Annotated in this window: 51 protein-coding genes and 2 pseudogenes (2 of these 53 cut by a window edge); 23 read left to right on the top strand and 30 right to left on the bottom strand. The window is 59.9% G+C overall.

What is annotated here, in order from left to right:
- A protein-coding gene (hpxO, locus tag Q9R34_RS03230) for an FAD-dependent urate hydroxylase HpxO (protein WP_485892370.1) crosses the window boundary here: on the top strand, positions 1 to 866 show its 3' portion. Its footprint begins 292 nt before the window's first position; 866 of the gene's 1,158 nt are visible here — the last part of the coding sequence; the start codon falls outside the window, past its left edge; its stop codon occupies positions 864 to 866.
- A 28-nt stretch (positions 867 to 894) separates the two neighbouring features.
- Here hpxO and dcp read toward each other — a convergent pair whose 3' ends face one another.
- Positions 895 to 2,943 (bottom strand): peptidyl-dipeptidase Dcp, encoded by a 2,049-nt coding sequence (gene dcp / locus Q9R34_RS03235; protein WP_485892371.1) that lies wholly within the window; start codon positions 2,941 to 2,943, stop codon positions 895 to 897.
- 28 nt (positions 2,944 to 2,971) lie between these two features.
- Positions 2,972 to 4,315, bottom strand: a complete 1,344-nt coding sequence (gene guaD / locus Q9R34_RS03240; protein WP_485892372.1) for a guanine deaminase — start codon at positions 4,313 to 4,315, stop codon at positions 2,972 to 2,974.
- A 360-nt stretch (positions 4,316 to 4,675) separates the two neighbouring features.
- Between guaD and ydfG the strand changes: the two genes are divergently transcribed.
- Positions 4,676 to 5,422: a bifunctional NADP-dependent 3-hydroxy acid dehydrogenase/3-hydroxypropionate dehydrogenase YdfG gene (ydfG, locus tag Q9R34_RS03245; protein ID WP_434124955.1), complete on the top strand. Its 747-nt coding sequence runs from the start codon at positions 4,676 to 4,678 to the stop codon at positions 5,420 to 5,422.
- A gap of 36 nt (positions 5,423 to 5,458) precedes the next feature.
- On the opposite strand, the gene Q9R34_RS03250 is transcribed toward ydfG, so the two are convergent.
- Positions 5,459 to 5,788 (bottom strand): YnfA family protein, encoded by a 330-nt coding sequence (locus tag Q9R34_RS03250; RefSeq protein WP_434124956.1) that lies wholly within the window; start codon positions 5,786 to 5,788, stop codon positions 5,459 to 5,461.
- Positions 5,789 to 5,919: 131 nt separating this feature from the next.
- On the opposite strand from Q9R34_RS03250, the gene Q9R34_RS03255 reads away from it, so the two are divergent.
- Both Q9R34_RS03255 and Q9R34_RS03260 read left to right on the top strand, forming a co-directional pair.
- Entirely contained in the window at positions 5,920 to 6,255 is a 336-nt protein-coding gene (locus Q9R34_RS03255; protein ID WP_434124957.1) for a DUF1283 family protein, read from the top strand.
- A gap of 55 nt (positions 6,256 to 6,310) precedes the next feature.
- The gene (locus Q9R34_RS03260) at positions 6,311 to 6,607 is read left to right on the top strand and encodes a DUF1161 domain-containing protein (protein ID WP_033747186.1); all 297 of its coding nucleotides are present in this window, start codon (positions 6,311 to 6,313) and stop codon (positions 6,605 to 6,607) included.
- 72 nt (positions 6,608 to 6,679) lie between these two features.
- Here the strand turns inward: Q9R34_RS03260 and Q9R34_RS03265 are convergent, their stop codons facing one another.
- The 5 genes from Q9R34_RS03265 to Q9R34_RS03285 all read right to left on the bottom strand — a co-directional run bounded on the left by Q9R34_RS03265 (position 6,680) and on the right by Q9R34_RS03285 (position 12,985).
- A complete protein-coding gene (locus tag Q9R34_RS03265; RefSeq protein ID WP_485892374.1) occupies positions 6,680 to 8,146 on the bottom strand; it encodes an MDR family MFS transporter in 1,467 nt (488 codons plus the stop codon).
- A gap of 221 nt (positions 8,147 to 8,367) precedes the next feature.
- The gene (locus Q9R34_RS03270; RefSeq protein ID WP_485892375.1) at positions 8,368 to 9,747 is read right to left on the bottom strand and encodes a nucleobase:cation symporter-2 family protein; all 1,380 of its coding nucleotides are present in this window, start codon (positions 9,745 to 9,747) and stop codon (positions 8,368 to 8,370) included.
- A 182-nt stretch (positions 9,748 to 9,929) separates the two neighbouring features.
- A complete protein-coding gene (gene bioD / locus Q9R34_RS03275) occupies positions 9,930 to 10,628 on the bottom strand; it encodes a dethiobiotin synthase (protein ID WP_485892376.1) in 699 nt (232 codons plus the stop codon).
- Positions 10,629 to 10,732: 104 nt separating this feature from the next.
- Positions 10,733 to 11,950 (bottom strand): sugar metabolism global transcriptional regulator Mlc, encoded by a 1,218-nt coding sequence (gene mlc, locus Q9R34_RS03280; RefSeq protein WP_434124961.1) that lies wholly within the window; start codon positions 11,948 to 11,950, stop codon positions 10,733 to 10,735.
- A gap of 138 nt (positions 11,951 to 12,088) precedes the next feature.
- Positions 12,089 to 12,985, bottom strand: a complete 897-nt coding sequence (locus tag Q9R34_RS03285) for a LysR family transcriptional regulator (RefSeq protein WP_434124962.1) — start codon at positions 12,983 to 12,985, stop codon at positions 12,089 to 12,091.
- Positions 12,986 to 13,078: 93 nt separating this feature from the next.
- Between Q9R34_RS03285 and Q9R34_RS03290 the strand changes: the two genes are divergently transcribed.
- The 4 genes from Q9R34_RS03290 (at position 13,079) to Q9R34_RS03305 (ending at position 16,785) form a co-directional block, all read left to right on the top strand.
- Positions 13,079 to 14,338, top strand: coding sequence for an MFS transporter (locus tag Q9R34_RS03290; RefSeq protein ID WP_485892378.1), 1,260 nt, complete (start codon positions 13,079 to 13,081; stop codon positions 14,336 to 14,338).
- Positions 14,339 to 14,508: 170 nt separating this feature from the next.
- A complete protein-coding gene (locus tag Q9R34_RS03295; protein WP_434124964.1) occupies positions 14,509 to 14,760 on the top strand; it encodes a hypothetical protein in 252 nt (83 codons plus the stop codon).
- A gap of 122 nt (positions 14,761 to 14,882) precedes the next feature.
- Positions 14,883 to 15,425 (top strand): cytochrome b561, encoded by a 543-nt coding sequence (gene cybB, locus Q9R34_RS03300; RefSeq protein ID WP_485892379.1) that lies wholly within the window; start codon positions 14,883 to 14,885, stop codon positions 15,423 to 15,425.
- Positions 15,426 to 15,600: 175 nt separating this feature from the next.
- The gene (locus tag Q9R34_RS03305) at positions 15,601 to 16,785 is read left to right on the top strand and encodes a sugar transporter (protein WP_485892380.1); all 1,185 of its coding nucleotides are present in this window, start codon (positions 15,601 to 15,603) and stop codon (positions 16,783 to 16,785) included.
- A gap of 38 nt (positions 16,786 to 16,823) precedes the next feature.
- On the opposite strand, the gene Q9R34_RS03310 is transcribed toward Q9R34_RS03305, so the two are convergent.
- Together Q9R34_RS03310 and bhsA are read right to left on the bottom strand one after the other, a co-directional pair.
- Complete coding sequence (locus Q9R34_RS03310; RefSeq protein ID WP_485892381.1) at positions 16,824 to 17,081, bottom strand: multiple stress resistance protein BhsA; 258 nt, start codon at positions 17,079 to 17,081, stop codon at positions 16,824 to 16,826.
- Between the two features lie 31 nt (positions 17,082 to 17,112).
- Entirely contained in the window at positions 17,113 to 17,370 is a 258-nt protein-coding gene (gene bhsA, locus Q9R34_RS03315) for a multiple stress resistance protein BhsA (RefSeq protein ID WP_434124968.1), read from the bottom strand.
- 293 nt (positions 17,371 to 17,663) lie between these two features.
- Here bhsA and Q9R34_RS03320 point away from each other — a divergent pair, with 293 nt between their 5' ends.
- Positions 17,664 to 18,314, top strand: coding sequence for a TetR/AcrR family transcriptional regulator (locus tag Q9R34_RS03320; protein WP_485892382.1), 651 nt, complete (start codon positions 17,664 to 17,666; stop codon positions 18,312 to 18,314).
- Between the two features lie 59 nt (positions 18,315 to 18,373).
- On the opposite strand, the gene rhaM is transcribed toward Q9R34_RS03320, so the two are convergent.
- The 4 genes from rhaM to rhaB are packed head-to-tail and all read right to left on the bottom strand — an operon-like array spanning position 18,374 to position 22,251.
- Positions 18,374 to 18,688 carry an L-rhamnose mutarotase gene (rhaM, locus tag Q9R34_RS03325; RefSeq protein ID WP_485892383.1) on the bottom strand — a complete coding sequence of 105 codons (315 nt, stop codon included), beginning with the start codon at positions 18,686 to 18,688 and terminating at the stop codon, positions 18,374 to 18,376.
- Positions 18,678 to 19,520, bottom strand: a complete 843-nt coding sequence (gene rhaD / locus Q9R34_RS03330; protein WP_434124971.1) for a rhamnulose-1-phosphate aldolase — start codon at positions 19,518 to 19,520, stop codon at positions 18,678 to 18,680. Before rhaD ends, rhaM begins: the two co-directional genes overlap by 11 nt.
- A gap of 9 nt (positions 19,521 to 19,529) precedes the next feature.
- Positions 19,530 to 20,786, bottom strand: a complete 1,257-nt coding sequence (locus Q9R34_RS03335; RefSeq protein ID WP_434124972.1) for an L-rhamnose isomerase — start codon at positions 20,784 to 20,786, stop codon at positions 19,530 to 19,532.
- Positions 20,770 to 22,251: a rhamnulokinase gene (gene rhaB / locus Q9R34_RS03340; protein WP_485892385.1), complete on the bottom strand. Its 1,482-nt coding sequence runs from the start codon at positions 22,249 to 22,251 to the stop codon at positions 20,770 to 20,772. Before rhaB ends, Q9R34_RS03335 begins: the two co-directional genes overlap by 17 nt.
- A 290-nt stretch (positions 22,252 to 22,541) precedes the next feature.
- On the opposite strand from rhaB, the gene rhaS reads away from it, so the two are divergent.
- Entirely contained in the window at positions 22,542 to 23,363 is an 822-nt protein-coding gene (rhaS, locus tag Q9R34_RS03345) for an HTH-type transcriptional activator RhaS (RefSeq protein ID WP_434124974.1), read from the top strand.
- A 12-nt stretch (positions 23,364 to 23,375) separates the two neighbouring features.
- Positions 23,376 to 24,248, top strand: coding sequence for an HTH-type transcriptional activator RhaR (gene rhaR / locus Q9R34_RS03350; protein WP_485892386.1), 873 nt, complete (start codon positions 23,376 to 23,378; stop codon positions 24,246 to 24,248).
- Positions 24,249 to 24,452: 204 nt separating this feature from the next.
- On the opposite strand, the gene rhaT is transcribed toward rhaR, so the two are convergent.
- Complete coding sequence (gene rhaT, locus Q9R34_RS03355) at positions 24,453 to 25,487, bottom strand: L-rhamnose/proton symporter RhaT (RefSeq protein ID WP_485892388.1); 1,035 nt, start codon at positions 25,485 to 25,487, stop codon at positions 24,453 to 24,455.
- A 107-nt stretch (positions 25,488 to 25,594) separates the two neighbouring features.
- Between rhaT and Q9R34_RS03360 the strand changes: the two genes are divergently transcribed.
- From Q9R34_RS03360 to Q9R34_RS03370, 3 genes are read left to right on the top strand one after another with little or no spacing between them, the layout of a single operon-like run.
- Positions 25,595 to 25,801, top strand: coding sequence for a hypothetical protein (locus tag Q9R34_RS03360; RefSeq protein WP_485892389.1), 207 nt, complete (start codon positions 25,595 to 25,597; stop codon positions 25,799 to 25,801).
- Positions 25,802 to 25,843: 42 nt separating this feature from the next.
- The gene (locus Q9R34_RS03365) at positions 25,844 to 26,167 is read left to right on the top strand and encodes a hypothetical protein (RefSeq protein ID WP_434124978.1); all 324 of its coding nucleotides are present in this window, start codon (positions 25,844 to 25,846) and stop codon (positions 26,165 to 26,167) included.
- Positions 26,168 to 26,188: 21 nt separating this feature from the next.
- On the top strand, positions 26,189 to 26,287 hold the full coding sequence (locus Q9R34_RS03370; protein WP_485892390.1) for a YoaK family small membrane protein: 99 nt from the start codon (positions 26,189 to 26,191) through the stop codon (positions 26,285 to 26,287).
- Position 26,288: 1 nt separating this feature from the next.
- On the opposite strand, the gene Q9R34_RS03375 is transcribed toward Q9R34_RS03370, so the two are convergent.
- Positions 26,289 to 26,555: a DksA/TraR family C4-type zinc finger protein gene (locus Q9R34_RS03375; RefSeq protein WP_434124979.1), complete on the bottom strand. Its 267-nt coding sequence runs from the start codon at positions 26,553 to 26,555 to the stop codon at positions 26,289 to 26,291.
- A 240-nt stretch (positions 26,556 to 26,795) separates the two neighbouring features.
- Here Q9R34_RS03375 and aldA point away from each other — a divergent pair, with 240 nt between their 5' ends.
- Positions 26,796 to 28,235, top strand: coding sequence for an aldehyde dehydrogenase (gene aldA / locus Q9R34_RS03380; RefSeq protein WP_485892391.1), 1,440 nt, complete (start codon positions 26,796 to 26,798; stop codon positions 28,233 to 28,235).
- 138 nt (positions 28,236 to 28,373) lie between these two features.
- On the opposite strand, the gene Q9R34_RS03385 is transcribed toward aldA, so the two are convergent.
- Entirely contained in the window at positions 28,374 to 29,648 is a 1,275-nt protein-coding gene (locus Q9R34_RS03385) for an MFS transporter (RefSeq protein WP_434124981.1), read from the bottom strand.
- Complete coding sequence (locus Q9R34_RS03390) at positions 29,645 to 31,066, bottom strand: M20 family metallopeptidase (protein WP_485892392.1); 1,422 nt, start codon at positions 31,064 to 31,066, stop codon at positions 29,645 to 29,647. Before Q9R34_RS03390 ends, Q9R34_RS03385 begins: the two co-directional genes overlap by 4 nt.
- Positions 31,067 to 31,220: 154 nt before the next feature.
- On the opposite strand from Q9R34_RS03390, the gene Q9R34_RS03395 reads away from it, so the two are divergent.
- The gene (locus Q9R34_RS03395) at positions 31,221 to 32,141 is read left to right on the top strand and encodes a LysR family transcriptional regulator (protein ID WP_434124983.1); all 921 of its coding nucleotides are present in this window, start codon (positions 31,221 to 31,223) and stop codon (positions 32,139 to 32,141) included.
- Here the strand turns inward: Q9R34_RS03395 and Q9R34_RS03400 are convergent.
- Complete coding sequence (locus Q9R34_RS03400; protein ID WP_485892394.1) at positions 32,131 to 33,720, bottom strand: ABC transporter substrate-binding protein; 1,590 nt, start codon at positions 33,718 to 33,720, stop codon at positions 32,131 to 32,133. The genes Q9R34_RS03395 and Q9R34_RS03400 overlap by 11 nt on opposite strands.
- Positions 33,721 to 33,842: 122 nt before the next feature.
- Here Q9R34_RS03400 and pepT point away from each other — a divergent pair, with 122 nt between their 5' ends.
- Positions 33,843 to 35,069, top strand: a complete 1,227-nt coding sequence (pepT, locus tag Q9R34_RS03405; RefSeq protein ID WP_485892396.1) for a peptidase T — start codon at positions 33,843 to 33,845, stop codon at positions 35,067 to 35,069.
- A gap of 217 nt (positions 35,070 to 35,286) precedes the next feature.
- Here pepT and Q9R34_RS03410 read toward each other — a convergent pair.
- The 3 genes and pseudogenes from Q9R34_RS03410 to Q9R34_RS03420 form a co-directional block, all read right to left on the bottom strand.
- Positions 35,287 to 36,207, bottom strand: a pseudogene (locus tag Q9R34_RS03410) (Kdo(2)-lipid IV(A) acyltransferase); the annotation flags it as partial.
- A 286-nt stretch (positions 36,208 to 36,493) separates the two neighbouring features.
- Positions 36,494 to 37,273 carry a transporter substrate-binding domain-containing protein gene (locus Q9R34_RS03415; RefSeq protein WP_485892397.1) on the bottom strand — a complete coding sequence of 260 codons (780 nt, stop codon included), beginning with the start codon at positions 37,271 to 37,273 and terminating at the stop codon, positions 36,494 to 36,496.
- A gap of 16 nt (positions 37,274 to 37,289) precedes the next feature.
- Positions 37,290 to 38,450 (bottom strand): methionine aminotransferase, encoded by a 1,161-nt coding sequence (locus Q9R34_RS03420; RefSeq protein WP_434124987.1) that lies wholly within the window; start codon positions 38,448 to 38,450, stop codon positions 37,290 to 37,292.
- 126 nt (positions 38,451 to 38,576) lie between these two features.
- Between Q9R34_RS03420 and Q9R34_RS03425 the strand changes: the two genes are divergently transcribed.
- Positions 38,577 to 39,419, top strand: a complete 843-nt coding sequence (locus Q9R34_RS03425) for a LysR substrate-binding domain-containing protein (RefSeq protein ID WP_485892399.1) — start codon at positions 38,577 to 38,579, stop codon at positions 39,417 to 39,419.
- On the opposite strand, the pseudogene Q9R34_RS03430 reads toward Q9R34_RS03425, so the two are convergent.
- From Q9R34_RS03430 to Q9R34_RS03445, 4 genes and pseudogenes are all read right to left on the bottom strand, one after another.
- Positions 39,416 to 41,077 (bottom strand): annotated as a pseudogene (locus tag Q9R34_RS03430) (methyl-accepting chemotaxis protein). The gene Q9R34_RS03425 and the pseudogene Q9R34_RS03430 sit on opposite strands and share 4 nt — an antisense overlap.
- Before the next feature lie 209 nt (positions 41,078 to 41,286).
- The gene (locus Q9R34_RS03435) at positions 41,287 to 42,804 is read right to left on the bottom strand and encodes a carboxylesterase/lipase family protein (RefSeq protein WP_485892401.1); all 1,518 of its coding nucleotides are present in this window, start codon (positions 42,802 to 42,804) and stop codon (positions 41,287 to 41,289) included.
- A 98-nt stretch (positions 42,805 to 42,902) separates the two neighbouring features.
- Positions 42,903 to 44,246 carry a 2-oxoadipate dioxygenase/decarboxylase HglS gene (gene hglS, locus Q9R34_RS03440; RefSeq protein ID WP_485892402.1) on the bottom strand — a complete coding sequence of 448 codons (1,344 nt, stop codon included), beginning with the start codon at positions 44,244 to 44,246 and terminating at the stop codon, positions 42,903 to 42,905.
- A gap of 69 nt (positions 44,247 to 44,315) precedes the next feature.
- Positions 44,316 to 45,650, bottom strand: a complete 1,335-nt coding sequence (locus Q9R34_RS03445) for an MFS transporter (protein ID WP_434124992.1) — start codon at positions 45,648 to 45,650, stop codon at positions 44,316 to 44,318.
- A 319-nt stretch (positions 45,651 to 45,969) separates the two neighbouring features.
- Between Q9R34_RS03445 and Q9R34_RS03450 the strand changes: the two genes are divergently transcribed.
- Positions 45,970 to 46,890 (top strand): LysR substrate-binding domain-containing protein, encoded by a 921-nt coding sequence (locus Q9R34_RS03450; RefSeq protein ID WP_485892404.1) that lies wholly within the window; start codon positions 45,970 to 45,972, stop codon positions 46,888 to 46,890.
- On the opposite strand, the gene smrA is transcribed toward Q9R34_RS03450, so the two are convergent.
- On the bottom strand, positions 46,887 to 47,453 hold the full coding sequence (smrA, locus tag Q9R34_RS03455) for a DNA endonuclease SmrA (RefSeq protein ID WP_434125074.1): 567 nt from the start codon (positions 47,451 to 47,453) through the stop codon (positions 46,887 to 46,889). The genes Q9R34_RS03450 and smrA overlap by 4 nt on opposite strands.
- Positions 47,454 to 47,771: 318 nt before the next feature.
- Between smrA and fnr the strand changes: the two genes are divergently transcribed.
- Both fnr and uspE read left to right on the top strand, forming a co-directional pair.
- Complete coding sequence (fnr, locus tag Q9R34_RS03460) at positions 47,772 to 48,524, top strand: fumarate/nitrate reduction transcriptional regulator Fnr (RefSeq protein WP_434124994.1); 753 nt, start codon at positions 47,772 to 47,774, stop codon at positions 48,522 to 48,524.
- 174 nt (positions 48,525 to 48,698) lie between these two features.
- Positions 48,699 to 49,661: a universal stress protein UspE gene (uspE, locus tag Q9R34_RS03465; protein WP_434124995.1), complete on the top strand. Its 963-nt coding sequence runs from the start codon at positions 48,699 to 48,701 to the stop codon at positions 49,659 to 49,661.
- 209 nt (positions 49,662 to 49,870) lie between these two features.
- Here the strand turns inward: uspE and pntB are convergent, their stop codons facing one another.
- Both pntB and pntA read right to left on the bottom strand, forming a co-directional pair.
- On the bottom strand, positions 49,871 to 51,259 hold the full coding sequence (pntB, locus tag Q9R34_RS03470) for a Re/Si-specific NAD(P)(+) transhydrogenase subunit beta (RefSeq protein WP_485892405.1): 1,389 nt from the start codon (positions 51,257 to 51,259) through the stop codon (positions 49,871 to 49,873).
- 3 nt (positions 51,260 to 51,262) lie between these two features.
- Entirely contained in the window at positions 51,263 to 52,795 is a 1,533-nt protein-coding gene (gene pntA / locus Q9R34_RS03475) for a Re/Si-specific NAD(P)(+) transhydrogenase subunit alpha (protein ID WP_485892407.1), read from the bottom strand.
- 535 nt (positions 52,796 to 53,330) lie between these two features.
- On the opposite strand from pntA, the gene ydgH reads away from it, so the two are divergent.
- Positions 53,331 to 54,284 carry a DUF1471 family protein YdgH gene (gene ydgH, locus Q9R34_RS03480; RefSeq protein WP_434124998.1) on the top strand — a complete coding sequence of 318 codons (954 nt, stop codon included), beginning with the start codon at positions 53,331 to 53,333 and terminating at the stop codon, positions 54,282 to 54,284.
- A gap of 203 nt (positions 54,285 to 54,487) precedes the next feature.
- On the top strand, positions 54,488 to 55,879 hold the full coding sequence (locus tag Q9R34_RS03485) for a basic amino acid/polyamine antiporter (protein ID WP_434124999.1): 1,392 nt from the start codon (positions 54,488 to 54,490) through the stop codon (positions 55,877 to 55,879).
- On the opposite strand, the gene Q9R34_RS03490 is transcribed toward Q9R34_RS03485, so the two are convergent.
- Positions 55,876 to 55,976 carry the 3' end of a hypothetical protein gene (locus tag Q9R34_RS03490; RefSeq protein WP_434125000.1) on the bottom strand. The gene runs 316 nt beyond the window's last position, so 101 of the gene's 417 nt are visible here — the last part of the coding sequence; its start codon lies off the right edge, out of view — the gene reads right to left on this strand; it ends in the stop codon at positions 55,876 to 55,878. The genes Q9R34_RS03485 and Q9R34_RS03490 overlap by 4 nt on opposite strands.

Genomic DNA, 55,976 nt, shown 5'->3' on the forward strand with positions numbered 1-55,976 from the left:
CCTCGCCGGTGGCGCGCGCCGAGCTGCAGGCGATGCTAATCGACAGCTACGGACGCGAACGCGTCAGCTTTGGCAAACGCGTCGCGCAGGTCGAACAGCATCAGCACGGCGTCTCCGCGCGCTTCGAAGACGGCACCACCGCCCACGGCGACCTGCTGGTCGCCGCCGACGGCGCGCATTCGGTAATCCGTCAAAGCGTACTGGGCGAAAAAGTTGAACGCCGCTATGCTGGCTACGTCAACTGGAACGGACTGGTGGAGATCGACGCGGCGCTGGCGCCTGCCAATCAGTGGACCACCTTCGTCGGCGAAGGCAAACGCGTCTCGCTGATGCCGGTGAGCGGCAACCGCTTCTACTTCTTTTTTGACGTACCTTTGCCGAAAGGCCTCGCGGAAGACCGCAGTACGGTAAAAGCGGACCTGCGCCGCTACTTCCAGGGCTGGGCGCAGCCGGTGCAGCGCCTTATCGACGCCATCGATCCAGCGACCACCAACCGCGTCGAAATCCACGATATCGACCCCTTCAGCCGCTTCGTCAGCGGTCGCGTCGCGCTGCTGGGCGATGCGGCGCACAGTACCACGCCGGACATTGGTCAGGGCGGCTGCGCGGCAATGGAGGATGCGCTGGTGCTGGCTGCCTCGCTCACTGCCCACTCGCTGGGCATTGAGGATGCGCTGCAGCGCTATGAGGCGCGGCGCGTGAGCCGCACCCGCGATCTGGTGCTGAAAGCGCGCAAGCGCTGCGACGTGACCCACGGCAAAGATCCCGCAGCGACCGCGGCCTGGTATCAGGAACTGCGTCAGGAAACCGGCGAACGCGTGCTGGCGGGCATGTGCGAAACCATTGAGGGCGGCCCGCTGGGATAAAAAAAGCGGGCATTGCGCCCGCTAAAGGTTAGTCGGCCAGGCCCCGATTTTTCAGCATCGGCTCCAGCTGCGGTTCACTGCCGCGCCAGTTCTCATAGAGCTGTTTCAAATCGCTGCTGTTGCCGCGCGACAGGATCATCTGGCGGAAACGGTCGCCGTTCTCGCGCGACAGGCCGCCATTCTCCACAAACCACTGATAGCCGTCGTCTGCCAGCATCTGGGTCCAGATATAGGCGTAATAACCGGCCGCGTAGCCACCGCCCCAGATATGCTGGAAATAGCTGGAGCGATAGCGCGGCGGCACGGCCTTCAGCGCCAGGTTGTCGCTCTGCAGCGCCTGCTGCTCAAAGCCCTCTACCGACTGCGGCGTCTCGCCGACGGCAACGCTGTGCCAGTGCAGATCCAGCAGCGCAGCGGCCAGCAGCTCACTCATGTCGTAGCCTTTGTTAAACCGGCTGGCGCGCACGATCTTCTGGTGCAGCGCCTCCGGCATCGCCTCGCCGCTCTGATAGTGACGCGCATAGTTAAGGAACACCAGCGGCTCACTCGCCCAGTGCTCATTGAACTGCGAGGGAAACTCGACGAAGTCGCGCGGCGTCGCGGTGCCGGAGAGACTCGGATAGCGCTGGGTGGCGAACAGCCCGTGCAGCGTATGGCCGAACTCATGGAACAGGGTTATGACCTCGTCCCAGCTGAGCAGCGCGGGTTCGCCTTCCGGCGGTCGGGTGTAGTTGCAGACGTTGTAGATCACCGGACGCGTCGCCAGCAGCCTTGACTGGTTGACGAGGTTGCTCATCCACGCGCCGCCGCCTTTATTGTCGCGCTTAAAGTAGTCGGTATAGAACAGCGCCAGCGGCGCGTCGTCGACATCGAAGATCTCATAGACGCGCACGTCGGGATGGTAGACCGGCAGATCGTGACGCTCGCTGACACGGATGCCGTAAAGCTGGTTCGCCGCCCAGAAACCCCCTTTCTCCAGCACGTTGTTAAGCTCGAAATAGGGGCGGATTTCGCTTTCATCGAGATCGTACTGCGCTTTGCGCACCTGCTCGGCATAAAAGCTCCAGTCCCAGGCGGCCAGGGTAAAGTCGCCCTGCTGCTGGTCGATAATCTGCTGGATGGCGGCCGCTTCGCGTTCGGCGCGCGCCCGCGCGGCCGGAACAATATGGCGCATAAAGGAGAACGCCGCGTCGGGAGTTTTTGCCATCTGATCCTGCAGCTGCCATTCGGCGAAGCTGGCGAAGCCAAGCAGCTGCGCCTGCTGCGCGCGCACCTGAGCCAGCTCCAGCACCAGCGCGCGGGTATCGTTTTCATCGCCCTTCTCGCTGCGGCCGACCGAGGCGGCGAACAGCGCCTGGCGCGTCGCGCGCGAACGCAATGCCTGCAGCGCCGGCTGCTGGGTGGTATTTTGCAGCACCAGCAGCCAGGCGTTCTCCAGCCCGCGCGCCTGCGCCGCCGCCTGCGCCACCGCTAGATCGGCCGGACTCAGGCCCGCCAGCGCCTCGGCCTGCTGCACCACCAGCCCGCCCGCTTTGGTCGCGGCCAGCAGCTTATTGGTAAAGCGCGTGCTGAGGCGCGCCGCCTGCTGGTTGAGCGCCTTAAGCCGCTGTTTAGCCCCTTCCTCCAGACTGGCACCCGACAGCTGATAGTGCTGCCAGGTCACCTCCACCAGCCGCAGCGATTCCGGATCGAGCGCCAGGGTCTCGCGCTGCTGATAGAGAGCGTCAAGGCGGGCGAACAGCGCGCTGTTCAGGACAATCTCGTCGTTGAGCGCGGTCAGCTGCGGCGCGATCTCTTCATCGACCTGTTGCAGATAATCGCTGGTATTGGCGGAGGTCATGGCGCCGAAGACCAGGTTAACGCGTTCAAGCAGCTGTCCGCTGCGCTCCAGCGCCTCAAAGGTGTTGGCAAAGGTGGGCGTCTCCGGATTTTGCGCAATCGCCTGCACCTCTTTACGCTTCTCCTCGATGCCCGCCAGCAGCGCAGGCAGAAAGTCCGCTTCCTGAATCTGATCAAACGGCGGCGCCTGCCAGGGCAGCGTGCTTACCTGAAAAAACGGATTTTGTCTGACGTTCATGCCTCGCTCCTGATTACCGTGCAAAAAACTATCCTGGCAGGTTGCCGCGCTCGCAACAACTCGCTTTCGCCTCGTCGCGCCGCCATACCGCGCGTCCGTTAATCCAGGTCTGGGCGATATTGCGATCGTCGCCTAGCGTCATCAGGACAAACAGCCGCTCCCAGATATCTTTACTGTTGCTGATGCGCAGCCGCTGCAGCGGCGAGACAGCCAGATCCAGCACCACAAAATCCGCCTCTTTGCCGGGCGCAAAGTTGCCGATGTGCGGGTGCAGATCCAGCGCGTGCGCGCCGCCAAGCGTGGCGTGGTAGAACGCCTCTGCCGCACTGAGCCGATACTGCTGCAGCTGCCCGACCTTGTAGGCCTCACCCAGCGTCTGCAGCATATTGAAGGTGGTGCCCGCGCCGACGTCGGTACCGATGCCGATCCTGACCCCCTGCTGCCAGCTGCGCTTGAGGTTAAACAGTCCGCTGCCGAGAAACAGGTTCGAGGTCGGGCAGAAGGCGATGGCGGAATCGGTGTCATGCAGACACTGCCACTCATGATCCTCCAGATGCAGGCAGTGCGCGAACAGGCTGCGTCGTCCGGTGAGCTGATGGCGATGATAAACATCCAGATAGCCATCATGCTGCGGAAACAGCGACTTCACCCAGGCGACCTCCTGCGGGTTTTCGCTCAGATGAGTATGCAGCCAGACGTCGGGATACTCCTGACGCAGCTGACGCACCTTTTCAAGCAGCGCTGGCGTCGAGGTGGGGGCAAAGCGCGGCGTCAGCGCGTAGCTTAGCCGACCGCGCCCGTGCCAGCGTTCAATTAGCGCCCGCGTGTCGGCATAGCTCTGCTCCGGCGTCTCCAGCAGGGCGTCCGGCGCATGGCGATCCATCATCACCTTGCCAGCGATTAGCCGCATAGCGAGCGCGTCGGCGGCGCTGAACAGCGCTTCCACCGACTGGGGATGCACCGTGCCGAATACCAGCGCGCTGGTGGTGCCATTCGCCAGCAGCTGCTGCAGAAAAAAGGCGGACATGGCGGCGGCGTGGTCGGCGCAGTGATACTGGCTTTCCACCGGAAAGGTATAGTGGCTGAGCCACTGCAGCAGCTGCTCGCCGTAGGCGCCGATCATCTCGGTCTGCGGATAGTGGATATGGGTGTCGACAAAGCCTGGCACAATCAGGTGGCCGCGCAGATCGATAAGATCGTCTGGCACCTGCGGCCGCCTCTCCCAGGCATGCAGCCCGACGATGCGCCCTTCCTCCAGCAGCAGCACGCCATCGTCGATATAGCGCGCCTGCGCCATAATCGCCTCGGGCTGCCGCGCCACATCGGTAAAATCAAAAAAGCTGGCGCGAATGGCCGTCAGGGGTGATGTCATACGCTTTCCTTTTCCGTACACAGGGAGTTAACCGTTAACAGCGTGCCGATAAATTGCAACCTGCATGCCAGAACCTCCTGCCTGTTCAATACGTTATGTAAAAAAGGCATTTTTGCCACGACGAGAAAAACGGTATCGTATGCGCAACCGGTTGCTTCCCTGGCAAGATAACCGCGCTGAAAACAGGCCGTGGAGATGGCGCGCGCCGCTGCCCGTCTTTGGTGCAGCGCGCGCCAGAATAGCGCAGCGCAACGCCCGCAACATTCCTTTACGGCCCGCGCGTGCTTTTGTTGCGCAGCCGCGGCGCTGAAGTGGTATGGTGACAACAGGTCAACTGAAAACGTGTTAAGGAACAGTGAGATGATTATTTTTGTTACCGGCGCGACGGCCGGTTTTGGTCAAAGTATCACCCGCCGATTCATTGAAACAGGTCATAAGGTGATTGCCAGCGGCCGCCGTGCCGAACGTCTGCAGGCGCTGAAAGAGGAGCTGGGTGAGAACCTCTATCCCCTACAGCTCGACGTGCGCAACCGCGCCGCGATCGAGGAAGCGGTCGCCTCGCTGCCCGCCGAGTGGCGCAATATCGACGTACTGGTGAATAACGCCGGACTGGCGCTTGGCATCGAGCCGGCGCATCGCGCCAGCGTCGACGACTGGGAAAATATGATTGACACCAACACCAAAGGGCTGGTCTTTATGACCCGCGCCCTGCTGCCGGATATGGTGGCGCGCAACGTCGGCCACATTATCAATATCGGCTCCGTCGCCGGCAGCTGGCCTTACGCGGGCGGCAACGTTTACGGCGCGACCAAAGCCTTTGTGCGCCAGTTCAGCCTCAACCTGCGTACCGACCTGCACGGTACGGCGCTGCGCGTAACCGATATTGAGCCCGGCCTGGTCGGTGGCACCGAGTTCTCTAACGTGCGCTTTAAAGGCGACGATGAAAAAGCGGATAAGGTTTACGAAGGCGCGACGGCGCTGACGGCAGAGGATGTCACCGAGGCGGTGTACTGGGTCGCGACGCTGCCGAAGCATGTCAATATCAACACCCTGGAGATGATGCCGGTGAGCCAGACGCAGGCTGGCCTGAAAGTGCACAAGCCCTGACGACGCCTGAGGCCAGCCCGCCGGGCTGGTCTCCTCTCAGGCGCGCCCCCAGCCCGCCACGATAATCAGCATGCCGCAAAACGCCACCAGCGCCCCACTCCAGTCCCAGGCGCTGAGCCTCACGCCGTCCACCACCCGCAGCCATAACAGCGCGGTCAGCACGTAAACCCCACCGTAGGCCGCATAGACTCGCCCGCTCGCCGCCGGATGCAGCGTCAGCAGCCAGACAAAGGCGGTCAGGCTCAGGGCGGCAGGCAACAACAGCCAGACGGAGCCGTTCTTTTTCAGCCAGAGCCAGGGTAAAAAGCAGCCGACAATCTCTGCGATGGCGGTGAGAAAAAAGAGCAGCGCGGTTTTGATCAGCATGGGATCCTCTCGCAAAGGTAAACCGATCGCCCACCACTGGTGAGCAAATAAAGCGCGATGATATACTATGCCTCGTCTGCCGCAACCCTGAACCATCCCTACGCGCCAGGCATTAACCGAAGGAAAAGACGATGAAAAAATGGTTTCCGACCCTGTTCGCCGCGCTGCTCGCCAGCAGTGCGATGCTGACCGCCGTGCAGGCCAGCGCCAATACCAGCCGTCTGATTATTGAAGATGGCAATAATGCCGCCAGTAATGAGGCCGCGCGCCAGAGCAAAGAGCAATGGAATGACACGCAACGGCTGCGCCATAAGGTGAACTCCCGCGTAGAGAAAGAGTTCGATAAAGCAGATCGCGCCTTCGATACCCGCGACGCCTGCGAAAAGAGCTATAACGTCAACGCTTACTGGGAAGCCAATACCCTGCGCTGTCTCGATCGCCGCACCGGCCGACCGGTCGCGCCCTGATTTTTTCTACGGGCTGCTATAGTCAGTAAGGTTCACTACGCAAAAGGAGAAGGTGATGAAGAAACAGACCGGAATGTTAATCGCAACTTTACTGGCGCTGCCGATGCTGGCGCACGCCTCCTGCGAGTCCGTGAAAGCGGACATCAGCCAGAAAATCATTCAGAACGGCGTCCCGGAATCGGGTTTTTCGCTGGATATCGTGCCTAACGATCAGGTCGACCAGGCGGGCGGCCAGGTCGTGGGCCATTGCGAAAACGACACGCAGAAAATCGTTTATAAGCGCGTGGGACGCGGCGACGAAGGCAGCGTGCCTGACAGCGCAGGCAGCTCGCAGGATGCGCCAGCGCAGTAATCTTACGCTGCTGCCAAAGCCGACCCTCTTATCCGCGTCGGCTCCTGATAAGGGCGACCCTGTCGCCCTTATCTATTCCGCCTGTTCCGGCCGCTGTCGCGGCATCATCCACGCCACTCCCAGCGCAAACAACGCGATGACCAGCGCCACCACGAACACCCAGTGCAGCGAGGCGGCGATCGCCTGCACCATATGGTGCAGCGTCTCGCTGGAGAGCGCCTCACGCGACGGCGACGACATCACCTGCTGCACCGGATCGGCGGCGTGCGGCAGCCGCTGCGCAAGATTCAGGTTCAGCACGGCGCCCATCAGCGCGGTGCCGATAGCCGATCCCATCATGCGGCTGAACATGATCGATGCGGTGCAGATGCCGCGAATATCGTAATGCGCATGGTTCTGCACCGAGACCAGAAAGGTGGTGCTGGTCATTCCCATGCCGGTGCCGATAACAAAGGCGGTCGCACCCGCCTGCCAGATTGGGCTCTCCGCGCGCAGCAGCAGCAGCAAGGCACTGCCCGCCACCAGCAGCAGCGCGCCGAGCTGGGCGGTAAAGCGGTACGAGGTGCGCAGCATCAGCCGCCCGCTTAGCGTGCTGGCGAGCGGCCAGCCGATCGACATCATCGCCAGCGCGCTGCCCGCCTGCAGCGGCGTGCCGCCGGTGATGCCCTGGATCCAGGTGGGCAGAAAGGCGCTGATCCCCATCATCGCCGCGCCGATAATCAAGTTTCCGGCGTTGCCGGCGATAATCAGGCGGCTACGCCAGATCGCCAGCGGAAACAGCGGCGCATCGGCGCGCAGCTCATGCCTTTTCAGCTGCCAGCCGGCGAACAGTGCCAGAATGAGAAAGGCGACCAGCCAGTAGCCGAGCCACTCCGCCTGCAGCAGCGCCATCAGCAGCGCGCTGACGCAGATCGTCAGCCACAGGCTGCCCGCGACGTTCAGCGGCTGCGGCTTCTCATCGACGCAGTGGGCGGGCAGGAAGCGCGCCAGCATCGCCATGCTGAGCAGCCCTATCGGCAGATTGACCCAGAAGATCAGCGACCAGCTAAAGTGCTGCACCAGCCAGGCGCCGGTCAGCGGACCGACGATCGCCGCCACGCCCCAGACGCTGGAGAGCCAGCCCTGCACGCTGGCGCGCTCGCGCGGCGAATAGATATCCGCCACGATGGTCGAACTGAGCGGCATAATGGCGCCAGCGCCCAGCCCCTGAAAGGCGCGGAAGAGAATAAGCCACAGCATGCTGTGCGCAAAGCCGCAGAGCACCGAGCCGATCAGAAACAGCGAAGTGCCGATGAAAAACATTTTGCGCCGCCCCCACATATCCGCGAGGCGACCATAGAGCGGTACGCTCACCGCCTGCGTCAGCAGATAGACAGAGAAAACCCAGCCAAACTGTGAAAAACCGCCCAGGTCGGCAATGATGGTCGGCATTGCCGTGGCGACGATGGTCACCTCGATAGCGGCCATAAACATCGCCAGCATACAGGCGAAGAGGATCCAGCCGCGGTGGCTGACCTGCAGGTGTGCGCTCTCAGTCATATCTCTCCCTTTTGTTATTCAGCAAGGCTAGCCTAAATTCGCGTTGCTGCTGTGCCCGGCGTGCGGCGATAACGGCAGGAAAGGTCAGGCTGCAGGCGTACAGCCGCACTGGATGCCGAGAGCTCATGGAGGGTCAAGGGAGAGGGACGCTATAGCGGGAAGGTTTTGTTTCGGGGGTAAGCAGTCCAGACGCAAACCTTATCGCCTGGGCTGCCTCATTTTTACAGCCCTTTCTCCACCGCTTCACCCTGCGGCAAGGCGACCGCGCGCGGCTCGCTGGGCAGTACCAGATTCAGCAGGATCGCCAGCACGCCGCCGGTGGTTACCGCATGGCCAAAAATCTGACTCACCAGCGGCGGGAACTGCTTCAGCACTTCCGGCACCGCTTCGACGCCCAGCCCCAGACCAAAAGAGACCGCGACAATCAGCATCTCACGACGCCCCAGCGGGGTTTGCGTCATCACGCGGATCCCGGCGGCGACCACGCTGCCGAACATCACCAGCGTCGCGCCGCCCAGCACCGGCGGCGGGATCTGCTGCATCAGCGCGCCCACGGCGGGAAACAGCCCGAGCAGCGCCAGCATTCCCCCCATCACCATGCCGACATAGCGGCTCGCCACGCCGGTCATCTGAATCACGCCGTTATTCTGCGCAAAGGTGGTGTTGGGAAACGCGGAGAAAATCGCCGCCAGCACGCAGCTCACGCCGTCGGCGCAGATGCCGCCCTGCAGGCGGCGCTGAAACTGCGTGCCGCTGATGGGCTGCTGCGACAGCATACAGTTGGCGGTCAGGTCGCCCACCGCCTCAATCACCGAAATCACCGACACCAGCGCAATCGGCAGAAAGATGGTCCAGTCGAAGGCGAAGCCGAATCGGAAAAAGCCCGGCAGCGCCAGCCAGCCCGTCTCCGGCAGCGGCTTCAGCACCAGCGTGCCGCTTAGCGCTGCGGCAAGACAGCCGACGGCAATGCCTGCGATCACGGCGATCAGCCGCGCCCAGCGGTTGCGCATCCTGTTCAGCGCGATAATCACCAGCAGCGTCAGGGCACCGAGCGCCAGGTTGCCGGGCGCGCCGAAATTCACGGCGTTATGCCCGCCCGCCCAGTCCGTGATGCTCACCTTAATCAGGCTGATGCCAATCAGCGTGATCACCGTCCCGGTCACGACCGGCGTCAGCACGCGGCGCAGCTGCGCGACGCAGCGACTAATCAACAAGGGGATCAGCGCGGCGACCAGCGTGCAGCCGAAGATCATCGCCATAATATCCTCCGGCGACCCGCCGCGGCTTTTGACGATCATTCCGCCGGAAAGGATCACGCCGAGAAAGGCGAAGCTGGTGCCCTGCAGGCAGATCATGCCTGCGCCGATCCCCGCCATGCGCCGCGCCTGAAGAAAGGTGCCCATGCCGGAAACCAGCAGCGACATGCTAATCAGATAGGGAATATAAGCCTGCAGCCCCAGCACCGAGCCGATGATAAGCGGCGGCGTGATAATGCCGACCACGCTGGCCAGCAGATGCTGCAGCGCGGCGAAAAACGCGGGCGCGGGTCTGATGCGCTCGTCCAGCCCGTACAGCAATGTTTTCTCTTCTGAATGCGACATAATCGTGCTCCGGCGGTATTGTGATTAACGCTGTTAATGCATTTATCACGCCACGCGCGCGGGCAGCAAAAGGTTAAAGAGGTAACCTGTTGATCACGAAGCAGTTAAAAACAGGAAGCGCTGCGCTGAACCCTGAAACCATCGATTCAGCCGCAGCGGCTTTGCAGTATCCTGTTTCACGGTCAGGCGATCTTTGCACCTGAATCGGGCAGTGCGGTGATGCCCATCGAAGAGAGATCGAGATAACCGGCCAGGTCGCGCTGTTCGGCGCGCGGCAGATAGGGCAACTCCCCGAGCAGAGGCGCGTTGAGACTGTCGCGCAGCACATCGATCAGTTCGGCATAGTGCGCCAGACCGGGGTTGATGCGGTTGGCGACCCAGCCGGCCAGCGGCAGCCCGTCGCGCGCGATCGCCTCGGCGGTCAACAGCGCGTGGCTGAGACAGCCCTGCTTGATGCCGACCACCACCACCACGGGCATGTGGTGCTGCGCCACCCAGCCGGAAAGCGGCTTCGCATCGTTCATCAGGCTGCGCCAGCCGCCAGTGCCTTCGACCACGACGCATTCAGCCTGCTGGCCCAGCCGCTGCAGGCTTTGACTCAGCAGCGGATAGTCCACGGGCCTGCGCGGCCGAATGCTGACCTCATCTTCTTCGTAAATCAACGGATTGATCGCGTCGTATGGCAGGGTTACGGTCGAACTGCTCTGCAACACCAGCGCATCTTTACTGCGCAGGCCCTCCGCGCTACGCGTGGCGTTTCGGGCAACCGGTTTGAAACCGACTGCGCTCAGGCCAGCGCGGGCGAGATACTGCAGAAGCGCGCGCGAAACAACGGTCTTCCCTACAGCGGTATCAGTGCCGGTAATGAACAGATTTTTCACCCCACTCCTCCTCAACGTAACGGTTTTGTTTTACAAAAAAGCAAAACCCATTGTAAGGAGTGCGGACAGCAGGCAGCTTGCGTTAGCGCAAGGTTCAGTCGCGCTTAACCTTGCAACAGCTTCACCAGCAGATAGCCGCTGTAGAGCGCGTCTTTAATCAGGGCCGCCGCGCCGAGGGTGCCCGGTTCGCGGAATGCCGTGGGCGCCAGCTGAATCGCCTCGCTGTAGGCGGGCAGCGCCTGCTGGCGGATGGTGTTGCTGACGGCGGGAAACAGGACGTCAGCCGCCTCGTTGAGCGGCGAGCCGATCAGGATATGCTGCGGATTGAAGATATTGACCATCATCGCCAGCATCCGGCCGACATGATGCCCGACGCTCGCGATGGCGTCGCGCGCCAGCCGATCGCCCTGCTGGGCCGCTACACAGAGCGTCTCCAGCGTTAACGGCTGCTGGTGCAGCACGCTGTCGGGCTGCGCGGCCAGGCGCTGCGCCGCCAGCGCCAGCAGGCTGCCGGTGCTGGCAACCGTTTCCAGACAGCCGTGATTGCCGCAGTAGCACTGCTGACCGTAGGGATCGATCTGGGTATGCCCAATCTCCACCAGCGCCCGCCCGCTTTTGTGCAGCAGCTGGCCGCCGCTGATCACTCCAGCGCCGACGGTGTCGTCAATTACAATCTGGATCACGTCCTGCGCGCCGCGGGATGCGCCGAACAGCGACTCCGCCAGGGTCCAGGCGGAGATGTCGTGCTGCACGAAAACCGGCACCCCGATGCGCTGCGCCAGCGTATCCCCCAGCGGTATCTCGCGCGCCTCATAGCCCGGCAGCCGGTGCACTACGCCCGAGGCGGCGTTAATCAGCCCGGGCAGCGTAATGGCTATCGCCGTGAGCCGTTCCAGCTTACGCTGGTGGCGCATAAAAAAGGCGTCGACACGATCGATCAGCGAGGTCAGCAGCGGCTGCTGCGCTTCGTCAGGCAGCGGCGAGGACTCCTCCACCAGCGTGCGGCTGCTGAGATCGCGCAGCGTCAGGGTCAGCGCGCCGTGATGCAGGCGCACCGCGAGGTAGTGCCAGGCGAGCGTATCGAGGATCAGGCCGATGGCCGGTCGGCCGCGCGAGCCCGGCTCCTGAAATTCCGTCTCCTGCACCAGATGAGCGTCGAGCATTTCACGCACAATTTTGGTGATGCTGGCGGGCGCCAGCTGCGCCAGGCGAGAAAGTTCGATACGCGAAATCGGACCGTAGAGATCGATCAGGCGGTAAACAACGCCTGCATTAGTCTGTTTGATCTGGTCAATATGACCAGGCTGACTATCCAGCTTCACGCCCTGTGCTCCCGGTTATTTTCGCGCTTCTAAATAAAGATCGACTATGGTGAGGCAGATTGTGCCTGAGCGTCAAATATTTGATTTGAAATGTGATTTACAGCACATAAAAACCGGACTTTGCTTAAGGTCTGGCCCTTATTTTTGCGCGGTGGGCGACAGAAGCTGCATCATATTGCGCATCTGCATCGACGGCTCGCGCTCCCCCGACCAGACCAGCCACACTTCCGACAGCGCATCCTCTTCCTTCAGCGGCAGCCAGACCACATCGGCCAGGCGCGCGCGGGCGAAGGACGCTGGCAAAATCGATACGCCAAGGCCGGTGGCCACCAGCCCGAGGATGGTCATCGCCTCGCCTACCTCCTGCATGATGTAGGGCGTGATCTGGTAGCGGCGCAGCAGGCTGAGGATTTCGCCGTGCAGTGCGGTGCCGCCCTGCGGATCGAAGAAAACGAAAGGTTCGTTCGCCAGCGCGCTGACAGAGATGCTCTCCGCGTCCGCCAGCGGGTGAGCCCAGTGCACCACCGCGCGCAGCGGTTCGCGCAGCAGCAGCTGATGGCGCAAATCGGACGGCAGCGCGGTGTTGCGCATCACCCCCAGATCGAGCCGACCTTCATGCAGCGGCGCAAGCTGCTGGCGGGTGTTGATCTCCTGCATCTGGATATGTACCTGCGGCCAGCGCTGGCGAAACTGATAGAGGGCGTCAGAGACCAGCCCGGTAAAGGGTGCAGAAGAGGTAAAGCCGATGCGCAGCTCGCCCTCTTCGCCGCGCTCCAGCCGCGCCGCGCGGCTGGCCGCCTGCTCGACCTGCTGCAAAATGGCCCGCGCGTCGCTGAGGAACTGCTGCCCGGCCGGGGTGAGCTGGACGCTGCGGTTGGTGCGGGTAAATAGCTTCGCGTCGATCTCCTGCTCCAGCTGCATGATCTGCTGGCTGAGCGGCGGCTGAGAGATGTTGAGCCGCTGTGCGGCGCGACCAAAATGGAGCTCTTCGGCGACCGCGAGAAAGTAGCGCAGGTGACGCAGTTCAATATTCATATTTTAAACATATTAGTTGAGATTATTAATATATTAGACAACCTATTACCCCTTTCCTAGAGTAGATGTACTCTTTTCAGATAAGGAATTACTGTGCGTCGCTCTTCTCACGCGGCTACCCTCGACGATGGCGAGTTAGCCGATTCGACGGCGGTTTCTCCCGCGACATCATCAGCATGGATCAAGCGCGGCACGCCGCAGTTTATGCGCGTCACCCTGGCGCTCTTTTCCGCCGGTCTGGCAACCTTCGCGCTGCTCTACTGCGTACAGCCTATCCTGCCAGTGCTGTCGGCGCAGTTTGGCGTATCGCCCGCCGAAAGCAGTATTTCACTCTCCATTGCCACCGGGCTAATGGCGCTAGGGCTGCTGGTGACCGGCCCGCTTTCCGACGCCGTGGGCCGCAAGAACGTGATGGTGACGGCGCTGATGCTGGCGGCAGTCTGCACCCTGCTTTCCGCCACCATGAACAGCTGGCAGGGCATTTTGCTGATGCGCGCCCTCATCGGCCTTTCGCTCAGCGGCGTGGCCGCCGTAGGCATGACCTACCTCAGCGAAGAGATCCATCCCAGCGTTACTGCGTTTTCTATGGGGCTCTATATCAGCGGTAACTCCATTGGCGGCATGAGCGGCCGCTTGTTGAGCGGCGTACTGACCGACTTCTTTTCCTGGCGCGTCGCCATTGCGGCGATAGGCTGTTGCGCCCTGGCCTCGGCGCTGATGTTCTGGCGTATTCTGCCCGCATCACGCCATTTTCGTCCGGCGTCGCTGAAGCCGCGCAGCCTGATGATTAACTTTCGCCTGCACTGGCGCGACGCCGGACTGCCGCTGCTGTTTGCAGAAGGCTTTCTGCTGATGGGCGCCTTCGTCACGCTGTTCAACTATATTGGCTACCGTCTGCTCGGGGCGCCTTACCATTTCAGCCAGGCTGTCGTCGGCCTGCTCTCTGTGGTCTATCTGACCGGCTCCTGGAGTTCGCCGAAGGCGGGCGCGCTGACGATGAAGCTGGGGCGTGGTCCGGTGCTGCTCGGTGCTACGGCGCTGATGCTGGTCGGCCTGTTGCTGACGGCACTGAGCGCGGTGGCATGGATTTTCTTCGGCATGATGCTGTTCACCGCCGGTTTCTTCGCTGCTCACGCGGTCGCCAGCTGCTGGATAGGCCCGCGCGCGCGTCGTGCCAAAGGCCAGGCATCGTCGCTCTATCTCTTTAGCTACTATGTTGGCTCCAGCGTAGCCGGTACGCTGGGCGGCCTGTTCTGGCACAGCTACGGCTGGCCTGGTATTACCCTCTTCATCTCTGCGCTGCTGCTGCTCGCCCTGCTGGCAGGCTGGCGTTTGCAGCAAAAACAGCTCTGATGCCGTATGGCGCTCAATAAAAAGGACGCATCTGCGTCCTTTTTCACCTGTTGACACCTGAGCCCGCCGACTAAACAGGACCATATAAAAACAAAGTCGCCAATCCTCGCTATAATCCTTCTCACTCCAACAATAAATGCACTTTTTTTTACAGCAATGAGGATGTCCCAATGGGCCATTACTACTACGTTTCTAAAATTTCTGGCTACAACGATAACCATGTGGTGCACGCCGCCGGCTGCCAGTATCTTCCCCCGCTCGACTCCCGCCTGTTTCTCGGCACTTTTTACACTGCGAATGCCGCGATTCAGCAGGCGCGCAAGTATTACCCCGGCTCGCTGGGGTGCGAAGCGTGCTGCCCGCTGCCGGTAAAAAAAAACCTGAGGACTCAGAATAGCGTGGCACTAAAGCATATCGCCTGACTCTGATTATGCTGGCCTCGCCGCGGAGGTCAGCAAAGCGTTGCGCCGTTGCGCCAGTTTGTTAAGATTTCTTCTCTCTTTCCAGTAAGGTAGATCGCTTCTTCCTGATGCCTGAGCAACCTATGCGCGAAAAATATGCTGCTTCACAAATTGCCCTTCACTGGCTGACTTTTCTGCTGGTGGCGCTGGCTTATGCCACTATTGAGCTGCGCGGCTTTGCCGAGCGCGGCTCCTGGCAGGGCTACGCCATGATTATTACCCACTTCAGCGCAGGCTTTACCGTCCTGCTGCTGATGCTGGCGCGTCTGTTTTTGCGCACGCGCCATCGCACGCCACCCATCACGCCGCCCATTGCCCGCTGGCAAACCGGCCTGGCGCATCTGGTGCATACGCTGATCTATGCGCTGTTTATTACGCTGCCGATTCTGGGCCTCACCTCGCGCTATCTGCGCGGGCGCGACTGGTGGCTGTTCGGCATACCGATGCCGGTGGCGAGCGAACCCAGCTTCGATCTTTCCGATAGCCTGATCGACTGGCATGAAACGCTCGCGCCGCTGGGATACTGGCTGATCGGCCTGCATGCCGGAGGCGCGCTGTTTCATCACTATTTTTTGAAGGACAATACCCTGAAGCGCATGATGCCAGGCAAAACACCACGCCGATAACCCAGGTTTATCGCCCGCCAGCCGGGCGATAAAAAACTTTCAGGAATAAAACTGCGTTACACCGTTCCCCTTACCGTGCAATTCCCTCACAATGGTCAATAATTGTGACGCAAGTCACTTTCGTGGATGTGAAAACCGCATCTTTTTTGCTGCAGCTCTGACAGATTTTATTTTCATGCAATCAACTACTGTATCCCGTAAAACGGCCTGGCTACGCGTGGTGCTGCTGGCTATCGCCGCCTTTGTTTTCAATACCACTGAATTCGTGCCCGTCGGCCTGCTTTCCGATATCGGCGCCAGCTTCAGCATGAAAAGCGCTGATGTGGGCATCATGCTCACTATCTACGCCTGGGTCGTGGCGCTGCTTTCTCTGCCGCTGATGCTGCTGACGCGCAATATCGAGCGGCGCGTCCTGCTGACCGTACTGTTCGCGATCTTTATCGTGAGCCATGTGCTGTCGACCTTCGCCTGGAGCTTCGCCTCGCTGGTGCTGTCGCGCATCGGCATCGCGCTGGCGCATGCGGTGTTCTGGTCGATCACCGCCTCGCTGGCGATTCGCGTTGCGCCAGCCGGTAAAAAGACCCAGGCGTTAAGCATGCTGGCGACCGGCACTGCGCTGGCGATGGTGCTCGGCGTGCCGATCGGCCGCGTGGTCGGTCAATATCTGGGCTGGCGCACCACTTTCGGCATGATTGGCGCCTCAGCGCTGGTGCTGATGGTGCTGCTGGCGCGCATCCTGCCGCGTCTGCCGAGCGAACACACCGGCTCGCTGAGCAGCGTGCCGATGCTGTTTCGCCGACCGGCGCTGGTGAGCATGTATCTGCTGGTGACGCTGGTGGTAACCGCGCACTACACCGCCTACAGCTATATTGAACCCTTTATGCAGTTCGTGGCGAATGCGGATGAGAACTTTACCACGCTGCTGCTGCTGCTGTTTGGCTCCGCCGGAATCCTGGGCAGCGTGCTCTTTAGCTCGCTGGGCAATAAGTTCCCCTCTGCGCTGCTAATCGCCGCGATAGCGGTTATCACCCTCTGCATGGGGCTGCTGATTTTCGCCGCCGTTCGTCCGGCCGCGATTGTGACGCTCTCTGTTTTGTGGGGCATGGCGATGATGATGATCGGCCTGGCGATGCAGGTGCGCGTGCTGTCGCTGGCGCCGGATGCCACCGACGTGGCGATGTCGCTGATGTCAGGCATCTATAATATCGGCATCGGCGCGGGCGCGCTGCTGGGCAATCAGGTCAGCGAGCATCTGAGCATGGGAGACGTGGGGAATATAGGCGGGCTGCTGGGGCTGGTCGCGCTGTTCTGGTGTATCGCTATCTTCCGTAAATATCCGCAGCTGCGCAGCAACGGATAAAATAAGGGCGTCAGAACACGGTTCTGACGCCCTTATTCTTAATTAAGGCTGGCGGCGGTGCCAGACAGCCTGCTCGCGCCAGAGGTCGAAGTGATGCGAAAAGGCTTGACGCGTATGTTGTCCTGCTTTCCCGACAGCTGCTGCTCCAGCGAAATCAGGCTGCTGCTGCCGCTGACGTTAACCGCAGCGGCTGCTGTCTGGTAATAAGGCGCAGCTTCAGGCTGCTGCGCCGCCGCGCTGGCCAGAGAAACCGTACTGAGCAGCGCCGCCACAATGACAAACTTCACGCTTTTCATCTTCTCTCTCCTTCTCTCCGACGCTGCTGACTTACTGATAAATCACTGCGGTGCCGTGCAGGTTGTTCTGACCTGAAGTCGAGGTGATGCGGAAAGATTTCGCGCCTGCGGCATCCGCTTTCGCGTTCAGCTGCGCTTCCAGTGAATCTAGGTTAGTGCCGCCCTGTGCGGAGATGGTGCCTACCGGAGTCTGGTGCAGCGGATCGCTGGCAACCTGATCTGCTGCAAATGCGCCAAAAGTCACGGTGGTAAGGGCCAGAGCGGCCAGGGTCAGTTTGATGGTTTTCATGATATCGCTCTCATATTCGGGTGTGATAAAAAGTGTCGTTAACTTAATTAACGATCGTTAAATAAATAGTAGAGCCAGTTGCTGTACTGCGTCAACCTTTTTTTATCGATCGTTATTTTAATACGAAAGAGCCGTGAGTATGGGCTCCGGCGCCCCTTTCCACTTAACCCTATGGGGGAAAGACGAGCGGTAACGCACAAAATGCCAACCCACTTTTCCGGGCGCGAAGGCTGGCTTGCATATTTTCTTAATGATCGGTAATTTAATGGAGTATTTTTCAGACGTGAGGATCTATGAGCCAGCAATATGATGAAGTCCTGAAAAAATGTCGTGGTCGCCCCAAAACCTTCGACCGGGATGCGGCGCTGGACAAGGCCCTGACGCTGTTCTGGACCCATGGCTATGAAGGCACTTCTCTCTCCGATCTGGTCGCTGCCACCGGCGCAAAAGCGCCGACGCTTTACGCCGAGTTCGAAAATAAGGAAGGCCTGTTCCGCGCGGCAATGGAGCGCTATGTCGAGCGCTTCAGCGCCGAACGCAACGCCGCGCTGCAGGATGAGAGTAAATCGGTTGCTGAAGCGATTGAAGGCTGGTTTCGCGCGACGGCGGCCTGCTTTACCCACCGCGATACCCCGGCGGGCTGCTTCTTTATCTGCACCTCAACCGCGCTCTCTTCATCATCGGGTGAGATCGCCCATATGCTGCGCCAGCAGCACGATGCGCAGCAGCAGACGCTGATTGATTTTCTCACCGTCCGCCAGCAGCGCGGCGATATTCCGGCGCAGGTCGATATTCTCTCTCTTGCGCGCTATCTCGCCTGTATGCTGCAGGGTATGTCGGTGCGCGCGCGCGAAGGCGCGCCAAAAGCGGATCTCGATAACATCATCGACACCCTGATGGCGATGTGGCCAGCGCTTACCGGTCAGTGCATGAAGCCGCGCTGAATATTTTGCGCGATGAAGTATCAGGGCGGGAAAATTCCCGCCCTGCTCGTTTACGACTTTTACTCGAGGAAGAAGACCGGCCTCAGCGCCTGGCTAACCGGACTGTTGTCGGGATTACTTAGCATGAGATCCTTCATCGACGCCCACCAGCGCTGGCACACTTCCGTCTGCGCCACCGCGTTCCAGCGCTCTTCCGATTCGATCTCCACGCTGGCGAACAGCAGGTGCCGTTCGGCGTCCAGCCAGATGGCGTAGTTGTGCGCGCCGTGCGCCTTGAGCGTTTCCGCCAGCTCTGGCAAGATGGGGGAATGGCGACGCTCATACTCCTGATGGCAATCACTATTCACCTGCATGACAAAGGCTTTACGAAGCATTGGCTGGACCCGCATCGAGCGCCGCCTGCCACGGCTTAACGTTGAAGCGTTTGCCCAGCGCCACCAGCTGTTCGGTCGTGATGCTCTGGCGGATGCCGCCCATCGACAGAACCTTCACAATCACCTCGGACGATTTCTCTGCGGTGTCAATCAGGCCGAAGGTTTCATCCAGCGTCGGTCCGGCACCGAAGATGCCGTGGAACGGCCACATCACGATGCTGTGAGAGGCCATCTGATCGGCTGTCGCCTGCCCGATTTCATCGGTTCCCGGCACCATCCACGGCAGGATGCCGACGCCGTCCGGGAACACTACCAGACACTCGGTGCTGCCTTCCCACAGTAGGCGGGTAAAGCGTGCCGAATCGAGATCCACCACGTAGCTCAGCGACATAAAGTTGGTTGCGTGACAGTGCATGATCACGCGATCCGCGCCGCCGGAGACCGCTTTGCGCACGCTGTGAGACTGGAAGTGTGACGCCAGCTCGGAGGTCGGCAGTCCTCCATTGCTCAGCCCCCAGTGAATTTTATAGGAGAGCCCTTGCTCGTCGACCTTCAGCAGCGCCAGGCAGTCGGCGGGATCGAGCTGTACGTTGCGGAAAAACTTGCCCGATCCGGTGACGAGGAACCAGCAGCTGGCCAGTTCAGGCGCTGGTTTCGTCAGCTCAACGCAGCGCGGCTCGGCGTAAAAATCGCCGGCGAAAGGTTTAACTTCCTCTTCCAGCAGGCGCAGCGACACGTTACCGCCGTTACGTTCGTCCCACCCCTTTAGCCACATATCGCTGGTGGCTTTAACCATTCCCTGTACAAACCAGGATGAAAGAATGCTTTGCATAGTGAACCCTTAACGTTGATTCAGGATTTGTTTTTCATAGTGACGCACATCGCTTAACCAGCTGGCGTCGGCGGGCACGTCGTGGCGCAGGCACCAGGCTTCCCATACCGCCTGCCACGGCAGCGATTTTTGCTCTTCCAGCAGTGCCAGACGCGCGGTGTAGTCCCCGGCGGCTTCGCTCTGGCGCAGGCGCTCGGTCGGCTCCAGAAGCGCGCGCAGCAGCGCTTTCTTGGTGTTGCGCGTGCCGATGACCCAGGCGGCGATACGGTTAATCGAGGCGTCGAAGAAGTCGAGGCCGATATGCACCTTGTCGAACAGCTGGTGGCGCACGATTTCGCTGGCGATCGCCTGAGTTTCATCGTCGAGCAGCACCACATGGTCGCTGTCCCAGCGCACCGGACGGCTGACGTGCAGCAGCAGGCGCGGCACATAAAGCATGGCGGTAGAGATCTTGTCGGAGATCACTTCGGTCGGATGGAAGTGGCCAGCGTCCAGCGTGAGCGCGGTCTGACGGCTGGTGGCGTAGCCCATAAAGAACTCGTTGGAGCCGACGGTGTAGCTTTCCGCGCCGATGCCGAACAGCTTGCTCTCAACGGCGTCAATATGGTGCTGCGGGCTGAGCTTCTCGGCGATCACCTCATCCAGCGCGCTCAGCAGCCGTTGACGCGGTGCCAGTCGATCCACCGTGAGATCTTTCATCCCGTCCGGCACCCAGATATTCATGACCGACGGCGTGCCGAGCTGCTCGCCGAAGTAAGCCGACACACGTCGGCTCGCCTTACAGTGATCGATCCAGAACTGGCGGATCGCCTTGTCGGCGTGCGACAGAGTGAAACCGTCAGCACTCAGCGGGTGTGAGAAGCAGCTTGGGTTGAAATCAAGCCCCAGCTTCTGCTGCTTCGCCCACTCTACCCAGTTGGCAAAGTGCTTCGGCTCAATGGCATCGCGATCCACGGGCGTTTCGCTTTCCAGATAAATAGCGTGCAGGTTCAAACGTTTAGGGCCCGGGATCAGCGACAGCGCTTTTTCCAAGTCGGCGCGCAGTTCAGTGGCGTTGCGCGCTTTGCCGGGATAATTGCCGGTGGCCTGAATGCCGCCGGTCAGCGCGCCCTGCGGATTTTCAAAGCCGCGCACGTCGTCGCCCTGCCAGCAGTGCATGGAGACGGGGACGCTATCCAGGCGCGCCATCGCCTGTTCGACATCCACGCCGATATCGGCATAACGTTGTTTAGCCAGCTCAAAGGCTTGCTCAATCAGCTTTGTCATATGCGAGTTCCTTAGCAGGCTGACTCAGCGCCGAAAAGCGTGCCTGGCAGGCACGAAAGGCGCTGTTGGTCAGCGGTTCAAATGTCTTCAGAGGGAAGTTGTTTTCCACGCAGCGGCGGAAATCCGCCACGTCGGTCAGTTCGCCCATGGCGATAAGCTGGCAGCCAACGTTGCCGAGCGTCGAGGCTTCGACCGGCCCGGCCAGCACCGGAATTTCACAGGCGTCGGCGCAGAGCTGGTTGAGAAACGCGTTCTGGCTACCGCCCCCCACCACGTGTAGCTGGCGAAACGCGCCGCCGCGCAGTTTGGCCAGCTCGTCGATCACTTCGCGGTAGAGCAGCGCGAGGCTGTCGAAAATGCAGCGCGCCAGCGCGGCGGCTGACTGCGGCACCGCCATATGCTGTTCAGCGCAGGCGTTCTGAATTTCGTTCACCATGCTGTCAGGATTAATAAAGCGCGCGTCGTTGGGATTGATCAGCGCGCGGCAGGCTGGCTCTTTCGCCGTCTCGGCGATCAGCGCGCAGAGATCGTCGATTTGCAGCTCGGCGCAGACCCGCTGCAGCAGCCAGAGACCCATAATGTTTTTCAGCACGCGGTAGCCTTCGGCGCCGCCCTCATTTGTAATGTTCGCCTCAAGCGCGTTTGCCGAGGCGTAAGGCAGTAGGCTTTCGAATCCCATCAGCGACCAGGTGCCGGAGCTGAGATAGGCCGCGTTCTCCTGCGTCAGCGGCGTGGCGAGCACTGCGCTGGCAGTGTCGTGGGTGGTGACGGCGATAACCGGGATCTCGACGCCGCGGGCGTTCTGCCAGCAGCCGATAACATTGCCTGGCGAGGTCGGTTTGCCGAACCAGGCAGGGGACGCGCCTGCCCAGTCAAGCAGATCGGCATCCCATTCGCCGCTTTCGATATTCAGCAGCTGCGTGGTAGTGGCGTTGGTATACTCCCAGTTAAGCTTGCCCGTCAGGCGAAAGTGCAGATAGTCGGGGACCATCAGCGCGTGAGCGACCTTCTCTTTCCAGTCTAGCTGTTGCTGGCTCAGGGCGCGGAACTGATAGAGAGTATTGAACGGCAGAAACTGAATGCCGGTACGGGTGTAGATCGCCTCTTTACCCAGTTCGCGCAGCGCCTGTTCCATCACGCCATGGGTACGCTTATCGCGATAGCTCACCGCTTCGCCGACGCGGTTGCCCGCTTTATCCAGCAACACCATATCAACGCCCCAGGTGTCAATGCCGATGCTGTCCGGTACGATGTCCTCCTCGTCCAGCTGCGCCAGCCCGGCGCGGATTTCGCGCTCCAGATGATCGAGATCCCAGCAGTCATAGCCGGCGCGACGTTCGCGACGGCTGGCGAAACGACGCACTTCGCGCAGATCGATTTGCTGTGATGCGGCGTCCCACCGGGCGAGCATCACGCGTCCGCTGGATGCGCCCAAATCAACCGCAACGATATTTCGCTTACTCATGGCCCGTTCTTCCTTAGATATGATGCTGACAGAGTAGGAACCTTGAGGGCATGCCACCTTCCCCGTACTGCCAGCGCCGCAACGCCGCTGGCAGGTTTGCAAAGAAGTTCGTGAGAGAGATCACAGAGGCGCAAGGGCGACGGATGTGAGCTTTGCCGCAATTCTTTTAACTGGTGGGAATATCTAGAAAAAAAAGCAAATTTCTTGCGCTTCAAGGTAGAAAATTCAAGGTCAGCCGCGTGAGCGCTGAGTAGACTCGGTTACGCTTTTGTTAAACGACCGAGGTCCCCATGACGATTTTACACAGCGCCGATTTTTTCTCTCAGGGCGACTACGCCATCGCTATCGAACCCCGGGTACCGCAGCAGGCGTTTCCTGAACATCACCACGATTTTCATGAAATCGTGCTGGTGGAACAGGGCTCGGGAATTCATGTGTTTAACGGACAGCCGCAAACGCTGTGCGCGGGCTGCGTCTGCTTCGTACGCGATCACGATCGCCATCTGTACGAACAGACGGAGAATCTCTGCCTGACCAACGTGCTTTACCGCAGCCCGGGCGCGTTTCGCTTTCTCTCGGGACTGCAGGCGCTGCTGCCGAACGAGCAAGACGGCAGCTACGCTTCGCACTGGCGGATAAATAATAAAGTCATGACGCAGGCGCTGGATGTGGTGGCAAAGATGCGGCAGGATGATGGATGGTCGCTGGAGAAGCAGGCGCGACAGGAGCAGCTCTTTTTGCAGCTGCTGGTTTTGCTGCGCGAGGCTTGTCGCAATGAACAGGCGCAGGATCAGGAAGCGCGCCTGCATCGCCTGCTCGACTGGCTTAACGATCACTACAGTGAAGAAATTTTGTGGGAGGCGCTGGCCGACCGCTTTTCGCTGTCGCTGCGCACGCTGCACCGTCAGATGAAGCAGCAGACCGGCAGTACGCCGCAGCGCTATCTGAACCGCCTGCGTCTGCTGCAGGCGCGCCACCTGCTGCGCCACAGCGATCTGCGCATCACCGATATCGCTTTTCAGTGCGGCTTCGGCGACAGCAACCATTTCTCCACCCTGTTTCGGCGTGAATTTGGCTGCGCCCCGCGAGCGGAGCGCCAGCAGATGATGTAAAAGGAGCAAGCGATGACGCTGATACTGAGTCGGGACGACTATTTTGCCGCCCCAGGCCTGCCGGTTACGGTGGCTGAACGTATGCCGCAGCCTTCCTTTCCCCCGCACCGGCATGAGTTCAGCGAAATTGTCATCGTCTGGCGCGGCAACGGCCTGCATATCCTCAACGATCGCCCCTGGCTGATTACCTGTGGCGACGTCTTCTATATCCGCGACCAGGATTGCCACAGCTACGACAGCGTTAACGATCTGGTGCTGGATAATATTCTTTACTGCCGTGATCGCTTCGGCCTGGCTCTCGACTGGACGCAACTCTTGCCGCCGCAGGGCATCGACGCGCCGGGCTGCTGGCGCTTGACTACGCGCGGCATGGCGCTGGCGCGCGGCGTCATCAGCCAGCTGGAGCGCGAGAGCCGCAAGAGCGATCCCCTCTCTATTCAGCTGACGGAAGCGCTTTTTTTGCAGCTGGCGTTGATCCTTCGTCGTCACGGCTATGCGGCGGATCGCCCCTGGGCGCTGCCGGAGGGCGAGCAGCTCGATCTGCTGATGTCGGCGCTGCAGGGCGCGGTCTCGCGGCCCTTCGACCTGGCGGCGTTTTGCCAGCAGAATTCGCTGAACGAACGGGCGCTAAAGCAGCTGTTTCGTCAGCAGACCGGCATGACGGTCGGCCATTATCTGCGTCAGCTGCAGCTCTGTCAGGCAAAGCATCTGCTGCGCACCCAGGACTGTCTGATCGGTGAAGTGGCGGCGCGCTGCGGTTTCGACGACAGCAACTATTTTTCGGTGGTGTTTACGCGCGACACTGGCTTAACCCCCAGCGCCTGGCGCCAGCGGTTTGTACCCCAGCGGACAGGAAGTTCGGCGCAAGATAAAGCACAGTCTTGAAAAAAGCGTCAGCCGCTTCACGCTCAGGCGGCGCCAAAAGCATGCTAGCGCGGGTGAGACGCCCCCCATAGAAAAACGTAAAAGCGGCATCCCTGCCGGCGCTTTCCGCAACATCGCTGTCGCGGGGCGCCTTGCTCCGCGGGCCTTCTCGCCCGCAGCGGCACATTATTTACACTCTAACCTGCTCGTTTTGCCCCTGTTAATTTATGCGGCCATGCCAAGCCCAACGATATTGGCGGCGATGATAATCACCACGCAGCCGATGGAGAGCACGCCTACCGGACGACGTCCGGCTGATTTCCACTCTTTCAGCAGCAGCCCCACCAGCCCACCGCACAGTACATAGAGGCTCATATGCAGCATCCAGCTGACGTAGTCATACTGCGCCGGAATGCTGGCATGGCCCCAGGCGTAGAAGAAAAACTGCAGATACCACATGGTGCCGCCCAGCACCGCAAAGGCGATATTGGCGATCAGCAGCGGCTTCGCCACGGAGAGATCACGACGCAGCGACAGTTCCGGCTTCATTGCCAGGCGGATAAAACAGAAGGCCAGATTGACCAGCGCCCCACCGCCCATGATAACCACATAGCTTGGCAGCGCAACGTAGAGCGGATCGATGCCCAGCTGCGCCGCCGCTTGATGCATCGGCTTAGCCGCATCCATCGCGAACGACATACCTGCTGAAAAGATGCCGCACAACACCGCCAGCACCAGCCCTTTCTTGAGGTTGAACTCCTCAGCATTAATCCCCAGCGCGCGCTCCTTCAGCAGACCGGCGCGCGAAACGATGGCGACGCCCACCAAAGCTACGGCGACGCCGAGCAGCGTTAAACGGCCGCCGGTAGAGGCAAACAGCTCGCCGAAGCGCCCCTGGATCAGCGGCGTCATCAGGGTGCCGACCACCAGCGTAATGCCGATAGCGATGCCGATGCCCATCGACATGCCGAGATAGCGCATCGTCAGGCCGTAGTTAATATTGCCGATGCCCCACATCGCGCCGAACAGAAACACAGGCAGCAGTTGAGAGAGGCTAAAGCTGTGGTAGTAAGCCCAGAAATTAGGCAGCAGCACGGCGCTCACCGCCCACGGCAGGATCAGCCAGGACATAAAGCCGCCCACTGACCACATCGTTTCCCATGACCACTTTTTCACCTGTTTAAACGGCGCATAGAAACACGCGGCGCTGGCAGCTCCGACGAGATGCCAGAAGATACCTGCAATAATGGCACTATTCATTGTTATTCCTTGCATAAGGTTGAGGCCGACAGGAAACCCGGTTCCTGATTAGCTGGCAGTCTACGGCGCGTCTGAACGCTTCAGCCTTAGGATGGCTGCCGAGCCCCATGCCGAAATGGCAATATCAGCCAGTTACTACCCACGCGGATCACAGTTTCGACTTTGTCGGCGTGGCAGCGCCCTCACCCTTTAAGTTATTTATTATTCAGCTTTTTTTTATAATTGCTGTGCCACGCAGCACGTTTATCCGCTGGCTGCCGCTTTTTTATCGCCGCTGGCAGAAACAGAAAGATCGCTTCACTAATGACGCTTAACGCCGTATAAAACGTAGAAAATCTTCAACGGCCAGGATTGAGATGACGGGAAAATGGTTAACGCTGTTTTTGACGCGGGCGGTAAGCCGCGTCATGCTGGACGATCTGCGCGCCATATTGCCCGCCAGCGCGCTTAAGATTTTTATCAATGGGCTGGAGGAGACGCAGTACGCCACGCTTGAGTGCCAGCAGGCGGAAGAGAACTGCGCGCTAATCGCCTCTGCGCTGGTGGTGTGGCGCCAGCTGGGCCAGATACACAGCATTGTCTATAAAAAAGGGGAAGTGCTGCGCGACGTCAGCGACGCTACGCAGTTTCAGCTATTCAGCATGCTAAAAACGCACCGCGCGGTGATGCAGGTTGCCTGACGCGGAGATAATGAGGTTTCTATGAGAGTGGGTATTCTGTTTCCAGTCGCGATTATCGTCGCTGGCGTCGGCTTTCTGGCATGGTTTATTGGCAGCGGGCTCGCCATGCCAGGTTCCTGAACTAGCGTAACTGACTGTCTTTACTGCCGCGGCGGTTAAAGAGCGCGCTGCCCTTCTGCGCTTTATCATGCGCCTGCTGACACGCCAGACAGAAGCGCACGCCCGGCACTGCCTCACGGCGCGCCTGCGGGATCGGCTCGCCGCACTCGTCGCAAAACTCCGCGCTTTCGCCCTTGTGCATGCTGCCACGCACGCGCGCAATCTCATCGTTCACCGTACTTTCAATCTGTTCCTGAACGGCGCCATCTGACGCCCATCCGCTAGCCATAACATCCTCCTCATGCCTTCTGAAAGTGTTGGCCCAAATTCCATTTTGCGCAACGTAGATAAGATATGCGGGCCTGCGCCGCTGAATACAACCTTTTGCCGCCCTCATCGCGCCAATTTGCGTCTGTTTGCCAGCGCCGCGTCGCCTGTGGCAATCAGGCTAAGGTGTCGCCATACGTTTTGTTTCACGCTGCATTTACAGAACATTTTATTAACGTACCCGACATCGGAGATTCGGCAGATGACAACACAGCTCAAACATTATGTTAACGGTGAGTTTATCGCGCACAGCGGAGACAACTGGATTGAGGTGATCAACCCCGCCACCGAAGCGCTGCTGGCTCGCATACCTGAAGGCTGCGCGCAGGACGCCAGCCGCGCGATTGACGCCGCCGAAGCCGCACAGCCGGCATGGGAAGCGCTGCCTGCCGTGGAGCGCGGCGGCTGGCTGCGCAAGCTGGCGGCCGCTATTCGCGATCGCGAGCCGGAGCTGACCGCCACTATCGTCGCCGAAGGCGGCAAAACGCAGGGGCTTGCACAGACAGAGGTGCTGTTCACCGCCGATTATCTGGACTATATGGCCGAATGGGCGCGCCGCTATGAAGGCGAGATCGTCAACAGCGATCGACCCAATGAAAATATTTTCGTTTTTAAAAAGGCGATCGGCGTCACTACCGGCATTCTGCCGTGGAACTTCCCTTTCTTTTTGATTGCCCGTAAAGCGGCGCCCGCGTTGATCACCGGCAACACTATTGTAATCAAGCCCAGCGAGCTGACGCCGCTCAACGCTGGCATCTTTGCCGAGATCGTTCATCATATCGGCCTGCCGCCGGGCGTGATTAACTTTGTCTATGGCTACGGTCCGGAGATTGGGCAAGAGCTGGCTGCAAACGCGAAGGTTGGCCTGGTCAGCCTGACCGGCAGCGTTGGCGCAGGCGTCGCCACTATGACGGCAGCGGCGAAGAACGTGACTAAGGTTTCGCTGGAGCTGGGCGGCAAGGCACCCGCCATCGTGATGGATGATGCTGACGTCGAGCTTGCGGTTAAGGCGATCGTCAGCTCCCGCGTGATTAACAGCGGCCAGGTCTGCAACTGCGCGGAGCGCGTCTATGTGCAGGAGGGCATTTACGATCGCTTTATGTCTGCGCTGACCGAGGCGTTCAAAGGCGTCACCTTCGGCGATCCGGCGGAGCAGCGCGATCTGGATATGGGGCCGCTGATTAACGCCGCCGCGCTGGCGCGCGTTGAGAAGAAAGTGGCGGACGCCGTGGCCGCGGGCGGCAAGGTGGTGCTGGGCGGCAAGCGCGCCGGTGAGAAGGGATTCTTTTTCCAGCCGACGATTATCACTGACGTCCGTCAGGATATGGAGATTATGCGCGAGGAGATCTTTGGGCCGGTGCTACCGGTAATGACCTTCAAAACGCTGGACGAGGCGATTGCGCTGGCTAACGACTGCGAGTACGGCCTCACCTCCTCTATTTATACGCGGGATCTCAATACCACCATGGTGGCGCTGCGTAAGCTGAAGTTTGGCGAAACCTACGTCAACCGCGAGAATTTCGAAGCGATGCAGGGGTTCCATGCGGGCTGGCGTAAATCGGGCATTGGCGGCGCCGACGGTCGACATGGGCTGGAGGAGTATCTGCAGACCCACGTCGCCTATCTGCAGTTTTCGCTGTAAGGCCTGGCCCCTCTTCCCGGGCGGTCTGAGCGCCCGGGCGAGTAAGCGGGCCCAGCGCGCAAAGCCTCCCGCCTCAGGGAGGACATCGTGCGCTTTAGCGATCGGACTCGCTCATTCGCCTGCAGCACCATCGGGCGTTCAGGCTACGCGTGACCGGCTGCGCAGCAGCGCCGCGGCGCTCAGCAGCGATACCGCCATCAGGTAGTAGCCCGGTGCGAGGCTGCTGCCGGTGGCGTTAATCAGCAGCGTGCAGACCAGCGGGGCGAAACCGCCAAATATTGTCACCGCGACGTTATAGCTGATCGCCATGCCGCTGGCGCGCGTAACGGAGGGAAAAAGATCCGCCATCACCGACGGCACGGTGGAAAAGTAGATCGATTTCAGCAGCGCCATCCAGCCCACCAGCAGCATCAGCGTCAGCGCCGAGGTATGATTCACCATATAGCGGAAGGCGGGATAGATGGTGACCAGCAGCAGCAGCAGCGACCCCCACATCAGCGGCACGCGCCCTACGCGTTCGGCCCACAGCCCCATCAGCGGCGTCACCAGGGTAAGAATCGTTCCCGCCAGCAGCGTGGCGCTAAACGCGACGCTGCCCGGCAGATGCAGCGTTTTAGTGGCGTAGGTCGGCACATAGTTCAGCATGTAGTTAACCGCCGTTGAAATCACCATCAGCCCAACCGCCAGCAGCATCAGCTCTTTCTGACCACCGAACAGCTGTTTCAACGGCGCCGCGCTTTTCTCCTGCTGCGCAAAGCTGGCCGGTTCATGCACGTGGCGGCGTATATAGATCCCCAGCGGGCCAATCAGCAGGCCAAAGGCGAAAGGAATGCGCCAGCCCCAGGACTGAATTTGCGCCTCGCTGAGGATCTGCGTCAGCCCGAGGCCAAAGGCGGAGGCCATCAGCGTGCTTGCGCCCTGCGTCGCGAACTGCCAGCTGGCGATAAAGGCTTTGCGCTCGGGAAAATGCTCCACCAGAAACGCCGTCGAGCTGCCGAACTCGCCACCCGCCGAAAAGCCCTGAATCAGGCGCGCCAGCATAATCAGCAGCGGTGCCGCCAGCCCGATGGTGCCATATTCCGGCATAAAGGTGATGATCGCGCCGCCCAGCATCATCAGGTTGATCGAGAGCAGCAGCGCCTTTTTGCGACCGTGGCGATCGGCGTAGTTGCCCAGCACCACCGCGCCGAGCGGACGGATAAGGAAAGAGATGCCAAAGCTGCCGAAGGTCAGCAGCAGCGACACAGAGGCGTCGCTGGTAGGGAAAAAAGCGTGGGCGATATAGCTGGCAAAGAAGCCGTAGACCGCAATATCAAACCACTCCAGCGCGTTGCCGATGCAGGTGGCAAATAACGTTTTGTGCAGGCTCGGCTTCGTCTGAACCTGCGTTGCGGCTTGCGTTAGCGTGCTCATTTGCCTTCCCCCTGGTAAGCCTGCTGCCGCGCGAGCAGCGCCTTGCCCTCTTCGCCCAGCTGCCAGAACAGCCGCGTCATGATCTGCAGCCCTTCGCGTGCGACAGACTTCAGCATATGCTCGTTGACGCCGTGCTGGCCACAGGCGGGATAGGAGTGCGGCACCCAAAGCGTCGGCAGTCCCAAAATGTCAGAAAAGACCTCGTTCGGCAGAGAACCACCCAGATTAGGCAGCAGCGCCGGTTTTTTGCCGCTGCTGATGGCCAGATTCTCCAGCGCCCAGGCAACCAGCGGACTTTGCGGGTCGAGACGCGTGGCGGGTGAGCCGCGCAGGAATTCAACCTGCACATAGTCGAACCCGTGGGTGCGCAGGTGCGCCTCGACGTGCGCCACCAGGTTTTCCCAGTCGGTGCCCACTACAAAGCGCAGCTGGCACACCGCGGTCGCCTCGCCGGGAATTGCGTTCATGGGGCGCGCCGGGTTGCCAGCCTCAAACGCCAGCACCTCCAGCGTGTTCCAGCCGTAGAGCCGTTCCGCTGCCGTCAGGCCCGGTTCGCCCCAGGTGGCGTCCAGCGCCGGATCGCCCGGCATGCCGCCCACCTCAATATCGCTGAGAATGGCGCGTACCGCCGCACTCAGCGAGTCGGGCTTCAGCGCCTCGACCTGCAGTACGCCGTGGGCGTTAACCAGCGAAGCGATGGCGTTCGCCAGCTGGATGCCTGGGTTGCTGAGCAGCCCACCCCAGTTGCCAGAGTGATAAGCGTTGTCGCGCGCGCGGATGGTGAGGCGAAAATTGGCCGCGCCGCGCGAGCCGAGAAACAGCGTCGGCCGCGGTGCGCTGACGCGCGGGCCGTCGGAGGCGATAAAGAGGTCGGCGCGCAGCAGCGCCTGCTGCTGGCGGCACAGATCGGCCAGCCCCGGCGAGCTGATCTCTTCACCCATCTCGAACAGGATCTTGCAGTTAAAGCCGAGCCGGCCGCCGCGCGCCTGGTAAATTTGCTCCAGCGCCGCCAGATTGACGCAGTGCTGGCCTTTATTGTCCGCGCTGCCGCGACCATACCAGCGGTCGCCCTCTTCGGTCAGCTGCCAGGGGTTGAGGCCGTCGCGCCAGTTCTCATCGTCGCCGAACACCACGTCGCCGTGACCATAGAGCAGCAGGGTCGGCAGCGTCGCCTCTTCAATGCGTGTCGCCACCAGAAAAGGCGGATTATTTGCTGCCGGATTGTCGATAAGGTGCAGCGTAAAGCCAATCGCCGCCAGCTGCGGCGCGATCTCCTGCTGCAAATAGTGATGTAGCTCGCCGTCGCGATCCGCCCGCTGACTTTCGGTGGCGCACGCCACACGACGCGCCAGTAGCCGCTGGAATTCACCGCTATCGAAATAGCGCATCGCCTGATCAACTGCCTGTTGTTCCGTCATGTTTGCCCTGTCTTTTTTATTGTGGTGTCGCTCTATCTTTGCCAAAAGGCTGGCGTTGCCACAATTATCAATTTATCGACATAGCCTTGCTTTAAAAGCAAAGTTAAAATGCCCGATAAAGAAGCATGCACCGCTGGGGTGCAGGGGGGGAGCGATGCTGAGCAGTGAAATCCGTTATTTCCTTGCCGTGGCCAACAGCGGTTCGCTGAGCGCCGCCAGCGAGCAGTTGTTTGTCGCCGTCTCCGCCATCAGCCGACAGATCCAGCGGCTGGAGGCACAGGTGGGCGCACCGCTGTTCGATCGTCACGCGCGCGGCATGGTGCTCAATGAGGCGGGAGAAATTTTTGCCCGTCAGGTACGGCAAAGCCAGCGGGATATGGCGTACGCGCTGGCGGAGATAAAGGGGCTGAAGGCGATACGCCGCACGCTTATTCGCGTCGCCTGCACCGACGGCATGGCGTTCAGCCTGCTGCCAGGCCTGCTGGCGGAGTTTCGCGCGCTGCATCCCGGCGTCTATTTTGCGCTCAAGGTTGAGAGCGCGCAGAGCGTAGCGGAGCGAGTGCGCGCCGGAGAGTGTGACGTGGCGCTGCAGTTTAGTCTGCACCCGGAGCGTGGCGTGGAAGTCATAGATTCCTGGCCTGCACCGGTGCTGCTGGCCATGCACAGGGATCATCCGCTGGCGCAGCAGCCGGTGACGCTGGAGGCGCTCAGCCACTATCCGATGGCGTTGCCGGAGCAGAACACCACGGTGCGGCAGCTGTTCGATCTCGCCTGTCAGATGCGCGGCTGCGTGATCGAGCCGGTGCTGACCTGCGACTATTTCGCCACGCTCTATCAGTTTCTGCTCAATACGCCTGAGGCGATCACCATCAGCAGCGCGTTTACCCTGATCAACGCAACGCAGGCCCAGCAGCTGGTGCTGCGCGAAATGGGGGTCGACCAGCTTAGCCAGCGCACGCTACAGCTGCAGCGCGTGTCGGGGCGACAGCGCAACGCGGCGCTGACGCCCTTTCTCACCTTTCTTCAGCAGCGCATTAGCGCTATCGCCAGTCAGGCTGCTCTGATTACTCTTTGATATCGACCGGATAGAAAATGTGCTTGCCGAACGGATCGATATCGTAGCCGCTCACCTCTTTGCGTACCGGCTCGAAGATGGTCGAGTGGGCAATCATTACCGCAGGCATTTGATCATGCATGATCTGCTGCGCCTGCAGGTAGAGCGCGGTGCGCTTGCTTTGATCCGGCTCGGCGCGCGCCGCGGCGATCAGCTTCTCAAACGGCTGATAGCACCACTTCGAGGAGTTGGAGCCGCCCTGAGTCGATTTGCAGCTGTAGAGCGGCCCGAAAAAGTTGTCGGGATCGCCGGTGGCGGTGGTCCATCCCATCAGTGCCGCCTGATGCTCGCCGCTGCGCACCCGCTTGAGATACTCGCCCCATTCGTAGGTGACGATAGAGGCCTTGATGCCGACCTTTGCCCAGTCCGCCTGAATCATCTCTGCCATACGGCGCGCGTTAGGGTTATAGGGACGGGAAACCGGCATCGCCCAGAGCGCGATTTCCGTGCCGGGCTTAATACCCGCCTGCTGTAGCAGCGCTTTGGCTTTCTCAGGATCGTAATCGTAATCTTTCAGGTCCCGGTTTTCACTCCAGACGCCCGGCGGCAGAATGTTTTTCGCCGCGGTGCCGGTGCCTTTAAAAATGGCGTCGATAATGGCGGGCTTATTGATCGCCATCGCCAGCGCCTGTCGCACCTCCACCTTATCCAGCGGCGCTTTCGTGGTGTTGAACGCAAGGAAGCCGGTATTGAGCCCCGCTTTTTGCATCAGGTTGATCGCCGGATTACTGCGCATCTTCTCCAGGTCGGCGGGGTTTGGGAACGGCATGATCTGACACTCCCCCTTTTCCAGCTTGGCAAGCCGCACCGAGGCGTCCGGCGTAATGCTGAACACGATGCGGTCGAGCTTTGCCTTGCCGGCCCAGTAGCCCGGAAAAGCCTTATAGAGAATGCGCGAGTCTTTCTGATACTGCATCAGCTGGAATGGTCCGGTGCCGATGGGATCCATATCGACTTTCTCCGGCGTGCCGGCTTTCAACATCTGGTCAGCATATTCAGCGGAGTGAATCGAAGCGAAATACCAGGCGAGATCGGCGAGAAACGGCGCCTCCGCGTGATTCAGGGTAAAGCGCACGGTGTGGTCGTCGACGCGATCGATGCGCTTGATTAGCGTGGTCAACTCCAGGCTGTCGAAGTTAGCGTAGGTGCCGCCAGAGACGTTGTGGTAAGGGTTTTTGCTATCCATCTGCCGCATAAAAGAGAAGATAACGTCGTCGGCGTTGAAATCGCGGCTGGGTTTAAAGAGTTTATTGCTCTGAAAAGGGACGTTTTTGCGCAGATGGAAGGTATAGACCTTGCCGTCAGGGCTAATCTCCCAGCTTTCCGCCAGGCTCGGTATCAGCTCGGTGGTGCCATATTTGAAATCCACCAGCCGGTTAAAAACCGGCACCGCGCTGGCGTCCACGCTGGTTCCCGAGGTGTAGAGCTGCGGATTGAAATTTTCCGGCGACCCTTCGGCGCAGTAAACCAGCGTTTTCGCGCTGGCGTTATGCGCCAGGGTAGCGGTCAGCAACGCCAGCATCGCTATCTTCACTTTCATCATTTCCTCACTTTTTATTGACTTCCGTTGGTCAGATTCCCTAAATGTTCCAGACGCTCTATGGATACCACGTTTTCGTAACATAGCGAATCCCGCTGTTAGCAGACAAATAAGGAACGGTGATGACAGCCCTTGCACATCAGTTAACTCAACGTTTTTTTCGCTATCTGGCGGTCAGCAGCCAGAGCGACGCCAAATCAGACACCTTGCCAAGCACGCCGAGCCAGCACGCTATGGCGCAGCTGCTGGCGCAGGAGCTGACCGCTCTCGGGCTGGATAAGGTGGAGATCGACGACTGCGCCACCGTGACGGCGGTGAAGCGCGGCAACCGGCCCAGCGCGCCGCGCATCGGGTTTATCACCCATATCGATACGGTTGATGTGGGGCTGTCGCCCGATATTCATCCGCAGATCCTCACCTGGCAGGGCGAGGATCTGCTGCTCAACGCGCGCGACGATATCTGGCTGCGCCGCGACGAGCATCCGGAGATCGCACCCTATATTGGGGAGGAGATTATTTTCAGCGACGGCACCAGCGTGCTGGGCGCGGACAATAAAGCGGCGGTGACGGTGGTAATGACGCTGATGGAGAATTTGCAGGGCGATCACGGCGATATCGTGGTGGCCTTTGTGCCCGACGAAGAGATTGGGCTGCGCGGCGCGAAGGCGCTCGATCTGGAAAAGCGCTTTAACGTCGATTTCGCCTGGACCATCGACTGCTGCGAGCTGGGTGAAGTGGTCTATGAAAACTTTAACGCTGCGTCGGCAGAAATTACCTTTACCGGCGTCCCGGCGCATCCGATGTCAGCCAAAGGGGTGCTGGTCAATCCGCTGCTGATGGCGCACGACTTTATCAGCCTGTTCGATCGCCGCGAAACGCCAGAGCATACTGAGGGCCGAGAAGGCTATATCTGGTTTAACGAGATGCAGGCGGGCGCCAGCCAGGCGACGTTAAAGGCTTCAATTCGCGATTTCGATCTGGCGCAGTTTGCCGCACGCAAAGAGGCGCTGCAGCAGGCGGTGGCGGACATTGCGCAGCGTTACCCAACCGGCAGCGTCGCCATCCGCATCAGCGACATCTACAGCAACATCAGCAACGCTGTCGGTGAGGATCGTCGCGCCATCGATCTGATCTTCACCGCGCTCGCGGATCTCAATATCGAGCCTAAAGTGATCCCGATGCGTGGTGGCACCGACGGCGCCGCGCTGTCGGCGAAAGGGTTGCTGACGCCGAACTTTTTTACCGGCGCGCATAACTTTCACTCCCGCTTCGAATTTCTGCCGATTTCATCCTTTGTGAAATCTTATCAGGTGGCGGAACGGCTGTGCCTGCTGGCGGCGATGCCTTAACAACGTAGGGTGAAGCACGGCGTAGCCGGTAAAGCCACGCCCTCCTCTCCTGCCGTGTCAATGCGAGCGACAAGAGAGGAGAGCAGCGAATGCGTGCTATACCCAACGCTGCCACAACAAGGTCAGGTCACATTTGTTGACCTTGCTGCCCCTGCTCAGCCTGAGCCTTCTGCTCAAATCGCCGGGTTTCGATTGGTTCAGGCGTTGTTTTGCGAGCGTAGCGGTCTGGTTGTCCGTCGGGTCGCGTTTTAAAGCGCCGATGCAGCCACATATACTGCTCAGGTGCCAGCATGACGGCACGCTCAATCGCCTGGTTCATTTGGTGAGCGACAGATTCCTTGTCCGCGCCCTGCAGCGCGTCGCTGATATCTTCCATAATAATCAGCTCATAGCCTGAGCCATCCGCCTTGCGGCGCGGCACAAAGGGAATGACGGCCGGACGCGCGCTTTTAACCAGCATGTAACTGCCTGAGGTCGTGGCGGCATCCGGCACGGCAAAAAAAGGCACAAATACGCTGTTGTTTTTTCCGTAATCATGGTCGGGCGCGTACCAGAGAATTTCATTCTGCTTTAGGGCGCGGATCATGCCTTTTAAATCATAGCGATCCAGCATGCTTTTATTTGACCGCAGGCGTCCACGCGTTTGTAGCCAGTCAAGCAGCCTGTTGTTGTTGGGACGATAAACGCCTATGCCCGGATTAAGCATCCCGAAAATACGCGCGCCCAGTTCAAGCGTAAGAAAATGCATGCCAATCAGCACCACCCCTTTGCCCTTTTTCCGTGCCTGCTCCATATGCTCATAACCGCTTACGCTAACGTATTTGCGCACCCTCTGCTCGGGCCAGAACCATGCCATGCCGGTCTCCAGAATCCCCATCCCCACTGACGCAAAATTCTGCTCCAGCAAGGTTTCGCGTTTATCGTTATCCATCTGAGGAAAGCAGAGAGCGAGATTGCGGCGGGCGATCTCCACCCGTCGCGGTAACAGGCGTCTGGCGATTTGACCGAGTATGGGGCCTGTTTTCATCAGTAGCGGATAAGGCAGTTGCACCACCAGCCAGAGCGCGACGATCCCGATCCAACTGAGCCAGTAGCGAGGATGAAAAAAGGCGAGCGAAAACTGAGGCAATTTAGTCATTCAAATTATCCCTTGAGCATGCTTCTCTTGAGCGAGTCTGGCGGAAATTTTCTTATCAAATACCTGGTTTAGTTCAGGAAGGCGAATTGTAAAGAAATATTCAGGGGATATTTTGATCGTTTACAGCCACAGCGCGTGCTGGTTTAGGCTGCGTTGATTTTGGGTGTAAAGGGCATGAGGAATACGATGATAAAGAGGTCATTCTGTGGGCCAGCCAACGGCGCGAAACGGTATCAAAGCAGCCGTGACCGCAGACAATAAAGGCGGCTGTGAGCCGCCTCTTTTCTTAATTTGTTGCACTCACGTCAATGCCGGGGAAATATTTCGCCGCCAGCTTCTTCACCGTGCCGTCATCCTGGATTTTGGTAATCGCCGCATCCAGCTCCTGCTTCAGCTTCGTATCGCCCTTGCGCAGACCGAAACCGATGCCGGAGCCGAGGATGGCGTCATCCTCAACCGCCTTACCGGCAAAAGCAAAGCCTTTGCCCTGTGGCTTATCGAGGAAGCCCGACTGGCCAGCGGCGGACATCACCAGCGTGCCGTCCAGACGGCCTGCGACCATATCGTTATAGACCTGATTCTGATCCTGATAGGAGGTGACGGTCACGCCCTGGGGCTCCCAGTGCTTTTTGGCGTAGGTTTCCTGAATCGAGCCCTGCAGCACGCCGATATTCTTGCCCTTCAGCGCCTCAGCGGTCGGCTGCAGCTTCTCGCCCTCTTTTACGATCAGCATGCTTGGAATACGGTAGATCGGCTTTGTGAAGTCGATGCTTTTTGCCCGCGCCTCGGTGATGTTCATCGCCGAGTTAATGGCGTCAAACTTCTTCGCCTGCAGCGCCGGGATCAGGGCATCGAAGCTGCTCTCCACCCACTGACAGTTGAAATTCCCGGTGGCGCAAATAGCCTTGCCCAGCTCAATATCGAACCCTTCGAGCTCGCCCTGCGCATTGCGGCTCTCGAACGGCGCATACTGCGATTCAAGCCCGTAACGCAGCGTTTCCGCCGCCAGTGCGTGCACCGAACTCATCATGCCCAGAGCAAGAAAGAGCGCATTGATTTTTTTCATTTATTTTCCCCTGAGATTAACCCTTAACCCGACAGAGCGCTTCTGCGCCGCGCTGCAGGGTGGCGTCGTCTTTGGCAAAAGAGAGACGAATCACGTTGTTATCGGTGCCGTCCATATAAAACGCCGAAAGCGGGATGGTTGCCACGCCGTGTTCGACGATAAGACGTTTTACCATCTCGCTGTCAGGTTCGTCACTGAAATGTCCGTAGCTGGCCAAAACAAAAAACGAACCGGCGCATGGCAGCAGCTTAAAGGGCGAATCCTGCAGCAGCGTCACCAGGCGATCGCGCTTTTGCTGATAGAACGCCGACAGCGACAGATAGTTTTCGGCGCGCTGCAGATAGTGCGCAAACCCGATCTGCATCGGCGTATCGGCGGCGTACATCATAAACTGGTGCACCTTGACCAGCTCCTCCATCAGCTCGGCGGGCGCAAGGCAGTAGCCGACGCGCCAGCCGGTGACATGAAAGGTTTTGCCGAAAGAGGAGACAATAACGCTGCGCTGCGCCAGTTCCGGATGGGTCGCCATGCCGCAGTGGGCGCGGCCGTCGAACAGGATATGCTCGTAGACTTCGTCGGAGAGCACCACAATATCGGTGTTGCGCGTCAGCGCTGCCAGCTGCGCCAGATCGGCAGGCGTCAGCACCTGCGCGCTCGGGTTATGCGGCGTGTTGATGATGATCATACGGGTGCGGGGCGTCAGCGCAGCGCGCAGCGCCTCCCAGTCGATGGCGTAGTCAGGGAAGCGCAGCTTCAGGCCAACCGGCGTACCGCCCTGCAAACGCACCACCGGCGCGTAGCTGTCGAAGGCTGGCTCGAAGAAAATCACCTCATCGCCCCGGTTCACCAGCCCCGCGATCGCCATATAAATGCCCTGGCTGGCGCTGCCGCTAATCAGCACTTCGGTCGCAGGATCGTAGTGTTGCCCGTAAAGCGCCCCAACCTTCGCCGCCAGCGCCTCTTTCAGCGCGGGCCAGCCGGTCATGGGTGCGTACTGGTTATGCCCTTCGCGCATGGCGCGGCTGACCGCCTCCACCAGCGCCGGATCGCACGGAAAGTTGGGTGCCCCCTGCGACAGGTTAATGGCCTGGTGCTGCGCGGAGAGCTGGCCGATGACGCTGAATATGGTGGTGCCTACGTCAGGCAGTTTCGACGTGACGTTAACGCTGCTTTTCATCGGTCATGCTCCTGTATCGCTGCATAAAAATGTCGATTTCTTTAATATCTATTCAACGACCCTACGCTTGAGCCGACAAGCGAATTGTTGTCATAATAGCCATGACTAATTTGCATAGCTGGAGTGATGATGCCGCGTTCTTTGCCGCTTAACGCCATACACGCTTTTCTGGTGACCGCGCGTCATCTCAACCTGACGCGCGCGGCAGGCGAACTCTGTATTACCCAGGGCGCGGTGAGCCGCAAGATCGCCACCCTTGAACACTATCTGGGATTTGCGCTGTTCGAGCGCCATGCGCGTGGTCTGCGCCTGACCTCGCAGGGGGCGGCGCTGCTGCCGGAGCTGCGTCAGGGCTTCGAGCTGATAGCGGGCGCGACGGATAAGGCGATGCGCCAGCATGGGGTGATTCGGCTCAAGGCGCCGACCTGCGCCATGCGCTGGCTGGTGCCGCGGCTGGTAGCGCTGGAGCAGCTGCGGCCGGAACTGCATGTCGCGCTGACGACCACGCTTGAGCATCACGCGCAGCTGGAGGGGTTCGACGCCGCCGTTCTGTACGGCACGCCGCCGCCTGGGGCGATCCATCTGTTTGACGAGGCGATCACGCCGGTGATGGCGGCCAATGCCGTGCCGCCCGCCTCGCCCGAGGCGCTGGCCTCGATGACCTTTCTGCACCCCACTGGCGATACCCGCGACTGGCAGCTGTGGCTCAGTGCCCAGAATAGCCGTCTGACGATGACGCGTAATCAACACTTCAGCACCATGGATCTGGCGATCAGCGCGGCGATACAGGGGTTTGGCGTAACGGTGGCGGATATCAATCTGGTGGAGAGCGATCTGGCGAACCGGCGTCTGATTGCGCCGTTCGCCAGCAGGGTGAAAACCGGGGCGGCCTACAGTTTGCTGCAGCGCCCGTTCAGGGAAGCGCCGCCTTACCTTGCGGATCTGGCGGCGTGGCTGTCACGCGCTTAAAAGGTGACCCAGTCGGCGTTTGACGCTGCTTTAGGGCGCGGCGTACCGCCGACAGCCGGGGTCGAGCGGTTGCTGCCTGACGGCGCGCTGGCCAGCGGCTCCTGCGACGAGAGGCGGAAGCGGGAGACAGAGGCTTCCAGCGATTCGGTCTGACGCGCCAGCGCGGCGGCGGCGGCAGAGACCTCTTCCACCAGCGAGGCGTTCTGCTGCGTCACGCTGTCCATTTCGGTGACGGCGACGCCTACCTGTGAAATGCCTTTGCTCTGCTCTTCCGACGCGGCGGCGATCTGCTTCATGATGGCGTCCACGTCCTGCACCGACTTGAGAATGTGGTGCATGGTGTTGCCAGTGTTGCCCACCAGCGTCGCGCCTTTGTCCACGCGCTGCACCGAATCCTCAATCAGCGCGGCGATCTCTTTCGCCGCGGCGGCGCTTCGCTGCGCCAGATTGCGAACCTCGCTGGCGACCACCGCGAAGCCGCGGCCCTGCTCACCGGCGCGCGCCGCTTCCACCGCGGCGTTCAGCGCCAGAATATTGGTCTGAAAGGCGATGCCGTTAATGACGTTGGTGATCTCGGCGATCTTTTTCGAGCTGCCGGAGATGCCGTTCATGGTAGAGACCACTTCGCTCACCAGCTGGCCGCCCTGCTGCGCGGTCGACGAAGCGGTTTCCGCCAGCCTGCTGGCCTGACGGGCATTGTCGGCGTTGAATTTCACCGTCGCGGTCAGCTGCTCCATGCTGGCGGCAGTCTGCTCCAGCGCCGCCGCCTGCTCTTCGGTGCGGGAAGAGAGATCGTTGTTGCCTGCCGAAATCTCCGCCGCGCCGCGGGAGATATTTTCGGTGCCGCTGCGAATGGCGCTGACCGCTTCGCGCAGGCTATCCTGCATGACGCTCAGCAGCGGCACCAGCTTGCCGACGCAGTTGCGGCCGAACGGCGCGACCGGCTGGCTGAGATCGCCGGTGGCGATCACGGCAAAATGCTCGCGGATACGGTCCAGCGGCTTCACCAGCATGGTGACCAGATAGCGGTCGGTAAACAGCAGGATCAGCAGGCCGGCGAAGACCGCCGCCACCAGCGTGATTTTGGTCAGCACGGTCAGGCGATCGACGTTAACGCGGGTCTCATCAAGCTTAACCGCCGCCGCCTGGTTAAAGGCTTCGGCGCTGGCGCCAAAGGCGCGGCTCAGCGCAGGCGTCACCGAGCTGGCGTGCTGACGATAGACCTCAAGCGACCCCTGGCGCGCCTTTTCCAGCTGCGGCGTCACGCCCTCATCGAGCAGCTTTTGCCAGTTGGCAATGGTCTGGTCAACGATCTGCGGATCCATCGGGCCGGGCGCCATCTGTTTAAACTGCGCCAGCTGCTGGGTCATGCCATCCAGCGCCTGCTGCACCGGCTTCCAGTCGGCGTCGACTGGCTACGCGCCGCTGGCTTTCATCTCCATCACGCGCGACAGGCGCGTAATAACGCGGAAATACTGGTCGTTGCCCTTGCTTAAAGTGGTCATCTGCGCGACCAGCTGACGATCGACGTCATTGCCGTTGCTTAGCTTACTAAGGGAGTGGACGCTGAACCAGCCCACCGCGCACCACAACAGGCAAAACAGGCCGAGAATCCACAGCATAACGGCGCGAATTGTGAAGTTTTTTAATATACCCATAGCCAATTCCTTGACGGTGAAAACCGAGAGTGGCCCGATAAGCTCGGGCATAAAGGGGTTATCGGCAGGGATTGAGGAAGGTATAGCCTTTTAATCAGCAATAAAGTTGCTTAATGCGCCAGCACAATGCGGAGATAACACCATGATTTAAAATCATTTCCTCCGCCAGGCCTGGGGGCAAACCTTGCCGGCGCCTTATTAATTAGCCGTCAAAGCTTCACCATGCTTTTCATCAGCAGGCGAAACAGCCTCAGCCGGGCGCGTAAGAAATTGCGCTTGAGCAGCAGCGCCCCTTTTCCGCCCTCGCCGAACGCCAGCGTGACGTCGTCGCCAGGGTGCCAGACGGGCCAGTTTATCTCCCCCTCCAGCCGATGGCTGAATGCGCTCGCGTCGCGCGCAAAGGTGAACCAGTAGTCCGCCATGTGCTGCGCAAAGGCGCAGTCGGCGGCGGTATAGGGCCGTTCGCTGTCGGCGGGCTGCATCGCCGTAAGGGTGTTGAGGGTATAGGGCACCTCATTGCCGTGCCAGGCCCCGTGCGGACAGAGCTCGCGCGACTGCTCGGAGACATAGTCGAACCAGTAGCGCCAGCCCGGCATGCCGACGTTGTGCTGGGCGCGCATCAGGATCCACGGCATGACGCTGAAAGCCATATCGCGCGCCGCCGCGCGTCCCAGCAGGCGATCGTCGTGAATATCATACAGCCACTTCAGCAGCCGATAGCTGAACGGCCGGTTGACGCGCAGCTGGCGCATCACCTCGGCGCTGTCGACGTTGAAGTATTCCAGTACGCTCGCTTCGTCGCTGTTGCTACCTGCCATCAGCGGAATGCGATGCTGGCGCGCCGCCATAAAGGTATTCAGCATCGGCTGGGGCAGCACGGCGTCACCGGCAATCGGCACCGGCCCGTGCCATAAGGGCGACGCCAGCGGCCAGAAGGCGTCTGCAGGCAGTTCGCGCAGCTGCTGCGCAGTGGCGTTGGGCAGACCAAGGTGCGCCGCGACCTGCTCGCCCTGCTGCAGCGCCGCTTTGCGCGGTTTGTCAGGCAGGCTGTAGGCGCTCTGCACGATCGCTTTGTGAAACAATCCCTCCGCCAGTGGCGAACAGCAGAGCGAAAGCACGCTGCGCGCGCCAGAGGATTCACCAAAAAGCGTGACGTTGTCACGGTTACCGCCAAACGCGGGAATGTTGCGCTGCACCCACTGCAGCGCGGCGATTTGATCCAGCAAGGCGAAATTGTTGACGATGCCGCCGTCGCGATACTCCGCATCCAGCGCAGGATGCGCAAAAAAGCCGAGATGGCCGAGACGGTAATTAATCGTCACTACTACGGCGCCGCGCGCCGCCAGCGGCTTGCCGTTATATGGCGCCAGCCCGCCCGATCCCATCACGAAGCCGCCGCCGTGCAGCCACACCATTACTGGCAGCGGCCGCGCAGGGTCGACGTCGGGGGTCCAGACGTTAAGATAGAGGCAGTCTTCGCTGAGCGGGCCGGGGTCGCCGCCGCCGGCGACAGCACAGAGCGTGCGATCCTGCCAGCAGGCGGCGCCGAATTCGGTGGCGTCGCGCACCTCGTGCCACGGCGTAACCGGCTGGGGGGCGCGCCAGCGTAGTGCACCTACTGGCGCGGCGGCATATGGAATACCCTTAAAGACAAAGAGATCATCATCCATACTTCCTCTTAGCTCGCCTTCGGCTGTGCTGAGGCGCAGAGGTCGTCTGTTTTTCATTACCTGTTCCCTGATAAAGCGTTAAGGCATTATCTACAGGGCGTTAAGATATTGTCTATGTCCTTAGGGCATTTGCAGATTATGCTGAATCGACGCCATCACCCCTGATGCAAACCGCACCGGGCCAGCGATTGCTGCTGCCGCGCCTGATAAAGCCGCATTTCATCCTGCACCGGCGCGCCCAGCGCCGCTTCAAAATCGGCCCTGCTGGCGTGACCGGCGGAACGGCCCTGCGCCCGATCGCCCAGATTCGACTGGAAAATACCTGCCGCGCTGACCGGCAAGAAATCTTCGTACACGATCGGATCGGCAATGATGCGGCCCTGTTCAATCAGCGTCGCCAGCGATTCGCCCGGCTGCGGCGGCTGCGCCTCACCCTGCTCACTCAGACGATAGTTAAACCAGGCGAGCTCCTGCTCGCGCAGGCTCCGCTCATCATCGGGGAAGGCGCGAAACACCTCGGCCAGGTGCTGCTGATGCTGATGGTTGTCGACGCCGGTGCCGGCTGCCGCCAGCAGACGATCGTAAAGCGCGCGGCCTTTCGGCGTCAGCGCCGCGCCCCGCTGTTCAATTTCGCCAAAGCGCGCGGTATGGGTGCCGCTTTCGCCCTGCTGAAAAATCACCGGCTCCTCCAGCGCTTTAAAGCTGGTCTGACGCAGCAGAATCGGTACCTCGCGCCGCGGCGGGCCTTCAATCAGCGCCTTAGGGTCGATGCCGTATTCCGGCATCAGCGCCTGCACCTGGTCGATATCGAGGGTACGCGGCGTCAGATGGTTAATATGGCATCCCGGGAAGCAGACCACGTCGGCGACCAGGCGGTGCTGCTGGCTTAACGCCTGATAGGTGGCGCTGTCGACAGTGCTCAGCGCATGCCAGCGGAAAGTCTCCAGCGCCTCTTTAACGAAGGCGTCGGCGTCCGCCTCATTCAGGCCGCCCTGCTGCTGGTGCTGTGCCATCAGCGCGCGGCAGCGCGGCGTGAAAATATCACGTTTTGCCAGTATCGCCGCCGCTTTTTCCCGCAGCGGGAGATCGTCGATCAGCTCCAGCCGCAGCAGCGAGGTAAAAATGCGAAAGGGATTATGTCGCAGCGCCGCGTCGCTCACCGGCCGAAACGCGGTGGAGTGTACCGGCACGCCCGCCTGCGAGAGATCGTAATAGCCGACCGGCTCCATGCCCATCACCGCGAACATCTGCCGCAGCGTCGCAAGCTCCTGCGCTGTGCCGACGCGAATGGCGCCGTGACGCTCCAGATTAAGGCGGCCCAGCTCGTCCGCCGCAGCCAGCCGGGTTTTCAGCGCGGGACGTTCGGTTAAATACGCTTCGTTTACGCGCTGCACCAGCGTCATCAGGGTGCCGTATTGCGGCACCTCCTGCTGATACATAGCGGACATCGCCTGCGAGAAGCGCGTACGAATAGCGTCCGCGCTAAGGAAGTGGTTCATGGTGCCTGCTCCTGACGTGATCGAGATTGCTGCTACTGTAGAGCAACGCGCTGTCGGCAGGCGAAAAAGTTACGGATTTGTGATCGGCTTAAAGCCGAAGCGGTTTTTCATCACCAGCATCAATGTGGTAAGCAGCGCAGGGATCGCCAGCAGCATGAAGATCAGGCTGAATGACCAGCCAAGGGAGAGCATCTCCGCGCCGATAAAGGCGCTGAGGATGGCGCCGACGCGTCCGACGCCGTGCATCCAGCTGGAGCCCGTCGCGCGTGCATGGGTAGGATAATAGCTGGCCGACAGGGCGTTCATGCCGGTATTGGCTCCGTTAAAGCAGAAGCCGCTCAGGAAAGCGATGCCGCTCATCATCCCGACTTCCGCCGGAGAGAAGCCTAGGGCAACGATCGCCACCCCGCCGCAGAAGTAGATTGCCGCCAGCGCCAGCGTGGCGTTGAAGCGGTCCATCAGCCAGCCCGCGAACAGCGAGCCCAGAGTGCCGCCCGCCTGATACATCGCGGTGACAATGGCTGCGTCGGTGACCGACATGCCCAGCGTATTAATCAGCGACGGTAGCCAGCTGCCGATCAGGTAGACCAGGAACAGCCCCATAAAATAGCCGCCCCACAGCATCAGGCTGCCGAACAGATAACGACGCGACACCACGGTAGCGATTGCGCCCTGCGTCGGCAGCGTCGGCTCCTGAGAGTGAAAGGCGCTGTCGGGCCGCGTGGCGCCTGGCAGCATTCGCTCAAGAATGGCGTGAATGCGCGTTGCCGGCGCGCGGCGGCCGATCAGAAAGCGCACCGACTCCGGCAGGCCGCGTACCAGAAACGGCAGCACCGCCATCGGCAGAATGCCGCCCAGCAGCATCACGGCATGCCAGTCATAGCGCGGCAGCAGCCAGGAGGCGGCGAAACCGCCGCTGGCGGCGCCGAAGGTAAAGCCGCAGAACACCACGGTGATAAGAAAGGCGCGACGGCGCTCTGGCGCATACTCCGCCACCAGCGTGCCGACGTTGGGCATCGCTGCGCCCAGCCCCAGACCGGTTAAGAAGCGAAACAGCATCATCTGCTCGATGTTGTTCGCCAGCGCGGTGGCGAGCGTCCAGAGCCCGAAGAAAAAGACGCTGAGAATAATCATCATGCGTCGACCGTAGCGATCGGCCAGCGGTCCCGCCAGCATCGCGCCAAGCGCCAGCCCGACCAGCGCCGCGCTGATCACCACCCCAAGCTGATGGTTGGTCACGCCCCAGCCCGCCTTCAGCGCTGGCGCGATAAAGCCCATTAGCGCGATATCCATGCCGTCAAGGGCAACCACGATAAAGCAGAGCGCGATAAGACGCTTTTGCCAGCGGCTGAGCGCTGACTGATTAATTAACTGGCGAACGTCCACGGCTTCGACGCTGGTCACTGCGAACTCCTCACTGCGCTCACCCTGAGGCATCAGTTTTGGTAAAAAAAACGGCGGTTATGATAGCCCATCGTTAACGATAAGACGCCTGCTTTTTATGTGATATTGAGAATTATTCAGCATTAAAGCGCTAACGCGTTGAATTTATACAGGCGGGTTTAACACACTTCGCTGGACCTGCACGCCAGTCAGCTAATTTTTTCGCTTTATCAAGCACTCGCGTGCAACGCTGTTTTTGTTAATTATATTTTGCAGCAAAGTTAACAAAAATCAGGTTTACTGGTTGCCGACCGGCGATAAAACTCATTAAGTTTGAGAGATGGACAAAAATATCCTTTTCAATCAGCGCATTCGCTTGCGCCATCTTCATACCTTTGTTGCGGTGGCGCAGCAGGGAACCCTGGGCCGGGCGGCGGAAACGCTGAGCCTTAGCCAGCCTGCGCTGTCAAAAACCCTCAATGAGCTTGAGGAGCTAACAGGCGTTCGCCTGTTTGAGCGCGGCCGGCTGGGCGCACAGCTGACCACTATGGGCGAACAGTTTTTAGTCCACGCGGTAAAAGTGCTGGATGCGCTTAACCACGCGGGCCAGAGCGTGAATCTGCCGGTATCAACGCGTCCGGTGGTGATCCGCCTCGGGGCGCTGACCACCGCAGCCATGGGCATGCTGCCGCAAATTCTCGATCGTTTTCACCAGCAGCAGCCCCATGCAACCGTGCAGGTGGCTACGCTGCATAATAACGTGCTGCTCGCCGGGCTGCGCGCAGGTGAATTCGAGATCGGCATCGGCCGTATGGCGGACAAGGATATGATGGCCGGGCTCACCTACGAGCTGCTGTTTCTTGAGTCGCTCAGGCTGGTGGTGCGACCTGAACATCCGCTTTTAAGTGACAACGTCACTCTTTCCCGGGCAATGCAGTGGCCGGTAGTGATTTCGCCAGAAGGCACAGCGCCGCGCCGCATCGCGCAGCAGATGCTCGATGAACAGGGCTGCACCTTGCCAGGCACCTGCGTTGAAACTTCATCCACCTCGCTGGCGCGGCAGCTGGCGCTGCGCTATGACTACGTCTGGTTCGTGCCGTCAGGGGCAATTAAGGAAGATCTGGCGCATAACGCGCTGTGCGCCCTGCCCATCAGCTCATCGGGTCCAGGCGAGCCGGTAGGAATTATTACCCGTACCGGCCATCCTCTGAGCCTCAGCGCTGAAATTTTGATGGCCACCATCCGCAAGGCGCCGGGTTAACGGCTGCGTTTCGCATGGCGCTCGCGGTTGTCCAGCCGCGCCTTTTCGGTTTTACGCAGCCCGACATAGAGCGCACCCGCGCCGCCGTGCTGCGGCTGCGAGCTACAGAACGTCTGGACGTCGTCGAACTGACGCAGCCAGCGCGCCAGATAGCTGCGCACGATATTGGCATGGGATTCATTGTCGCGCCCTTTGCCGTGAATAATGAGTAAATTGCGCAACCCCTCTTTGCGCGCCTGCTGCATAAAGCTGAATACCGCCTGGCGGCAGGTTTCCACCGGCTGACGCAGCAGGTTCAGGCTGGCGTCTATCTTGTATTCCCCTTTGCGCAGCTTATCCAGCACCCCCTGCTGAATGCCATCGGCCTTATACTCCAGCGGCGTCGCAAGGGGAATAATGTCGAGATAGCCGCGCGTAAGAAAGTTCTCTTGTTCCGCGTCGGCTTCAGGCCGGCGCGGCGCTTTCGTTGAGGGCGATTTTAGCCACAGGGTACTGGCGCTGTCTTTCAATGGAGTGACGTCACCCATGGCATCCCGAAACAGGTCTTCATCGTCCAGGTTCATAGTCATTTCTCACTCCAGGTTATCAGGGACACAGAGATCAAAACCGCCTCTGCAAATGCAATAGTAGCAAACGCTAAAAAAGGTGCGCCAGCGCTGAATCGCGCCAGAATAGTGTTGAGTAAATGCGCATCAGGATCAAAAAAGTGGAAACTTTTCTTGCCGAACGGCAAAAATGTGACGCGCAGGGCTTGTTATAGCGCGGTTCCGCGCCGCGTCTGACATCCCTACTCTTTATAAGCCTAAAACTGCTCGGACGATTTCCCTTCAGCACAAAAAATGTTAAAATTGACCCCAGTCAATAATCGTCGAGCGTACATTATGATCACTGAAAAACGCACCATTCGCCGTATTCAGTCAGGTGGCTGTGCCATCCACTGTCAGGACTGCAGCATCAGTCAGCTGTGCATTCCCTTCACCCTGAACGAACATGAGCTGGATCAGCTCGACAATATTATCGAGCGCAAAAAACCGATTCAAAAAGGCCAGACGCTGTTTAAAGCGGGCGACGATTTGAGATCGCTCTACGCTATCCGCTCCGGCACCATCAAAAGCTATACCATCACCGAACAGGGCGACGAGCAGATTACCGGCTTCCACCTGGCGGGCGATCTGGTGGGCTTCGACGCCATTATGAGCGGCAGCCACCCGAGCTTCGCGCAGGCGCTGGAAACGGCGATGGTCTGCGAGATCCCATTCGAAACGCTGGACGATCTGTCAGGTAAAATGCCGGCTCTGCGCCAGCAGATGATGCGTCTGATGAGCGGCGAAATCAAAGGCGACCAGGATATGATCCTGCTGCTGTCGAAGAAAAACGCCGAAGAGAGGCTGGCCGCGTTTATCTGGAACCTTTCCCGCCGTTTCGGCCAGCGCGGCTTCTCCCAGCGTGAGTTCCGCTTGACGATGACGCGTGGCGACATCGGGAATTACCTTGGCCTGACCGTTGAGACCATCAGCCGCCTGCTGGGCCGTTTTCAGAAATCGGGCATGCTGGCGGTAAAAGGCAAATATATCACTATTGAAAACCATGACCTGCTGTCCGAACTGGCCGGTCAGAGCGTTCAGGCTGCTTAATTAATTGGCCGCCTAATGATTAGAGTTGCAGGTATGGGCGCAACGCCCCTGCAACTCTGATTCGCAGCGCAAATTTGTTAGTTTATTGATCCCACAGCAACTTTTCCGCTTCTTCCCGCCCCTAACTTAGGCTATCTTTAAACCAGTTCGCCTTGGTTTAAGGAGTTATTCCCTATGTCCCGCTACCAAAATATGCTGGTGGCTATCGATCCCCAGCAAGACGATCAGCCGGCGCTGCGTCGCGCGGTTTACCTTAATCAGCGTATCGGCGGCAAAATCAAAGCCTACCTGCCGATTTATGATTTCTCGTATGAGATGACCACGCTGCTCTCTCCTGACGAGCGCGCCTCGATGCGGCAAGGCGTGATCAGCCAGCGCACCGAGTGGATACGTGAGCAGGCGCGCGCCTATCTTGAGGCGGGCGTGGAGATCGAAATTAAGGTGGTCTGGCATAACCGCCCTTATGAGGCGATTATTCAGGAGGTGCTGGCGCACGGGCACGATCTGGTGCTGAAGATGGCGCATCAGCACGACCGGCTGGAGGCGGTGATTTTTACCCCTACCGACTGGCATCTGCTGCGCAAGTGCCCCTGCCCGGTGTGGATGGTAAAAGATCAGCCCTGGCCGGAAGGCGGCAAGGCGGTCGTGGCGGTGAATCTCGCCAGTGAAGAGCCGCACCACGATGAGCTAAACCAGAAGCTGATCCGTGAAACCACGCGGCTGGCGGAGATGGTGAACCATACCGAGGTGCATCTGGTCGGCGCCTATCCCATTACCCCAATCAATATCGCGATTGAACTGCCTGACTTCGATCCCAGCGTGTATAACGACGCGATCCGCGGCCAGCATCTGGTGGCGATGAAGGCGCTGCGTCAGAAGTTCGCTATCCGCGAGGAGTTTACCCACGTCGCTAAAGGGCTGCCTGAAGAGGTGATCCCCGATATTGCCAGTCAGCTCAGCGCCGGGATTGTGGTGCTCGGCACCATCGGCCGCACCGGCCTGTCAGCGGCGTTTCTCGGCAATACGGCGGAACAGGTTATCGACCATCTGCGCTGTGATTTGCTGGCGATCAAGCCTGACGATTTTACTTCGCCGATTACGCTCGATGATGACGACGAAGAGGATGACGACGATTAAAAACAAGGGCGGCCAACAGGCCGCCCTTATCGTGCATATAAACTTAAAACGCGGGTGACATGGACCGAAGAGCAAAGCGTCCCGCGCAAGGGACTGCGCGGGTCGAGCCGCCAGGGATGGTGCTTTTACGTCTTTGCGATCGGGCCTTGTCACCCGTGTCAGCACATTTATGCATAAACCTAAGGGCGGCCAACTGGCCGCCCTTACCGTTACAGCGCTTTCAGTATCCCTTCCACGCTCGCTTTGGCATCGCCGAACAGCATCTGCGTGTTCTCTTTAAAGAACAGCGGATTCTGCACGCCAGCATAGCCGGTATTCATCGAACGCTTAAACACGATGACGTTCTGCGCTTTCCATACTTCCAGCACTGGCATGCCCGCAATCGGGCTACGCGGATCGTCCTGCGCCGCCGGGTTGACGGTGTCGTTGGCGCCGATGACCAGCACGGTATCGGTGTCGGCGAAGTCGTCGTTAATTTCATCCATCTCCAGCACCACATCGTATGGCACTTTCGCCTCCGCCAGCAGCACGTTCATATGGCCAGGCAGACGTCCCGCAACCGGGTGAATGCCGAAGCGCACCTTGACGCCGCGCGCGCGCAGCTTCTCGGTAATCTCCGCCACCGGGTACTGCGCCTGCGCCACTGCCATGCCGTAGCCTGGGGTGATAATCACCGATGAAGAGTGCTTCAACAGCTCGGCCGTCTCTTCCACGCTAATTTCCCGGTGCTCGCCCGTCTCTTCGCTCTCGCCGCCCGCGCTGGTGTCGGTGCCGAAGCCGCCAGCGATTACGCTGATAAAGGAGCGGTTCATCGCTTTACACATAATGTAAGAGAGGATGGCGCCTGACGACCCCACCAGCGCGCCGGTAACGATCAGCAGGTCATTGCTCAGCATGAAGCCCGCCGCCGCTGCCGCCCAGCCCGAGTAGGAGTTAAGCATCGATACCACTACCGGCATATCGGCGCCGCCGATAGAGGCCACCAGATGCCAGCCAAAGGCGAGCGCGATCACCGTCATCAGCAGCAGCGCGAACACCTGCGCGCCGGTGCTCTCAGTGCGTACAAACCACAGCAGCAGCAGGAAAGAGACCACCAGCGCCAGCAGGTTGAGCTTATGGCGATGCGGCAGCATCAGCGGACGCGACGAAATCTTGCCGCGCAGCTTGCCGAACGCCACCAGCGAGCCGGTAAAGGTCATCGCCCCGATAAAGATGCCGAGGAAGACTTCGGTCAGATGAATATTCTCCATCACCGCAGGCAGGCCCGGCCCATGATCGATAAAGCTGTTGAAGCCCACCAGCACCGCGGCCAGGCCAACGAAGCTGTGCAGGATCGCTACCAGCTCCGGCATTTCGGTCATTTCGACCTTCTGCGCCAGACGCACGCCAATAGCGCCACCGATCACCATCGCCAGCAAAATCCAGGCGACGTTGCCGCTGTCGGGACCAAAAATGGTCGCCAGCAGCGCCAGCGCCATCCCGCCGATGCCGAAGAAATTGCCCTGCTTTGAGGTCTCATGCTTCGAGAGCCCCGCCAGGCTGAAAATAAACAGAATCGCGGCAACAATGTATGCTGCAGTTACTAATCCGCCAGACATCGGTTACCCCTTACGAAACATTTTCAGCATGCGCTGGGTGACGGTAAAACCGCCGAAAATATTGATGCTGGCAATCAGCACCGCAATAAATGAGATAAAGGTGACCCAGCCGCCATGCCCCATCTGCAGCACCGCGCCGACCACAATAATGCCGGAAATGGCGTTGGTGACCGACATCAGCGGCGTATGCAGCGCGTGGCTGACGTTCCATACCACGTAGTAGCCCACCACGCAGGCGAGCGCGAACACGGTGAAGTGCGACAGGAACGCCGCCGGTGCGACATTGGCGAGGCAGGCGAACAGCACGATCGCCAGCGCCAGCAGCAGATATTTGCGCCAGGTCGGCGCGGGTTTCGCCGCCTCCTTAGCCACCGGCTGCGCGGTCGCAGGCGCGGCTTTTGGCGCGGCGGAGACCTGAATAGGCGGCGCGGGCCAGGTGACCTCACCGTCGCGGATCACGGTGACGCCGCGTACCACGACATCGTCGAAGTCGATGGCGATTTCGCCGTTCTTCTCTTTACACAGCAGCTTCATCAGGTTCACCAGGTTGGTGCCGTAGAGCTGAGAGGACTGGGTTGGCAGGCGGCTGGGAAGATCGGTATAGCCGATGATCTTCACGCCGTTGTCGCTGACGGTCACGCGATCGGCGACGGTCAGCTCGCAGTTGCCGCCGGTTTGCGCCGCCAGATCGACAATCACGCTGCCCGGCTTCATGCTGGCCACCATCTCGGCAGTGATCAGTTTTGGCGCCGGTTTGCCCGGAATCAGCGCCGTAGTGACGATGATGTCGACCTCTTTTGCCTGCGCGGCGAACAGCGCCATCTCCGCCTTAATAAAGGCTTCTGACATCACTTTCGCATAGCCGTCACCGCTGCCCGCTTCCTCTTCAAAATCGAGCTCAAGGAATTCGGCGCCCATGCTCTGCACCTGCTCTTTCACCTCCGGACGGGTATCGAAGGCGCGCACGATGGCGCCGAGGCTGCCCGCCGCGCCAATGGCCGCAAGCCCGGCGACGCCCGCGCCGATCACCATGACTTTCGCCGGCGGCACTTTTCCCGCCGCGGTGATCTGCCCGGTAAAGAACCGGCCAAACTCATGGGCGGCTTCGACAATGGCGCGATAGCCGGCGATATTGGCCATCGAGCTAAGGGCATCCAGCGACTGGGCGCGAGAGATGCGCGGCACGGCATCCATCGCCATCACGGTCACCTGACGCGCCGCCAGCTTCTCCAGCAGCGCTGCGTTCTGCGCGGGCCAGACAAAGCTCACCAGCGTGCTTCCTGCACGGGTCAGCGCGATCTCGTCGTCGTCGGGCGCGTTGACCTTCAGCACGATATCAGACTGCCAGATCTGCTGGCTGTCGCAGAGGGTGGCGCCTGCGGCGGCGAAACTCTCGTCATCAAAACTGGCGCGTTTGCCCGCATCATGCTCGACGGCAACGCTGAAACCCAGTTTGATAAGCTGCTCCACGGTTTTCGGCGTCGCCGCCACGCGCGCCTCGTTGGGCAATCGCTCTTTGGGTATTCCAATTAACATATTTATCCCTTTCATCAATTGATGATGGCTTGTCGACTGCATAACGACGCAGCGCCTGAAACAGAGTTTCAGGCGCTTATGAGCGAAATGCACTTGTATCAAAGTATTTATAACCTACTGAAAATATGAACAGCGATCTACAATCAGAACCTCTGCCAGTGACATTCATGCGATTATTCAGCGTCAAAAGAGAAAAGCCGCGCTATGCGACTGCAAATTGAAAGTTTCGAAATATATTCTGCTAAGCAGAATCGTGTCATAACGAATATCTTATTAATAAAAACCTTTATTTAACAATGCATTAACTGTTTCAGCACTAAGCATTACCACCTTTACTGATAATCAGTACAAAAAATGTGCTTAGCAAATTTGCATGACGCCATGATGAAATTCGCTATCAATTTCCCGTGATTTGTCGCATAAATTGGCTGCGACAGCCTGTTTATAACATGCAATAATCATCGGCTAATCTGTTATACATCAAGAGTCCAGCACGTTTTCGTACTCATTTTGCGTAAGGCGAAGGATCATTTTTATGAAGCTGAAGAACACCATTCTGGCGTCAACCTTGTTATCCCTGCTCGCGGGCAACGCATTCGCCGCGCAGGAACTGACGCCGGAAAAAGCGGCCGAGCTGAAACCATTCGAACGTATTAACATCACCGGCCGCTTTAATGCGATTAACGATGCGGCCGACGCCGTGTCAAAACGCGCGGATGAGCTGGGCGCCGCCTCTTACTACATTCAGGGCATCAACGACAGCAACGGCAACAGCGGCAACTGGCGCGTTACGGCCGACCTCTATAAAGCGGACGCGCCGAAAGCGAACGATACCAAAACCTACCGCGTAATGAACGGCGTGAAAGAGCTGCCGAAAGCGGAAGCTTTCCGTCTGGAGCCGTTTGACACTGTGAGCGTCAGCGGCTTCTTCTCCAGCCAGCCGGACGTTAACGACGCCATCAGTAAAGCGGCGAAAGAGAAAGGCGCCGCCGCGTTCTTTATCGTGCGACAGGTCGACGCCAACAACGGCGGTAACCAGTACGTAACCGCCTACGTCTATAAGGCTGACGCGAAAGAGCGTAAGGTGCAGAGTCCGAACCTGATCCCGGCGAACTCCGAGGCGGGCAAAGCGGCGCTGGCGGCTGGCGGTGAAGCGGCGAAGCGCGTAGAAATTCCAGGCGTCGCCTCATCGGAAACCCCGAGCAGCAGCGTAGGCCGTTTCTTCGAAACCCAGAGCTCAACCGGCCAGCGCTACACCGTGAAGCTCGCTAACGGCCAGTCGATCCAGGAGGTGAACGCCATCACCGCCGCCCAGATGCAGCCGTTTGACACCGTCACCTTTACCGGCCATTTCGGCACGCCGACTGAAATCTCGGAAGAAGTGGCGAAACGCGCGGCGGACAAAGGGGCGAAGTTCTACCACGTGACCCGCCAGTGGCAGAACCAGAGCGGCGGCAACCTCACCGTCACCGCCGATCTCTTCAAGTAATTTCCTTCAGGGCGGCGCCTGCCGCCCTGCTGTTTGCATTATCCCTTCACAATTTTGCATAACCACGCATTGCCATCCCTTTTCGCACTCCGTAGAATCTGCGCCCTGCTTTTAGGTGAATCCGTCATGTAAAAGCAAAACAGCACGGTTAAATTCGTCGCTCAGAACATAATCCAGCCACTTATGCTAGCGGGAAGGGTATTTTGGAGAAAAAATTAGGTCTCAGCGCGCTCACCGCGCTGGTGCTCAGCTCAATGCTCGGCGCGGGGGTGTTCAGCTTGCCGCAGAATATGGCGGCGGTAGCAGGTCCGGCCGCCCTGCTGATTGGCTGGCTGATCACCGGCGTCGGCATCCTGTTTCTGGCGCTGGCGATGCTGCTGCTCACCCGGCTGAAGCCGGATCTCGACGGCGGCATCTTTACCTATGCGCGCGCCGGTTTCGGCGAGCTGCTCGGCTTCTGCTCCGCCTGGGGCTACTGGCTCTGTGCGGTGATCGCCAATGTCTCCTATCTGGTTATCGTCTTCTCCGCGCTGAGCTTTTTTACCGACACGCCCGACCGCGTGGTGTTCGGCGACGGCAACACCTGGCAGGCGATGCTGGGGGCGTCGCTGCTGCTGTGGATGGTGCATTTTCTGGTGCTGCGCGGCGTACAAACCGCGGCAGGCATCAATCTGCTGGCGACGCTCGGCAAGCTGGTGCCGCTGCTGCTGTTCGTGGTGCTGGCGGTCGCAGCCTTCAATTACGACCAGTTCCATTTCGACTTTTCCGGCCTGACGCTCGGCGTGCCGCTGTGGGAGCAGGTAAAGCAGACCATGCTGATTACCCTGTGGGTCTTTATCGGCGTGGAAGGTGCGGTGGTGGTTTCCGCCCGCGCGCGGCATAAAAAAGATGTGGGTCGCGCCACGCTGCTGGCGGTGCTGGCGGCGCTGCTGGTCTATCTGCTGGTGACCCTGCTGTCGCTCGGCATCGTGCCGCGCGCCGAACTGGCGCAGATGCGCAACCCGTCAATGGCGGGCCTGATGACGCGCCTGATGGGCCACTGGGGCGATGCGGTGATCGCCGCCGGCCTGATCGTGTCGGTGTGCGGCGCCTATCTGAGCTGGACGATTATGGCGGCGGAAGTGCCGCTGATCGCTGCGCAGCAGGGTGCCTTTCCGCGCAGCATCGCGCGTCAGAATTCGCGCGGCGCCCCTGCCGCCTCGCTCTGGCTGACCAACGGCAGCGTGCAGATTTGCCTGATCCTGATCGCCCTGACCCACGCCGATTACAACACGCTGCTGACCATCGCCTCAGAGATGATCCTGGTGCCCTACCTGCTGGTGGGGCTCTATCTGGTGAAGCTGACGCGTGGCAAAGCGCAGCCGCTGGCGCTGGCAATCGGTCTCGGTGCCAGCCTTTACGGGCTCTGGCTGCTTTACGCCTCAGGGCCGCTGCATCTGCTGCTGTCGGTGGTGCTCTATGCGCCAGGTCTGCTGCTGTTTCTCTTCGCCCGACGCGGCGGACGCGGCGACGTCTCGCTGACCCAGCTGGAGCGCGTGGCTATTGGCTTGTTGATGGCGGCGTCGCTGCCCGCGATGTGGCAGCTGGTGGCTTAGTGCGGCTGGCCGGGGATCGCCACACACAGCAGGTCATCCTGCTGTGTGAGGGTGAGCGGTTTACGGTATTCCTGATGGATCGCCTCCAGCTGCTGCG

It is taken from the genome of Enterobacter sp. BRE11, from assembly GCF_031844285.1.
GTDB lineage: Bacteria > Pseudomonadota > Gammaproteobacteria > Enterobacterales > Enterobacteriaceae > Pantoea.

What these genes read in the sequence shown, in the direction of transcription:
- dcp (WP_485892371.1), bottom strand. Translation starts at nt 2,943, where the DNA reads ATGAACGTCAGACAAAATCCGTTTTTTCAGGTAAGCACGCTGCCCTGG.
- guaD (WP_485892372.1), bottom strand. Translation starts at nt 4,315, where the DNA reads ATGACATCACCCCTGACGGCCATTCGCGCCAGCTTTTTTGATTTTACC.
- ydfG (WP_434124955.1), top strand. Translation starts at nt 4,676, where the DNA reads ATGATTATTTTTGTTACCGGCGCGACGGCCGGTTTTGGTCAAAGTATC.
- Q9R34_RS03250 (WP_434124956.1), bottom strand. Translation starts at nt 5,788, where the DNA reads ATGCTGATCAAAACCGCGCTGCTCTTTTTTCTCACCGCCATCGCAGAG.
- Q9R34_RS03255 (WP_434124957.1), top strand. Translation starts at nt 5,920, where the DNA reads ATGAAAAAATGGTTTCCGACCCTGTTCGCCGCGCTGCTCGCCAGCAGT.
- Q9R34_RS03260 (WP_033747186.1), top strand. Translation starts at nt 6,311, where the DNA reads ATGAAGAAACAGACCGGAATGTTAATCGCAACTTTACTGGCGCTGCCG.
- Q9R34_RS03265 (WP_485892374.1), bottom strand. Translation starts at nt 8,146, where the DNA reads ATGACTGAGAGCGCACACCTGCAGGTCAGCCACCGCGGCTGGATCCTC.
- Q9R34_RS03270 (WP_485892375.1), bottom strand. Translation starts at nt 9,747, where the DNA reads ATGTCGCATTCAGAAGAGAAAACATTGCTGTACGGGCTGGACGAGCGC.
- Q9R34_RS03285 (WP_434124962.1), bottom strand. Translation starts at nt 12,985, where the DNA reads ATGAATATTGAACTGCGTCACCTGCGCTACTTTCTCGCGGTCGCCGAA.
- Q9R34_RS03295 (WP_434124964.1), top strand. Translation starts at nt 14,509, where the DNA reads ATGGGCCATTACTACTACGTTTCTAAAATTTCTGGCTACAACGATAAC.
- cybB (WP_485892379.1), top strand. Translation starts at nt 14,883, where the DNA reads ATGCGCGAAAAATATGCTGCTTCACAAATTGCCCTTCACTGGCTGACT.
- Q9R34_RS03305 (WP_485892380.1), top strand. Translation starts at nt 15,601, where the DNA reads ATGCAATCAACTACTGTATCCCGTAAAACGGCCTGGCTACGCGTGGTG.
- Q9R34_RS03310 (WP_485892381.1), bottom strand. Translation starts at nt 17,081, where the DNA reads ATGAAAAGCGTGAAGTTTGTCATTGTGGCGGCGCTGCTCAGTACGGTT.
- bhsA (WP_434124968.1), bottom strand. Translation starts at nt 17,370, where the DNA reads ATGAAAACCATCAAACTGACCCTGGCCGCTCTGGCCCTTACCACCGTG.
- Q9R34_RS03320 (WP_485892382.1), top strand. Translation starts at nt 17,664, where the DNA reads ATGAGCCAGCAATATGATGAAGTCCTGAAAAAATGTCGTGGTCGCCCC.
- rhaM (WP_485892383.1), bottom strand. Translation starts at nt 18,688, where the DNA reads ATGCTTCGTAAAGCCTTTGTCATGCAGGTGAATAGTGATTGCCATCAG.
- rhaD (WP_434124971.1), bottom strand. Translation starts at nt 19,520, where the DNA reads ATGCAAAGCATTCTTTCATCCTGGTTTGTACAGGGAATGGTTAAAGCC.
- Q9R34_RS03335 (WP_434124972.1), bottom strand. Translation starts at nt 20,786, where the DNA reads ATGACAAAGCTGATTGAGCAAGCCTTTGAGCTGGCTAAACAACGTTAT.
- rhaB (WP_485892385.1), bottom strand. Translation starts at nt 22,251, where the DNA reads ATGAGTAAGCGAAATATCGTTGCGGTTGATTTGGGCGCATCCAGCGGA.
- rhaS (WP_434124974.1), top strand. Translation starts at nt 22,542, where the DNA reads ATGACGATTTTACACAGCGCCGATTTTTTCTCTCAGGGCGACTACGCC.
- rhaR (WP_485892386.1), top strand. Translation starts at nt 23,376, where the DNA reads ATGACGCTGATACTGAGTCGGGACGACTATTTTGCCGCCCCAGGCCTG.
- rhaT (WP_485892388.1), bottom strand. Translation starts at nt 25,487, where the DNA reads ATGAATAGTGCCATTATTGCAGGTATCTTCTGGCATCTCGTCGGAGCT.
- Q9R34_RS03360 (WP_485892389.1), top strand. Translation starts at nt 25,595, where the DNA reads ATGCCGAAATGGCAATATCAGCCAGTTACTACCCACGCGGATCACAGT.
- Q9R34_RS03365 (WP_434124978.1), top strand. Translation starts at nt 25,844, where the DNA reads ATGACGGGAAAATGGTTAACGCTGTTTTTGACGCGGGCGGTAAGCCGC.
- Q9R34_RS03370 (WP_485892390.1), top strand. Translation starts at nt 26,189, where the DNA reads ATGAGAGTGGGTATTCTGTTTCCAGTCGCGATTATCGTCGCTGGCGTC.
- Q9R34_RS03375 (WP_434124979.1), bottom strand. Translation starts at nt 26,555, where the DNA reads ATGGCTAGCGGATGGGCGTCAGATGGCGCCGTTCAGGAACAGATTGAA.
- aldA (WP_485892391.1), top strand. Translation starts at nt 26,796, where the DNA reads ATGACAACACAGCTCAAACATTATGTTAACGGTGAGTTTATCGCGCAC.
- Q9R34_RS03385 (WP_434124981.1), bottom strand. Translation starts at nt 29,648, where the DNA reads ATGAGCACGCTAACGCAAGCCGCAACGCAGGTTCAGACGAAGCCGAGC.
- Q9R34_RS03390 (WP_485892392.1), bottom strand. Translation starts at nt 31,066, where the DNA reads ATGACGGAACAACAGGCAGTTGATCAGGCGATGCGCTATTTCGATAGC.
- Q9R34_RS03395 (WP_434124983.1), top strand. Translation starts at nt 31,221, where the DNA reads ATGCTGAGCAGTGAAATCCGTTATTTCCTTGCCGTGGCCAACAGCGGT.
- Q9R34_RS03400 (WP_485892394.1), bottom strand. Translation starts at nt 33,720, where the DNA reads ATGAAAGTGAAGATAGCGATGCTGGCGTTGCTGACCGCTACCCTGGCG.
- pepT (WP_485892396.1), top strand. Translation starts at nt 33,843, where the DNA reads ATGACAGCCCTTGCACATCAGTTAACTCAACGTTTTTTTCGCTATCTG.
- Q9R34_RS03415 (WP_485892397.1), bottom strand. Translation starts at nt 37,273, where the DNA reads ATGAAAAAAATCAATGCGCTCTTTCTTGCTCTGGGCATGATGAGTTCG.
- Q9R34_RS03420 (WP_434124987.1), bottom strand. Translation starts at nt 38,450, where the DNA reads ATGAAAAGCAGCGTTAACGTCACGTCGAAACTGCCTGACGTAGGCACC.
- Q9R34_RS03425 (WP_485892399.1), top strand. Translation starts at nt 38,577, where the DNA reads ATGATGCCGCGTTCTTTGCCGCTTAACGCCATACACGCTTTTCTGGTG.
- Q9R34_RS03435 (WP_485892401.1), bottom strand. Translation starts at nt 42,804, where the DNA reads ATGAAAAACAGACGACCTCTGCGCCTCAGCACAGCCGAAGGCGAGCTA.
- hglS (WP_485892402.1), bottom strand. Translation starts at nt 44,246, where the DNA reads ATGAACCACTTCCTTAGCGCGGACGCTATTCGTACGCGCTTCTCGCAG.
- Q9R34_RS03450 (WP_485892404.1), top strand. Translation starts at nt 45,970, where the DNA reads ATGGACAAAAATATCCTTTTCAATCAGCGCATTCGCTTGCGCCATCTT.
- smrA (WP_434125074.1), bottom strand. Translation starts at nt 47,453, where the DNA reads ATGAACCTGGACGATGAAGACCTGTTTCGGGATGCCATGGGTGACGTC.
- fnr (WP_434124994.1), top strand. Translation starts at nt 47,772, where the DNA reads ATGATCACTGAAAAACGCACCATTCGCCGTATTCAGTCAGGTGGCTGT.
- uspE (WP_434124995.1), top strand. Translation starts at nt 48,699, where the DNA reads ATGTCCCGCTACCAAAATATGCTGGTGGCTATCGATCCCCAGCAAGAC.
- pntB (WP_485892405.1), bottom strand. Translation starts at nt 51,259, where the DNA reads ATGTCTGGCGGATTAGTAACTGCAGCATACATTGTTGCCGCGATTCTG.
- pntA (WP_485892407.1), bottom strand. Translation starts at nt 52,795, where the DNA reads ATGTTAATTGGAATACCCAAAGAGCGATTGCCCAACGAGGCGCGCGTG.
- ydgH (WP_434124998.1), top strand. Translation starts at nt 53,331, where the DNA reads ATGAAGCTGAAGAACACCATTCTGGCGTCAACCTTGTTATCCCTGCTC.